This is a genomic window from Nocardia gamkensis NBRC 108242, assembly GCF_001612985.1.
Classification (GTDB): Bacteria; Actinomycetota; Actinomycetes; order Mycobacteriales; family Mycobacteriaceae; genus Nocardia; species Nocardia gamkensis.
Genome location: NZ_BDBM01000061.1, coordinates 1 through 45758 on the forward strand (window position 1 = coordinate 1; position 45758 = coordinate 45758).

Genomic DNA, 45758 nt, shown 5'->3' on the forward strand with positions numbered 1-45758 from the left:
TACGACGCCGGAGGGGGATGATTCGCTATGGGAGGGCCTGCGGACAATATGTCGGTGCCCTGGCCCGCAATGGTCATCGAGATCCCGAAGGAGCCCCGTGACGACCGTCCGCATATCCCTCCCAGAGCTGGAGCAATACCTCGGCAGAGCCGCTGACCTGCTACGCGGCAGCATCGATCAGGCCGATTTCAAGGCCTACATCTTTCCGCTGATGTTCTTCAAGCGGATCAGCGATGTGTATCTGGAGGAGTTCGCCGAGGCGCTGGAGGAGTCGGGAGGGGACCACGAGTTCGCCGCCTTCGCGGAGAATCACCGGTTCTCGATCCCGGAGGGCAGCCTGTGGGAGGATGTGCGCAGCCGCACCGAGAACATCGGCAATATGTTGCAGACGGCGTTCCGGGAGATCGAGAAGGCGAATCCGGAGACGCTCTACGGCATCTTTGGCGGCGCGAACTGGACCAACAAGGACAAACTGCCCGACCGCAAGCTCGCGGACCTGATCGAGCATTTCTCCACCAAGACGCTGTCCAATGCGGCCGTCCCGCCGGATGTCTTCGGCAACGCCTACGAGTACCTGATCAAACGGTTCGCCGACCAGTCGAACAAGAAGGCCGGCGAGTACTACACCCCACGCTCGGTGGTGGCTCTGCTGATCAACATCCTGAACCCGGTGGAAGGCGAGACGGTCTACGACCCAGCCTGTGGAACCGGCGGTATGTTGATCGAGGTCATCGAGCACGTGAAAGCTACCGGTGGTAGCCCGAAAACGTTGTGGGGCAAGCTCTATGGTCAAGAAAAGGTGCTTACCACCTCAGCGATCGCTCGGATGAACCTACTGCTGCACGGCATCGAGGACTTCAAGATTATCCGTGAGGACACGCTGCGCGAACCGGCGTTCTTCGCCGGTAACCGGCTCGCCCGGTTCGACTGTGTGGTGGCCAATCCGCCATTCTCCCTGAAAAATTGGGGCGAAGGGGAGTGGGTCACCGATCGGTGGGGTCGCAACAGCCTCGGTGGTACGCCGCCGAAGGGGTACGCCGATTGGGCTTGGGTGCAGCACATGCTCATCTCCGCAGCCTCCAGGAGTGGTCGTGTGGCGGTCGTCCTGCCGCAGGGCGCGCTGTTCCGCCAGGGCGCCGAGGCGAAGATCCGCACGCACATCCTCGAATCCGACGCGGTCGATGCCGTCATCGGCCTGGCACCGAACCTGTTCTACGGCACCGGTCTTGCCGCATGCGTACTGATTCTGCGCCGCGGGAAGAAGCACGACAAGCAGAACAAGGTCCTGTTCATCAACGGTGAGACGCTGTTCAAGCGCGGACGCAACCAGAACACCCTGGAGCCCGAGCACGCCGAGCAGATCCTTGGTGCATACGAAACCTTCTGCGATATCGACGGTCTCGCGCGCGTGGTCGACCTCGAGGAGATCGCCGCCAACGGGTATAACCTCAACATCCCGCTGTACGTCGCACCCGCCGACACCGAGGAGAAGGTAACGTTGGCCGAGGCATTAGCGAATCTCGAAGCAGCCCAGGCGAAAGCCACGCTGACGCGCGCTGCCCTGGAATCCGAATTGGCGAAGTGGGGATTGGGGGCCTCGGCATGACGGCACGTATCAGCCAGCGGGAACTGGAGTCCTACCTGTGGGGCGCGGCCATCGTACTGCGCGGCCTCATCGACGCGGGAGATTACAAGCAGTACATCTTCCCGCTGGTCTTCCTCAAACGAATCTCGGACGCCTACGACGAAGAGCATGCGGCCGCCGCGAAAATCTATGGCGACGACGAGCTCGCGGACCTCCCCGAGAACCACCGGTTCGCCATCCCCGACGGCTGCCACTGGAACGATATCCGTTCCGTGACACGCAATATCGGTGCCACGATCTTGTATGCCATGCGGGAGATCGAATCGGCGAACCCGGACACCCTGCCTGGCGTCTTCGGTGACGGAGACTGGGGCAACAAGAATCTCCTGCCCGACTCCACCCTCGCGGACCTGATCGAACACTTCTCCACTCGTACCCTGACCATCGCCAACCTCCCCGAAGACGAGCTCGGCAACGGGTACGAGTATCTGATCAAGAAGTTCGCCGACGACTCCGGCCACACTGCCCAGGAGTTCTACACCAACCGCACCCTCGTCCACCTCATGACGATGATGCTGGAACCGCAACCAGGCGAATCGGTCTATGACCCGACCTGCGGCACCGGGGGCATGCTCATCTCGACTGTCGCCGAGGTGAAGCGCCAGGGCAAGGAGTGGCGCAACCTGCGTCTGTACGGCCAGGAACTCAACTACGGTACCTCGGCCATCGCGCGGATGAACCTGTTCCTGCACGGCGTGACGGATGGGCATATCGCACACGGAGACACGTTGTCGCAGCCGGCTTTTCACGATGCGGCAGGCCGGTTGCAGACCTTCGATGTAGTCCTCGCCAACCCGCCGTACTCGATCAAAGCGTGGAATCGGGGCCTGTTCGCCAAAGATCCTTACGGGCGTCAACTTTGGGGTGTTCCACCGCAGAATGCAGCCGACTACGCCTTCATCCAGCATATTGCCGCAAGTCTCGATCGCCGTAAGGGACGTGCGGCAATCTTGTTGCCGCACGGCGTATTGACCCGTGTCGGTGAGGCGCAGGTTCGTGCGGCGATGGTTGAGTCCGACATCGTCGAAGCGGTGATCGGGTTGGCGCACGGGCTCTTCTACAACTCGAGCATGGAAGCGATCGTGTTGGTACTCAACGTCAACAAATTGCCGGAACGCCGCGGGAAGATACTGTTCATCGACGCCAAGAACGAGTATTTCCGCGAGGGGCGCCAGTCCTTCCTCAGCGAGGATCACCAGTCGAACATACTTGAGGCGTTTCGAACGTTCGACACACGACCCGGATTCGCCACAGTCGCCGACAACGAGCAGATCCGCTCGAAGAGCCACAGTCTGGCTATCCCTTCATATGTCAACGGTGCGGATCGGTCTTCCGAATCGGGTGCGACGACTGTTGCCGCAGCCGTGGCGGCATGGCGGGAGAGCGCCGTACGTGCGGACAACGCGGGTCGAGAAGTTCTCGCTCTGATGTCCGGGGGAATCGGAAAATGAATCTTAAACTCGACAAATCGGGGTGGAAACGTGTTCGTCTGGGTGACGTCGTCCAGCGGTCACGTAAACAAGCTGACCCTGCTGAGGCGGGAATAGAGCGTTACGTCGCGGGTGGGCACATCGACAGCGAGTCGATGGTGATTCAACGCTGGGGCGACGTCGGCGATGGACAAATGGGCTCCACATTCAGGTATGTGTTCGAGCCGGGACAAATCCTTTTCGTATCCGCACGACCGTACTTGCGTAAGACCGGCGTCGTAGATTTCTCCGGAGTTGTTGCCGATAAGACATACGTTCTCGATGCCGATCCCGACAACGGTCTACTTCAGAACTTCCTTCCGTGGGTCTTGTCCTCCGACCCCTTCGTCGAATACGCGACTGCTGAGGCGACAGGCTCGATGAACCCGCGCCTGCTATGGGGGCAATTCCAGCAGTACGAGTTCAAACTTCCGTCTTTGGACGAGCAGAATAAGATCGCCGACCTGATTTGGAGAGTGGAAAGTCATCGGGTCCAGCTACGTGCGTCTAGAAATGTGATGCGGGCAACTCGGTTATATTTCGTAGACCAGGCCATCGGTCGTGCGCTGAAAAACCGGGCGGTGCCGCTTGCGCGAGTCGCTGAAATCAGGGGGGGAATTCAAAAGGGTAAGCGAACGTCCGGAGAAGTGGTTGATCGGCCTTACGTTCGTGTTGCCAACGTTCAGGCGGGGGAGATCGATCTCGCCGACGTCAAGACGATCTCGGTGTCAGTTGCCGATGCTGAACGCTACGCCCTGAGGGATGGAGATGTTCTCATGACGGAGGGCGGCGATATCGACAAGCTTGGTCGTGGCGCTGTATGGCGTTGTCAAATCCCTCAATGTCTTCATCAAAACCATGTCTTCGCCGTACGAGTGAGCGAGCCGAGTGTGTCACCATACTGGATCAGCCTTCATACCGAGTCGACCCATGGACGTGCCTACTTTAGAGTGGCAGCCAAGCGTACGAGTAATCTGGCATCTATTAATAAAACCCAAGTTTCGGAATTTCCTATCGGAATACTTGAGGGTGAAGACCAACTTAACGCACTGTCGACAATAGACAGGCTTGATTCTGCCATGACGGATCTGGATACCGAATCTGTAACACTTACTGCATTGCGCACAGTAGTTCTGACTGAAATCTTCGGAGATAGCTAATGGCTCAGTTCAACGAAGCCAACACCGTCCGCGACTTCATCCGCGACATCGTGGAATCGCCCCACGTCCAAGTCGTACCCGGTTCCGAACTCCCACGGCGCACTGATGAAGTCATGCTCGAGAGCCGGGTCAAGGAGGCTTTGGTCGACCTCAATCCCGAGGTGGACGAATCCAAGGCCGAGCAGGTGCTGTACCACTTGCGCGCCATCCTTCTCTCCGCACGCAACAGCAGGCATCCGGTGGTCGCAAATGAGGAGTTCATGGCGTGGCTGACTGGGCAGAAGTCGATGCCGTTCGGGCCGAGCGGGGAGCATACGACGGTTCGGCTGATCAATTTCGACTACCCCGAGGATGACTCGTCGAATCAGTGGATCATCTCGACTGAAGTCACCTTTAGACAGGGGAGGGCTGAGAAGCGCTTCGATCTGGTGTTGTGGTGCAACGGTTTTCCACTCGTTCTCGGCGAGGCGAAGTCGCCGACCCGGTCGGCCTACACGTGGATCGACGGGGCTGCACAGGTCCATGCCGATTACGAACAGACGGTGCCGCAGTTCTTCGTCCCCAACGTGTTCTCCTTCGCAAGTGAAGGGAAGGACTTCCACTACGGCACCGTGGGAATGCCGATCGAGCTGTGGGGGCCGTGGCGCGAGGAGGTGCCCGGCGAGGATGCACCGGCCAAGTTCGGACTGGTCGCGGTGCGGGAGGCGGCCGAGGGGGTTCTGAAACCCGCTGCGGTACTGAACTTTCTGCGGTTCTTTACCCTCTACGCGACCGACAAGCAGCACCGCAAAATCAAGATCATCGCTCGGTTCCAGCAGTTCCAGGCGACCAATCTCATTGTCGAGCGCGTGTTGCGTGGCACGATCAAGCAGGGCCTGATCTGGCATTTCCAGGGATCGGGAAAGTCGCTGCTGATGGTTTTCACCGCGCTTAAGTTGCGCGCGATGGCCGCATTGACTAATCCGACGATCCTGATCGTGGTCGACCGCATCGATCTCGACACTCAGATCACCGGGACCTTCAACGCCTCCGATGTGCCGGGCCTCGAATCAGCGGATTCCCGCGCCGACCTGCACACCATGCTGAGCGGAGGTGCACGTCGGATCATCATCACGACGGTTCAGAAATTCGGTGAGGCGCCGGGTGTTCTGGATACTCGTCATAACATCATCGTGATGGTCGACGAGGCGCACCGATCGCAGGAGGGCGACTACGGCCAGAAGATGCGCGAGGCGCTGCCGAACGCGTTCCTGTTTGGCCTGACCGGTACGCCGATCAACAAGCGCGACCGCAACACGTTCATGTGGTTCGGGTCGCCCGAGGATGAGGGCGGCTACCTGTCGCGGTACTCCTTTCATGACTCGATCCGTGACGGTGCCACGCTCCCATTGCATTTCGAGCCGCGATTGTCGGAGATCCACATCGATCAGGAGGACATCGACGCCGCCTTCGAGGAACTGGTCGCCGACCGTGGCCTGTCGGAGCAGGAGAAGATCACCCTCTCGCAGAAGGCGGCCTCGATCGAGGTGCTGATCAAGAGTCCCTCGCGAATCGCGAAGATCGCCGCCGATATCGCCGAGCACTTTCGCACGAGAGTTGAGCCGTCGGGATTCAAGGCGCAGGTGGTTGCCTACGACAAGGCGTGCTGCGTTGCCTACAAGGCCGAACTCGACAAACATCTGGGACCGGATGCTTCGACGGTCGTCATGTCGAAAACCCGTGGCGACTCCAACGACTGGGCACAATGGACACCCGCCGCAGACCAACTCGAGCAAATTCTCACTCGGTTCAACGATCCCGCCGATCCGCTGAAGATCATCATCGTCACCGCCAAGCTGCTCACCGGGTTCGACGCACCGATCCTCTACTGCCAGTATCTCGACCGGCCGCTGAAGGAGCACACACTGCTGCAGGCCATCACTCGCACCAACCGGGTGTATCCGCCTGCCAAGACACACGGTCTGATCGTCGACTACCTCGGTATTTTCGACGACGTCGCCAAATCGCTGGCCTTCGACGAGAAGGCGGTAGAGCGGGTCGTGTCGAACATCGAGGAATTGAAGAATGAGCTTGCGCCGGCCATCGCGACTGCACTGGCCTTCTTCCCGGGGGTCGATCGAACAGTCGGCGGGTACGAAGGTCTCGTCCAGGCTCAGTCCGCGATCGCGGACGATGACACTAAAGACGCGTTCGGCCGGGTTTACAGCATCGTCTCCCAGTTGTGGGAGGCACTGAGCCCCGATCCGATCCTTACTTCCTTCCGCGACGATTACCGTTGGCTCACAGATGTTTACGAGTCGGTGCGGCCTTCCGACATCACCGGCCGTCTGGTGTGGCATGCGCTCGGGGCCAAAACCATCGATCTCATCAACGAGCATGTACGGGTCGAGATTCCGCAGAGCTCCGAGGAGATCGTGCTCGACGCGGCGACCATCGAAGATCTGATGCAGGGCAAAGGGCCCGATGTGTCGAGCGAGGAGATCGAAAAGCAGATCACCGCACGTATCGCGCGTCACCTCACCAACCCGGTCTTCGTCGAACTTGGTCAGCGTCTCAACGCGCTGCGCGAAAAATACGCCGGCATCCAGCAATCCAGCCTTGAGTTTTTGCGTGATCTGCTGGAGTTGGCCCGCGACACGGTGGCGGCGGAAAAGGCTGCCGAGCAGGTCCCGCGCGAGGAGCAGGGGCAGGCAGCGCTGACCGAACTGTTCGAGGCGCTGGAAACCGACGAGACACCCATCATTGTCGGCAATGTGGTGAGCCGGATCGACGAAGTGGTGCGGGGTGTCCGCTTCGACGGCTGGCAGGACACGATCCAAGGCGACAAGCAGGTTCGTCAGGTACTGCGCCAAACCCTCTACATACAGTTCAAGATTCGGGACAGCGATGTGTTCGACAAGGCGCTCGGTTACGTGCGCGAATACTACTGACGGTGTGTTCGAGCGTATTGGATAAACATGGAGGAGAGAAGGAGGGCACGACACCCGGCGACCCGTTCCCAATGTAGATGAATGGGAATAATCTGACTTCGTGCCGTGTGGGATCATTTTATACTGCATTCTGTAGGGTGAAGTCACCCGGCGGCAGTCCGCGCGGCACCCGAGTCACGTCAGCACCCGAGCCGGTTGGGAATGGTGATGGCAGTCATGCTCCTATCCGGTGCTGGGTGAGGTGAGCCATGACCACCTGGTTCGCTTGCCAGCCGTCAGGGAATTTCGCCGGCACCGAGAGGTGGATCGGCTCGGTTGACGGGTGGCTGTCCAGTAGGTCGGTGATTCCTGCTCGGCCAACGACGATGCAGGCCTGGCGATGCCGAGAGGTCAAAACGCACAACCGGCCGGACTCGAGGTGGAATGAGGTCGCATCACGTCTGCCTGACAGCGGGTGCATCACGATGACGACCTCGTACTCGCGCCCCTGAAGCCGGTTGGCGTTGTCGACGGTGATCTCTCGGGCAGCGGGGTTGTTGGATCGACTCAGCGCGGCTCGGATGAGGTCGGCTTGGTCGCGGTGCGCCACTCCGATCGCGATGTCGGTGGCCTGGAGCTCGCGACCGTCAGGCTCGCGTTCGCAGTATCCGGTGGCGCCACGGTCGAGCAATCTGGTGGCGAGCTGTGCCGCGGATTGGACGGTCTCGCCGTCTGTTCGGGGGACATGTCGGCGGGGAAGTTCATGGTAGGCCCAGCCTGTTGCAGCCGCCATCTCGAGTGTCTCGTCGAGTGCGCTGGAGCCGAAACTCCTGGTTCGGAACTGTAGGGATCGTGTGCGTTCTGTCGTGCCGGAGGTGAATTCGACCCGTGGATAGAATGCTTCCTGGATCGTACGCGAAGCGGACACGGGGAGGCGCCACGACACCGGCAGCGTGTGCACGGGAGTGCGTGGATTGTGCTGCAGCATGACGCTGACGCCGTTCTTGGTCGGGTCGTGCGGCAGGCCTGTCCACCGCTCTGTTTCCGCGATGGTGAACGGATCAAGCTGCCCGGGGTCGCCCACGAACAGTCCTCGATCGAACCGTTCGACAATCTGCAGGAGTTTGTCGGAGCGCATCTGGTACGCCTCATCCAGGATGGCCCAACCGAACTGGCCGTCGCGAACCACCGCCCACTTGGCGGACGTGCCGACGACGATTCGGCACGCGGACAGGGCAGCGAGGCTCGTATCGATGGTGCAGGCACCTGCAGTCTCGGGCGACGGCCGGTACTCGCCGCCGCTAAGTCTGCCGATCGGAATTCCTGGGTGTGCTCGAGCCAGACGAAGGATGAGGTCGTCGACCTGGTTGTTGGTCTGTGCCACGATCATCGGACGTTCGTTTCCGGCAACGAGCTCGCCCGCAGCGCGTACGACGAGCGTGCTCTTGCCGGCTCCGGGTGGTGAGTCAACCACGACTGCCCGGTGATCAGAGTTGGCTAGATCGGTCATGATTCGGTCCGTGACCGCTGCAGCCCGTGTAACAGGATCGGCGTCGATCAGGTGCTCAGTCGTCATCGCCCCACTCCTCTGTGTTCGCTGTGATGGAATTCGAGATGTCGAGATCGGGAGCCGTCGTATCGGTGTGTGTCCACAGCGCTGTCTCAGCAGATGGGAATTGGGGTATGGGTCGCCAGCCTGGATCCGGAAGGTAGGCGACGGTCTGGCCGACCTCGGGGACCGACCCGAACTTCGGTTTGGCAGGCGTGCCCATGCCGCCGACGACTTCGACGGTGACGAGGCTGGAGTCGGCCTTGAGTTCTGTTGTGATGATCTTGGCCTTGTGGCCGTCCGGCATGGTGGGGCTGATCAACTGGGTTTCATCTGTGAGTCGGGTGGGATCGAGTGTCCGGATGAGGAAGCGAGGCCGCAAAATCCGACGATTGTTGTCGCTGATGACGACTCGGTTAGGTTCTGCAGCTTCAACGATTCCGGCGAACGCTTCGCCGATGCTTCGTCGGTCGGCGAGTACGAAGGGGTCGTCGAAGGCCTTGTCAGCTTCGAACTCTTCGATGGCCCGTTCATGTCGGCTGAGTCGTCTTGCGGCTCCTACTGCGTTGTCTCGTGCACGCTGGGGCAGGGCGGTACCAGCGTCCTGGTAGTCGGAGAAGGCGGTGAACGTTGCGCAGTCCGATTCGAAACGTTTTGCCGCGCTTGGCGCCTCGGGGACACTGCTCAGTTGAGCGACCGCGTCCCACATCGTTCGCCACGTTGGTTTGATCTGTTCGCCGATGAGGTCCTGAAGTTCCTGCCGCGCGGCGTTGATGGCATCCACATTTCCGGACTGCCGCGCGGCATCGAAGTTCCGGATCGCCGGCTGCAGCTGTCGATTATCGAATTCCGGAGACGTCGACGGTCCGGCGGGTGGGCAGATGACCGGGTTTTCGGCGTCGAGAAGGGCCTGCTCGACACTGACGTTCTGAGGCGGGGCGATCCAAGCCATGACGGAAGCCAGGTTTTGGTCCTCGAAGGTGCTCTGACCAGTGGCCCAGTGTTCAGTAAGAAGATCGGTGATGGCCAGTAGCATCGAGGTTCCGGCTTGCTCCGCGGAGTCGGTCAGGGCTGTAAGCCATGTGCCCAGCTCAGGCACGACCGCGGGGACTGGATAGTCGCCGGTTGTCTTGCGGAAGCGGCAGGTACGCCCCAGATCCTTCAGCGCCTGGATCCCACCACGGTTGGGCACCAGAATCTGCGGGGCGGTAACGAAGTGAGATCGCGGCCCGCCGCCTTTCGTGCGAATCTCGCGGCGGTTTGTGCGGAACTCGTTAATGTACTTCATCACGACGCTGCCGAATTCAGCAGCGAAGATGAAACGCTGATCAGGATTGCGGGGCTGACCCACGATGATCAGTCGTGCCGACCGCTTCGCGGATCCGACCATCACCGCGAGCGGTGACCCAGCCTCGCCGGCCATGACTAGCGGGATAACTACCAGTGGTTTGGCTGAAAGTCGTCGGTGGCGAAACTTCGTGATGGGCACTGCCCTCATCGATTCCATCGCTTCGAGGCGCGCCAGGGCCGAGACCTTGCTCATCGCCCGCCCCTCGTCGAGGTACCGCCGATGTCGACCAGTTCGGCGCGCAGCCGCGCCGCGTGTCGCAGCGCGACAGCTATCTCGACCTGTTCTTGGTTCGGCTCCAGTTCGCCGCGCGCGAGCCCCAATGCCATGGTCATGGTGTCAATGCCGCCCAAGGGCTCGGTGACCGCTGGTCCGAGGACATCGAGACTTCCGCAGGCCCGTGCCCGCGACCGGCAGAAGAAGGCCATTTCGCAATGGCTGAGGCAGTCCGGACGGTACGCGGCCGGCACGGAGTCGAGCGCTTCCAACAGTTCGGACTGCGGACGTTGAGGATGTCCGTCCTCGTCTTTGTCCAGGTCGAATGTCGTGCCTTCAGGCAGCAGGTCGAGCTGGTTGCCGATGCGTTCGATTCGGTCGAGCTGCCGGGCGAGGTTCTTCACCTGGTTCCGCGCGTCGACAAATGCGCCGGTCGGTCGGTTGGTGAAGTTCTTCGGCCCGATGAGGACGATCTTGTCGGACACGACGTCGGGGTTGATGTCGGCGGCCGCGAGCATCGTGCGGAGTGCGAGGATGTAGGCGCATGCCTGGGTGGTCGCGGACTTCACCAGTGCGGGGTCAGCCTGTCCGTCGACGACCGGAAAGCTCTTGATCTCCACGACGTAGAACTTGTCGCCGAACTTGAACGCGACCAGGTCCGGCTCGAGGAATACGAACTGGCCGCCGACCTCCAACCGCAGTAGCGGATGGTCGTACAGGGTGCCATCTCCATCGCCCCGGGCGGCACCGACCAGCGCTTTTTCGGTCTCGTTGTGACGGACGGACGGTGTGCTGACCCCGCCGATGTCATTGAGATCCCGGTACCCGACCTGCGGAATGGGGAGGTCGAGGACGTCTCGGAGTACGCGCAGCAGTTCGGCGCATCCGTTGGCCTTCACCATCTTCTCGAAGTTGTTGCCGCGGGTGATGGCGAAGATGGACTGGCCGAACTGAGTTCGGTACCCAGCATGTTCCGCGATGTCCTTCTTGTTGGAGCCGGAGGCGTCCAGGACCGACCGCAGGGTGCAGCGTGGATTGTTCTCGAGCGCGGCCAGTGACCGAGCGTTGAAGTTCAGACGGGTCGCGGACCCACGCAACGCGTCCAAACGGCTGTCAGGAGCTACCTTCACGGCAGTGTTGTTCCTTGAGGAGAAGGGGCAGAAGGGTCTATCAGGGTTGTTCCTGTGTCAGGAGTCGGCTTGCTCGAGCCGGGCCTGTCGCAGCGGTGCGCCGAACAGTTGCTGTTCGTCGTTCAGTTGCTTTCGTGCGCGTCGCGCGGACGCGGTTCTGGCCGCGTGATCGGCGTCTGAGTGAACTTCCAGTTCGGTGAGGGCCGCGTCGATCACCTGGTCCAGATCCTTGACGACGAGGCTCGCCTCCGGCGGCATCGCGTCGGGGATGTTGGTCGCGAACCGCCACAGCAAGCGCATCGCGGCGGGCGTGGGTTCCGAACCAGCTGTTCGTATCCCACGAATTGCCTCGGCGATTCGAATCGCGCCGGTAAGAAAGTTCACCCGCGGCGAGAGTGGGCCGACGATGCGTTGCTCGAGCGACCAGGTGCTGATCGTGAGCAATGCTCTGGCCGGCGACAGAAGCTCGTGGTTGAGTGCCGGGCACAGGTAGTAGGGGCGAGCGCCGGGAGCAGCACGGTAGGACCGCTCTTCGTCGCGGCGAAGACTCGACAGTTTGGCTGTCGTCAGGTCTCCAGGGAAGAACGCGTCGTGGACGTCGACGATGAGCTTCGGCGCGGCGGGTGTCTGGAGGAGCATCAACGCTCGCTGTACGTGCTCGCGAGCAGGTAGCGTCGTTGATGGGGGTTCGGCCGATGTCGGCTGGCCCGGCATGGTGGCCGACTGGGCCGGTTCGTCGGTCTCCAGCAGTGCATCCCACGCACGTTCTGTTCGGCGAAGTTGCGCTCGGAGTTCGCCGACCCGCTCCGTGTCGCCGGCGGCGGATGCATCGCGGATCGCGCGCCGCAGCTCGGCGATGCTCTTGTCCAACTCGTCCAGCGGGTTGCTCATAGCTTTGGAGACTACCAGAGTTCCAGATGTTTTCCCGATATTCTCCCGAGTGTGGTGTAGTCTCGGTGTCGCTCGACTCCACTCGACCGCGGCGGCGCATGGGATGCCCGCCCGTTACCTTCTTCGGAGAACCCCGTGACAGCACGCGTGTTCCACACCTCCGATTGGCATTTGGGGCGCCAAATCGGACGTCATCGACGCGACGCAGAGTTCGACGCCGTACTGAATGAGATCGTAGGTATCGCAGCTGATTTCGCTCCTGACGTGATCGTTCACAGCGGAGATCTATTCGACGGTCATCGACCCAGTTTGGACGACATGCGCCGTGCCGCGCTGGCACTTCGACGGCTTGGCGACATCGCACCCGTGGTAGTCGTCGCGGGCAACCACGACACCCGGCACGTCCTGTCGTTCCTGGAGTTCATGATCAGCGACCTGGGCACCCGTACATGCACGGAATCCAGGGTGCGATTCGCGACCGACGCTCGTCCCGACGGCCTGCTGATCGCCGAGTATCCAGCAGCGCAAGGGGAATTGACGGTTCGGGTGGGTGGGCTGCCGTATCTGCACCCTAACCGGTTCGCCTACGACTTCTCTGACCCAGCGACAGCGACCGCGACCTACGCCGAACGGATGCGGGCCGTGCAGGCCGACGTCTACCGTTGCCTCGCTCACGACCGTGGTCCTCGGGACGTACTGGTGTACGCCGCGCACCTGTTCGTTGAGGGTGCCACGCCGTCGCATTCCGAGCGGAAGATCTCCATTGGGCCGGACTTCGCTTCGAGTGCAATGGGGCTGCCGAAGGTCGACTATGGTGCGCTCGGTCATATCCATAAGCCACAACGAATCGATGGAGTCGGCTTCAGCGCGCGCTACGCGGGCAGTCCGCTTCAGATGGACTTCGGTGAGATAAGGGACACCAAGAGCGTGGTTCTCGTTGAGATCGCGCCTGAACGGGAACCTCGAATCGAGCTCGTGCCACTGGAGTCAGGCCGCCGCCTGGTGAGGCTCGCCGGAACGATGGATCAGATTAGGGCGGATGCGAGTCGAGTCGGCGATGCGTGGGTGAAAGTCAGCGTCCAGGCCGACAGCCCCGTGCTCGGACTCTCGGAATCTCTCTCCGAGATGCTGCCCAAGGCGACGATCGTGGGGATCGACGAATACCGGCCAGGGGCCGAAAAGCAGATCATGGACAGGACCACGACTGCCGACGACCTCCCCAGTGTCGAAGAGATCCTGCGCGAGTACCTAGCAGACGGTCGCGTGGCAGGGCGAGCGCTGGACCACGTCATGGCCACTCTCACTGACATTCAAGCCGACCCTGACCCCGCCGATGGCACGGGCTGCTGCGAGATGAGCCTGCTGGCTGCCGCGATAGACGGCCATACCCCAGAGAACATCGACCGCGCCGGCGTCCTGACAACCGGACACACGACAGATTCGGAGGCACTGCGATGAAGCCGGTCACGCTCTCCATGAAAGGGTTCCGCAGCTACCCGGAATCCGCGACCATCGACTTCGCTGGCAAGGGCTTGACCGCGGTACTTGGTGACACTGGAGCCGGGAAGAGCAGTATTCTCGAAGGGGTTACCTTCGCGCTGTTCAACAAGAGTTCGTGGGATGGCCGAGAGACGAAGCCTCTCATCGCCGACAAGGCCAGCGTCGGCAGCGTGGAACTCACCTTCATCCACGGTGGCGTCCGCTGGCGGGTGCACCGCACAATTCATGCCACCAATCCCAATGCCGGGCGACACCACCTGAAGAACCTCGATACCGGCGAAGAAGTCGACGGCGCTACGGCGGTGACCAAGCGCATCGAAGGCATCCTGCAGCTGGGCTACGACACGTTCCTTCGAGTGGGACTGCTGCCACAAGGAAAGTTCGACCAGCTTCTGACCTCGAAGGCGAGCGAGCGCAAGAGGCACCTCCGTGAGCTGTTCGGGGCGGAATCGCTGGTGAAGGTCCAGGAAACCGCCCGGGACAGGGCGACGGAACTCGCAAAGCTTCTCGCAACAGCGACGGAGAAACGCAAGGGCATGTGGCCGGATCCGGCACAGACCGCAGCGGAATACGGCTCGAAGGCCTCGGTCGCTGAAGCATTGGCGGACCAACTGGACACGACCATCGGCACGATATCCGCACTGCAGGAGACGGTTTCGGCGGCTCATGCGGCAGCAATCGCGGCTCGGACTGCCACCGACAACCTCGCCGAAGGGATTGTGCACGAGGCGATCCCCACCCTGGACAAGCTCGGACCGATCGCCGATAGAATAGGGCAACAACGGGCATCGCTCGAGGAGAGCGCTGCCGAGATCGACACTCGTGAGCAAAGTCTGGTCGAGCAGATCCGACTGCGCGAACAGGCAGGTGAGGGCCTTAGTTCGTTGGGCAACGCCGAAGGGATCTTGGCGCGCCTCGTTGAGCGCGCTGAAGGTCATCGCCAGGAGCAGCGAAGCCTCGACGACCGCACGACGAGCCTGGCCGAGGAGTCCAGCCAAATCGCTGCCGATGAAGCCGAATTGAACGAGCGGAGCGAGAAAACTCAGCCACTCATCGACGCCGCCGACACGGCCGCCGCAGTCGGCGACGACGTCCGCAGCCGCGCCAACGAACTCCGAATGAAAGTCCGCGAGGCGCTCGAGGCGGCCTTCCATGTCGCCGAAACAACCAATGCGCGGCAGGAAGCCAACGACGAACTGGCAAGGGCCAATAAACTGTTCGCAGATCTCACGCAGGAACTCGTGGCCGCCAAGGACGCGGTCACCCGCGCGGAGGCGCGAAAAAGTGCATTGGAACTGCAGAATCGGGCCGCACTGATCGCCGCGGACATCCATCCCGGAGACGATTGCCCGGTCTGCCACCAGCAAGTACCGGATCCCTTCGAAGCGGGCGGGACCGCGACCTCGGACGAGATCCGCAAGGTCCAGACGGCGCTCGGCGAGGCCACGGCGCTGCGGGAGAAGATCAGCGACGACATCGCCGATGCCAAAGCCGCAGTCGCATCCGCTGAACGGACAGTCTCGATCAGTGCGAAGAAGCACCGTGACGCGGAGCTCGAAGCGCAACGATCCGCCGACGCGTCGTGCACGCAGCTCAAAGAGTTCGCCGCCGCAGCCGGCGAAGTCGGTGGACACTTCGACGCAGCCGCATCCTGGGCGACGCTCACTGCCGCTCTGCAACTCGCCGTTCTGCCCAGCGACTCGGCACCGTACAAGACTGCGGCAAACCCAATTATCGAGGCGATCGCCACATGTGAGACGGCGGTCGCAGCCGACGTCAACCTGCGGCGCGACAGAGCGTCACAAGCCACCATCGGCATCGACGCCGACCGCAAGGCGCTAGTCGACCGACAGAAGGCCCATATTTCGCGTGTCGACGAGGTTCAACAAGCGGAGGCCCGTGAGAACGCGGCGGTCGCCCTGACCGCAGCCGAGATCAACGGCCTGCCCGTCGGTCCCCGCAACATGCTGCCGAGCGAAGTGATCGACATCACTGCTGATTCTGTTCACGAGGCAACCACAGCAGTCGCCGCCTCGAAGGCTGAGATGGAGAGTCTGACCGAATCCCTCGAACGGGTACGCCGAGAGGCTGCTGATGTGCTCAATCAGCAGCGCCGACTGGACCAGGAAGTCAACCAACTTCTGGACAATCCGCTGTCGGACCTGCGCAATGCGCTGGGCAACTGGGCAAGAGCGTTAGGTCGCGCGGTTGACTATCTCGAGGATGGCGACTGCCTAATTCCGGATGCCCCAAAGGGCCGCGGGATAGGTGACGCACGTGAGTTCGTCGCCAGACTGAACGACGCGACGGCTGCAGCCAACTCGAAGCTGACCGGTGCGTGCGCTGCTCACACTCTCGTAGCCAATAACGCCATCGCCAGTATCAAAGTCGAGGTGGAGAAACTGCCCGACATACCCGAGATCGCGGAGACGGTCGACTGGAACACGTCCCAGGCTGTCCGCCCGCTCATCGTCGCGATGGCGAATGCACGCAAGGATGCCGAACGGTTGCGTGCGGCACAAGGCGAGGCCACAGCGCAGGTACAGCAGGCAGCCGACCTCGACTTCGCGATCGCCGCTGGCCAGGCTCGCCACGCAGCCCTCGAAGTACTCAAGAAGGAATTGGTTGACGCAAAGTTCCTGGGCCACCTCACCACTCTCAACACCAAGACGCTCCTCGGAATCGCCAGTTCGCTGCTCGGGAAACTGACCGAGGACCAGTTCGGCTTCGCCCCCAACTGCGACATCGTCAGTCGCGGCAGTCAAGTAGCGCACAGCGCCAATCGACTGTCTGGAGGTGAAAAGTTCCTGGCCTCGTTGGCGTTGGCTCTCGCCCTGGCCGAACTGCATTCGCTCAGCGGGCCCCGACTCGGGTCTCTGTTCCTCGACGAGGGCTTCGCGACGCTGGACACCGAGGCATTGCATTCGGCTCTCGAAGTCTTACGGGCTCAGACCGGTGAGGACCGAATGGTCATGGTGATCAGCCACCTGCACGCAGTCGCGGAAGCCGTCGACGATGTGCTGTGGGTCGAGCGGCCGACGGGCGGCAGCTCGACGGCACGGTGGCTCACCGTTGATGAGCGTGATGCGCTGATCAACGCCGACCTCGCCAGCGGCCTGCAGTCGCTGACGTAGCGCGCTGATCCCGCGGCGTACGGTCTTGGAGGGTTTGTAATCTGACGTCGCCGAGGTGGCTCTGTCCGCCATCTGCGATGGCACATGTTCACGAACACCGACGGAGACACCCAACTGGCGGGTTCGATGTTTCACGAATGTCGATAGCACCAAGCCTTGATCCGTACCGCTCGTATAATGCAGCGCTGCAATGGTTGTCGAGCCAACCGTCGTCCTCGGGCCGTTGGCGTGCCGTCGACGTTCGCGAACAGCCGGGCGCATCTTTCGGTTCCGATCGACGCTGGAATTCGTGAGCATGTGTCGTCCGAATTCGCGAACGAAGCCACCGAGGGTTGGCGACCTGCACTTCCCGGCCCTGTTGGAGCGAGGAACGCAACGGAACATTGTGCCAATGCAGGATCGCGCTGACGGTCGGCCTGCGATAGGGGTTAGCGTACGTTGCTGGTGGTTTCACCCCTTAGCTCGCCGCCGCGGACGTAGGGGTCGTAGACACTGCCCGGCTCGGCCCTTGGCCCGACAGCCAACGCTACGGCAAGAGCAGCGATCCGGGGCGGGGTGAAGAACTCGCTGCCGGATGCGCTCCTCTCGTGTGACAGCAGGTCGAGCAGATACCGGAACGAGTTGGTGCCCACGGCCGAGCAGATCTCGACTATCCTTTCGAGGTCAGCGATGTTGGCAGGTTCTACGCGCCGAAACGCCGTTTCCAATCCGGCGGGGATTGCGTGCTGGAGCATCAGCTCGTGGGTGAGGCGCTCGGGATTCTCGAGGAACTCGCCCGTGCTACCAGCGCGGTAGAATATTCTGTCCCTAATGCTGGCGGGGCTCTCGAAACGCAGCAGGAAGATCAAGCACAACAAGTACTCCAGATAGTCCGCGTGTGATCCATTGCCCCGGATCCTGGCGGCTTGGGGGCCAACGAGCTCATCGACGACCACCCGTCCGTCTTCTCTCTCGGTTGGTGTGGCCTGCTCCGGCTCCTTCGTTTCGATGTCGAGACCCGGGCGAGGACGCGGGCGCCGTAGGTGAACCGGGCGGGTTCGCCGTCCTGGAGTTCCTTGGCCGAGATCGGGCGCCTGTCGAGCCATTTGATCGCTGCCGGGAGCCGCACATGGCGAGAGCCGGGTTCCGGCCGAGGGAAGTCGTCGTGCCGGGTCGACCACGTGGTAATCGTCGGCCGCCTGACGTCGGCCAAGTCGGCAAGTCGTGCGCGAGACGAACTCGTCAACGAACATGGTGTACTGCCCCTCCGCTCCGGGAACCGCGTCTCGGACCCCTGCGACCGTAGGCGGCCAACCACTAGAGGTGCAACAAGGGGGTTGTCAGACTCTGGCCATCGGCGGGCAGCGGTGCTGATGCCGGTATCGGCGGCGGCGTCATCGGATGAACATGAACAGTCGGTCCGCAAGGAGTTGGTGACCGGGGCGCGATGCGCGCGGTCATTCGCTTGTCGAGGGACCTGTTCCCGGTGTGGTCGGTGGATACGACGGTGTGGGTGCTGGAACATCCGCGCCGCCGAGGACCCTAACCGCGCATTGTCATGGTCGGCGTATACCCACGCCAGCCGCGAAGAGGCCAGGCTGGCAATCGAATTCGCCAATGCCATCCTCGAACGCCGCCTCGAGCTTTGGCTTAGTCGGCGCAGGCCGTGCAGCGCCTTGATTGTTTTCGTCAGTAGCTACCAGTCGTGGCGTAGTGGATAGTTCGAGCCGGGTGTCACCTATAGCTGTCGTCCACCTCTGGGCCGGATCGTCGCTCCGGCCTCCCGGAGCACTCTTGCCGTCCGCTTGGCCATGTGGTGCTCCGCCTTGAGCTGAGTCATGGACGCGTCGGCTTCGTACTCTTCGGCCGCCCGTAATGGCGACCGCCACGGTGTTGACCCACGACACTTCCCGCTGCAGCGACGGCCAGTTGCGATCCTCAGCCGCCCCTGAGGGCGACCGCCACTGCCCGTAGTGCTCGGTGATCTCCACCATGTCCCAGTTGCGATCCTCGGCCGCCCTGAAGGCCCACCTCCTCGCGGATGGCATTCCACGCTTCGGCTTCGTAGGTGTTGCGATCCTCGGCCGCCCGTGAGGGCGACCGCCATCGGCACCTGACCGGTCCGGACGTCTCGCCCGTGATTGTTGCGATCCTCGGTCGCCCGTGAGGGCGAGCGCCACGGTGCGTGAGCTGGGCGGATGTCGACTGGGGCCGCGCGCAGGCACTGCTTCGAGTGTGTTGAAGTTGATAACTGCTGTTCGCCGGTTCGGAACCTCCCTGGGAATCTCTGTGCATTGGAGGTTTTTGCCTCCGACGCGCAAACCCGTGCGCGGGTCCTGTCGATCCGTCGCTGGTATCGGTCTTTCGGTTGGTCGGAGTCATTATGCACGTCACGATCCCGGACCCGAGCAGGACGGTCAGTGGGATCGCCGTCTCGGCGTCGACTTCCTTCGCGCTCATGATCAGCGCCGCGAGGGTGAAGATCGTTCGATGTAGTTCGGAACGGGGGCGGCAGCATGCTGCTGTCCCTAATCCTGTGATGCGCCACGGGTTGTCGGCCCCTTGGCGTACGGTCGCTGCCTGTGCCGAATTTGCTCTGGATATGAGGGGGAGGTTTGTCGTCGGGTTTGTGGGCGCACAGTGAGAATACGGCGGGGATTCGTCACGATCTGGTCGATCATTCACGAGGCACTGCCGCGCTGGCGGCGCAGTTCGCCAGGGTTTTCGGGGCCGCGCAGGTTGCGGAGTATGTCGGCTTAGTCCATGACACGGGTAAAGGCGGCTGCTCGTGGCAGGCGGGGCTGCTGCGGGCCGGAACCTGTGGTGGGCGCGTGGTTGATGGGCAGGGCCGGAGTATTGACCATAAACTTGCCGGGACCTGGTTGGCGGCGAAAGAGGCCGGGCTGGGTCTGTTTTCGATGGCGGTTCTCGGTCATCACGGTGGGTTGAGCGATCGACCGGCACTGGCGAAGGCGCTTGGGCGTGCCGAGGGGCCGGACCGGGTCGCGGTGCAGGAGGCGGTCGCTCGGGTGGTGGCGGTGATGCCGGAGATCTTCCCGGATCCGTTGCCGGAGATCCCGGTGTGGGCGCTGCCACCGGCGGATCGGTGTGTGGTGGAGTTGCTGCTGCGGATGGTTTTCAGCGCTGTGGTTGATGCCGACTTCCTCGACACAGAGCGGCATTTCACCGGGCAACGGCGACTGTCGCCGCGTCGGCTGTCGGAGTTGGCGGAAGTGTATGAACGGAACCGTCTCGAGTATCTGGCTGGCCGCCCGGCCCGTTCGGATGGTGGGGCAGCGGGGGTGGACGCTATCCGTAGCGAGGTGTACGAGCAGGCTGTTGCCGCGGCGTCGCAGCCGATCGGGGTTTTCCCGTTTCCCGCTCCGACGGGTGCTGGGAAGACGATCGCGGCGGGTGGTTTCGCGGTGCATCACGCTGTCCGGCACGGTTTGGCACGGGTGATTGTCGCGGTGCCGTTCCTGTCGATCACTGAGCAGAACGCGGAGGTGTATCGGCGGTTGTTCGGGGATGAGCATGTGCTCGAGCATCACAGTGGCGTCGATGTGGACGGGCTCGGTCCGGTGGGGCGTTGGCAGCGGTTGGCGGCGGAGAATTGGGATGCGCCGGTGGTGGTGACGACGACGGTGCAGTTGTTCGAGTCGTTGTTCAGCCGTAAGCCGTCGGCGATGCGGAAGCTGCACCGGCTGGCGGGTTCGGTGATCGTGCTGGATGAGGTGCAGTCGCTGCCGGATTCGTTGTTGCTGCCGATCCTGTCGGTGCTGCGGAATCTGAGCGAGCACTTCGGTACGACGGTGTTGCTGGCCTCGGCGACCCAGCCGGAGTTCTTCAGTTTGGAGATCTTCCGGGACGTGGAGCGTCGCAATGTCATTGCGCGACCGCAGCCGTTGTACGACCGGCTACGACGGGTCCGGTTCGAGTGGCGGTGCGATCCCAAGCCCACCCTCGAGCAGATCGCCGAGGACGCGGCAGGGCAGCGCCAGGTGCTGCTGATCGTCAATACGACCGCTGATGCCGCCGAACTACATCGGCTGATCGAATCCCACGACACGCAGGGGCCGGTGCTGCATCTGTCGACGCGGATGGCCGGTGCTCATCGCCGTGATGTGCTGGCGCAGATCAGCGCGCGCCTCGCCGCCGGGCAGCCGGTGGCGGTGGTCGCCACGCAGCTGGTCGAAGCGGGTGTCGATCTGGATTTCCCGGTGGTGTATCGGGCTTTCGCGACTGCGGAGGCGTTGTTGCAGGCCGCTGGGCGCTGCAACCGTAACGGGCTGCTCGACGAGGGCCGGGTGGTGGTCTTCGACCCGATCGACGGCAGTGTGGAAGGCACGGCGATGGTGTACGGGCCTGCCCTGGATGTCACACGATCGTTCTTCGGTCCGGGGCGGGACCCGGATCGGCTGGAGCTGCTGCGCGACTACTACACCACCCGGTATGCGGTGAAGAACATCGACAACACCGGCGTCGGGGCCACGATCCAGCAGTTGCGGGCGTCCTTCGACTTCCCGAAAGTCGCCGAGACGTTCCGCATGATCGACGAACACACCGTCCCGGTGCTGGTCGGCTACGGCGACGACACCGAACGAGAACAGTTGCGGACAGCTCTGGCCGGTCCGGGCAGGGTCGAGCCGTGGGTGTACCGGCGACTACAGCCCTACCTCGCCGCGCTACCCAAGCGACTAGCTGCGCGAGCCGCGGCCGAGGGCCTGGCCACGGTACTGGTCGGCGACCCGGCAAGACCCGGCAGCGGCCGCCTGTATGAGTGGTGCGGCGAGTACGGCGCCCGCGGAATTGAATTCAGCTACCCCGACCCGGAGGACTACGTCTGGTGAACAACACCCATCCGCGCTATCCGAACCCCCCGCTCGTAGTCGAGGTCAGTGGCGAGTACGCCTGCTTCACCCGCCCGGAGATGAAGTCCGAACGCTTCAGCTACGAAGTCATGACCCCGTCGGCCGCCCGGGGAATCCTGGACGCCATCTTCTGGAAACCAGAATTCGACTACATCATCGTCAAGATCGAGGTCCTCAAACCGATCCGCTGGTTCTCCATCCGCCGCAACGAGGTCAAATCGACGGTCTCCGATGATTGGGTCCGTCGCGCGATGGCCCATGCCGGCCTGCACTACAACGTCGAGGACGACCGCGATCAACGCAACACCGTCGGACTGCGCGATGTCGCCTACCGCATCCACGCACAGATCAAGCTCCGGCCACACGCCACAGCGACAGAGGTGGCCTACCGGGAGCAGTTCCGCCGCCGCGTCGACAAGGGCGCTTGCTACTCCCAGCCGTTCCTAGGCACCCGCGAATTCTCGGCCCGCTTCGGCAAAGCTACCGCAGCCGAACCCATTTCGGACAGCCGCGACAAGGACAAAGAACTCGGGATAATGCTGCACAGCATCCACTACGACGAGCACGGAGGCGAAACCTACAGTTGGTTTCCCGCCCAGCTGACCAACGGGGTCCTGCGCGTCCCGCCCAACGGCACCCAACTGCCCTCGACCGGTCCGGCCAAACGCGGGAGGCGAACCGATGCTGATTGACCGACTCGTCAAAAGCCGCACTACCGATGACAGCGTGCCCCGCTACTACCGGACCAGGACGGTGCGGTGGTCGGTTGTGCTCGACGATGCCGGGAATCCGAGTCTGATCGACCGCGCCGACGCCGAGCACAAGGCCGGATCGCCATTGGCGACACCGTATCTGACACGGACCAGTGGTATCGCGGCGATGCTGCTGGTCGACACACTTGAATACGCCTTCGCTCTCGCCAAGAAGGACGACGACAAGGCCCGCCGCGACGCAGCCCGCCGCCGCGACGCCTACCTCACCCTGCTACAGGAATGGCGGGAATCCAGCGGCGATCCGGTCGCGCAGAATGTGTGTGAATTCTTCACCACCGGACGGCATCTCGAGGTTCTGGCCGACTTGCGACTGCGGGAGGCCAAGTCATCGGACTTGGTGGCGTTCCTCGTCGCGGCTGAGCTGGTGCACCTGCGGGAGTCGGCGATGGAGTTCTGGGCAGCAGTGGCACGAACCCGCAAGAGTTCCGGCAGCGAAGGGTTCTGCCTGTCGTGCGCGACGGAAGGGCCGCTGTTGAAAACGGTCCCGGAGATGGTCAAGGGCAGCCTGATCCCTGTCGGGGTCGACGCGTCGGGGCGGCCCAAACGCGGCCGGGACGCGGCGCTGGTGTCGGTCAACACCTCCGCCCAAGGGCGGATGGGAACCTTGCAGCTGGCCAACACCCCACTGTGCGAGGACTGCGGCGGCCAGGCCATGGCTGCGCTGAACAGTCTGCTGTCGGACCCACAGCGTCACCGGCGCGGCGAGGACACCGTGCTGACCTGGTGGCTGCGTGACCCCGCCGTCGAGTTCGACGTCCGTATCATCGACGCACCCCACCCCGGGCAGGTCGCGGCCCTGCGTGAGGAAGTATGGAAAGGGGAATCGGGCACACTCGTCGAGGGCACCGACTTCCACGCCATCACTCTGTCGGCGAATCAAAGCCGCGTCGTGGTGCGGGACTGGATCGATGTCCCGGTTCTGGAAATCAAGAAACGCTTCCGGGATTGGTTCGACGACCACGGCACCACACAGCTCTGGGCAGATGGCGTTCACGAAGTCGGGCTGAAGAGGATGGTCCAGGCTACCGGCCGCTGGGACAAACGCCGTGGCTCCTACGTCGTCGGCAGCGCGGCCCGCGGCATCGAACGAGACCTGCTGCGCTGCGCGCTACACGGCGGTTCACCACCACCACACCTGGTTGCGAGGCTGTTGCATCGCATCCGCAACGACCACCACGTCGACCTGCCCCGCGTCGCGATGCTGCGCCTGGCCCTCAACCGCCCCCCATACCTGAAAGAGAAAGTCATGCCAGGTCTCGACGAAACCGCCACCGACCCCGCTTACGTGTGGGGCCGGATGTTCGCCGTCCTCGAATCCGTCCAACGGCGAGCGATCCCCGACATCAATGCCACCATCCGCGACCGCTACTTCGGGCTTGCCATGAGCCAGCCAGCCGCCACCATGCGGATGCTGCGTCTCAACGCCAACGGCCACCTCAAAAAACTCAACGGCAAAAAAGCCACCCGCCCCGCCGGGCGGGCCCTCGACACCCGTCTGGCCAAGATCTCCGAGCTACTCGGTTACGAAACCGCGATGCCCGCACACCTCGACACCACAGCCCAGATCCGGTTCATCCTCGGCTACGACCACCAACGAGCCGCCGACATGACCGCAGCCCGCGCCGCCAAAGCAGCGAAAGACGCCAAAAACGCTGCCGCCCAGAACATGACAGCCGTCGAAGACCCGGCCGCGGAAGAAACCGCCGCCGAACTCACCGCCTGAGAGAGACCGACAAGGAGCTTTCGATCATGACCACGTCCCCGCATCTGGACCCCACCCGTAAACACGACTTCGTGTTCCTGTTCGACGTCACCGACGGCAACCCGAACGGCGACCCCGACGGGGGCGGTATCCCCCGAACCGACCCCGAAACCATGCAAGGTCTGGTCACCGACGTCGCGATCAAACGCAAAATCCGCAACATGGTCGGTCTGCTCGGCGAAGGCAAACCCGGCAACGCCATCTACGTCGAAGCCGGAGTATCACTCAACTCCCAACACGAACGAGCCTACAAACAACTCGACCTGCCCGCCGACAAAACCTCCGAACCGGTCGCGAAGCGCTGGATGTGTGAAAACTTCTACGACGTCCGCATGTTCGGAGCCGTCATGACCACAGGCACGAAAACCGCAGGTCGTGTCCAGGGACCGCTGCAGCTGACCTTCTCCCGCAGCATCCATCCCGTCCTCGCCCAAGAACACGGCATCACCCGCGTCACCCGCACCAAAGAAGACGACACCAAACAAACCGAAATGGGCAGCAAACACACCGTCCCCTACGGCCTCTACCGTGGCATCGGACACTTCAGCGCACCCCTGGCCACCCGCACCGGTGTCACCACCGACGACCTCGCCCTGCTCTGGCGCTGCATGACCCTGATGTTCGAACACGACCGCGCCTCCACCCGAGGCGAAATGACCCTGCGCGGCCTCTACATCTTCACCCACCACGACGCCTACGGAACCACACCCGCCCACACCCTCACCGACACCGTCCACATCACCCCCGACACCCGCCAAACCCCGACCACCCCCATCCGCAGCTTCACCGACTACACCATCACCATCGACGAAGCCGCCATCCCCGACGGCGTCACACTCACCAGAATCGTCGGATAACCCTGGCGACCCGCCGATGAACACATCGCAGGCGTTCCCACAGTCAAGAACCCCCCAGCGCACACCGATTCCCAAGGAGGTTCCGAACTGACGAACAGCAGTTATGGAATCCGAGGCGCCCCAAACAGACTCCATCGCGGGGCCTGGTCGACGTTCGCCCAGTTCGCGCACCGTGGCGGTCGCCCTCACGGGCGGCCGAGGATCGCAACGGCACCGCCTGGCCCAGCGCGCTCCAGGCGTCACGTGGCGGTCGCCTCACAGGCGGCCGAGGATCGCAACATCCAGGAGCACACCTTGGCGACAGCCACCGACTGTGGCGGTCGCCCTCACAGGAGGCCGGGGATCGCAACTCGAGGGTCATGGTCGACGAGTGGGGCACCTGGGATGGCGGTCGCCCTCACGGACGGCCGAGGATCGCAACAACCAGTTGATCTTGCAGGGCAATGCGATCGTCTTGTGGCGGTCGCCCTCACGGGCGGCCGAGGATCGCAACGACCCCTGGCGCGACCCGACGATCCGATACCCCGAGTGGCGGTCACCCTCACGGGCGGCCGAGGATCACAACCCGATGACCTCGGCCGCGACGTTCGGTGTCATCCCTGTGTCATCCCCGTGGCAGTCGCCCTTACCGCTCGAGGCTGTGGGCTGCTGTCACTGTGACCGAGCCGGGACGGTTTCAGGGGTGACGGGCCGCCCGGCTTTCTGTCTGGAGGGGTGTCTGCGGGTGGGAATTAGACGAGCCCGGACGGTGGTGGCGTCCGGGCTCGTTCTGTCGCGGTTGCGGTTACCGGTCGGCGACTCGGCGTAGGTATTCGCGGATCAGCTCGGCTAGCCGTCGGTCCAGTTCGTCCACCGCACGCGCGGGCCGACACGCGTCCGGTGTTGACGCCGCCCTGTATTCGGTGCCAAGTACCACCAGCGCACGTTCACGCGGGCGACACGGCAGCGGGCAGTGGTGGTGGACGCTGAGGGTGCGGATCGCGTCGTCGGGACTGAGGTCGCCGGGATCGACCGCGCAATCGGTGTCGGCGATGTTGCTGTGCTGGGCCGCGGGCAGTGTGGTGCGGTGGGCGATCCTGGCCGCGTCGCGGCCGCCGCGCCCCGGTAGGTCCTCGGGTGTCATCGGGTGGCTCCCCATGTTCCGAGCGCGGCCCAGCAGCACCGCCAGCTCGCCTCGCCCGTGCCGGGGCTGGTGGCGTGGGCGGGTGTCCAGTCCTGGGCGACCGTCAAGCCGGGGCCGAGTAGTTCCAGCCCTGTCAGCATGGTCGTGATGTCGCGGGTCGTGCGGGGCCGCAGTGTCAGGTTGTGGGCGGTGTAGACAGCGGCTGCGCGCCGGGCGACGTCGGTGGCGGTGTCGGTGTCGGTGCAGATGTGGGTCACCGCCACGTACCCGCTGGCTAGTGCGGCGACAAGTTCCGCGATCACCGGTCCGGGTGCGTCGAGTTGTTCCAGGATCAGCGATCCGAACACCAGCGCGATCGGTTCGCGGGGGTCGAGCCAGCCTGGTTGGCCGTGGGGGTGGCCGATGGCGGACAGGATCGCGGCCGGGTCACCCGGATCGGCCCGCGTGAACCGGGATTCGGCCATGAGCAAGGCGCGCCCGTGTGCTGCCACCAACGCGCTGTCATCGAGGTAGAGCACGTGGGCGGCCGGATTGATCTCGCGGGCAACGGTGTGCACGTTGCGTTTGCGCGGAAATCCGCACCCGATGACAGCGAACTGTGAGACACCCGCCTGCGCCAGCTCCGCGACCGCGCGCAGCAAGAACATGTGCCCGGCGTGGACGCTGGCCCGGAATCCCGGCGCGCGACGGGCCAACAGCGCGGCGATGTCGCGGTCGCAGGCGAAATTGTCCTTGCCGGATATCTGGTCAGGATCGTAAGGACGGTCGAGGTCGGCGGGCAGCAGAGCATCGAGGACGCGAGCGTGTGTCGGCCCCGACAGCTCAGTATTGACCGCGCGCTCACGTGCCCGGATCGTGTCCGGGTCACAGGCCGGTTGGGTTGTCTGGCCGCAGGTGGGGCACGTCACCAGTACGTCACCACCGACTGCATCCAGTCCCGGAACGCTTCGTAGTCGACCTCGGCTGATACGTGCATCGGGCGTCCGTACGGGTTGCGGTACAGGCGCGCGTCGTGGCCGATGCGGATCCGCTCGCTGGTGAACTTGACGAACGGATAGCCGAGGGCGGCCGACAGGGTCAGGGGGTCGTGCATCCAGGAGCCGTCCTTGACAGCGAACCAGCGGTGGAAATGCGTGGACAGCCATCGCGCCCACTCCGGGGCGGAATCGGCGTTCAAGGCGTCGATGAGTGTCCAGTTCTCGGTCACCCGGATCGCGGGATGGTTGGTGTGCTCGGACATCACCAATCTGGGGCGGGGCAGTATCCGCAGGGCGAGGCCGGCTGAACTCATGTCGGTGTGGAAGTTGTGGGAAGCGCGTTCGAGGTCGCGGTAGTGGTCGAGCCATCCGCCCATCTGGGTGACGATCAGCTGCTCGGCGTACTCCGGTGCGGCGGTGAGCACAGCGGCCAGCTCGGTCATCGGACCGCACCCCACCCACCGCACCGGGCCGTCGGCCGAGGCGATCATGTCGGTGAGGACATCGATCATCGCGTGGTGACGGTTCTCGCGTTCCTCGGGTGTCGGGCGTCTGTAGGCGGGGATCTGTTGGCCGGGATCGGGCAGGAACCGGCGTTTGCCGCCGAGGTCGATACCTTCGATGACCGGTACCTCGCCGCGGTCGAGCCAGTCCAGCACGCGGCGCGCGAACTGTGCGCGCAGGCCGCCGACCTCATCCGCGGTCACTACCACCAGCTGGCTCGGCGGCACCAGATGCGCTGCGAGCACCAACGCCACGAAATCGTCCGGGTCATAGGCGATGTCGGTCGACAGCATCACGAGGCCACCGGTCTCGGGTTGGGGTTGGGCGGTCCACAGGTCGGTCGAGGGGACATGGTCGGGCATGTTCGGTTCTCCTTCATCGGGGTGAAACAGGTTGTGCTGTGAGGGTTGTGGTGGCACGTAGGGCCGGATGGTGACTGTGCGGCGGGGGTCACCGGCCAGCGGGAACCGGATCGCGGTCGCCACCGGCCATGCGGTCGGGCGGCGATCGGGGGTCTCGGACACGGGGTTGCTCCCTTCAGAAAATGGGTGGGTGGTAACTGCACGGGCGACCTCGAGCCGAAGCCGCGGGCAGGTTGGGGGACGTGAGAAGCCGAGCGGCGGGCTACGCCGAGGTCGTGGTCATCGGTAAGCGGCGTGTACCGGCGAGGAGTTCTTCGACCAGGTCGGCGTAGGCAATGGCGAGGTCGTCGACCACTTCCGCTGAGTCCCAAAACGCCTCTTCGGAAGCGCCCGCCAGCGCGGTGTAGGTGTGGGCGGTCAACTGGGCGAGGCGGTCAACGACCTGGCCCATCGTCTCGGTGTGTACCCGCGCACCTGAGACCGGTTCCGAAATCACCACCTGCACCCAGGTGTCGATGGTGTCCATCAACCGGGCACGGTGCGCGTCGATCACCGCCAGCGCCTCCCACGCTGTCTGTTCACGCCGCTGATGCAGCACGGCCAGTTCGGCAGCCGCGCTCAGCACCGGGTCGTCGGCGGGCAGCGGGAAGCCCCGGCAGGCCATCAGCAGTTCGTCCTTGCCCGGCAGCACAGGTCTCATCAGCCATCTCCGAGCGCGGGCAACCGCACCGACCGCTGAGTCAACGCGTCGGCAAGATCGGTGTAGCCATCCACCAGTTCCGCCAGCCGATACCAGGCCGCATGCACCTGCGGGTCGGATACATCCACAGTCATCAACAGGTGGTAGGCGCGCACCTGGCTACGAGCCAGGCGGTCGATGACCACGCCGAGAGTCTCGGTGTGCAACCGCGCCCCCGAACGCGGCACCGGCAGATGCATGGCCGCCCACGTATCGACGGCGAGAACCAGTTCGTCACTGCCGCATCGACATCCGCACCGCAGCCGGGCCGGAGAGCCCCCATACAGCCGCCCGAATTCGGCCGCGAACCGTGTCAGCCGGTGGGCGTCGACATGATGGCCACGGATAGCCGAGAGCAGCGATTCCCCCGAGGGCAGCACCCTCGCATCGTCGTCTGGGGTGAAGGCCATCACTCACCTCCGCGCCCGCGACGACCGCGCGGGGCTGAGGAGGTCACGGGCGCGGCAAGCCACGGTGGTGCGCGACGGGATCGATGTAGCGGTGACCGGCTCCGAGATCCAATGCCAGCCGGTCGGGTGATCGGTCATCGGCAACCAGATCCGTTGCCGAGCGTCGAGGACTCGCACCCCATGCGCCTCCAGGCTCGCCACGGTCGGTGTCGACATTCCCGCGCCCCAGGTCGGGCCGACCAGGAACACCCACTCCCGATCCGGGCGGGCATGGGTCAGGACCGGCACCGACTCGAACTTGCCCGTGTCGAGCAGTGCCTTCCGCACCCGCCCACCCAGCGGCGCGGGCATTACCACCGCACCCAACCTCAGCGACGCGACCAGGAACACCCGATCGAACGCGCACGACACGATGAACCCGCGCCGCCGGTACACCTCGGCGACCTCCCGCGCACTGTGACATCTCTCGAACATCACCGCACCACCGCCCGAGCCTCGAACACGCGCCATGCCGCCGCGTCCAGAGCGGCATCCAGCTCTGCCAACTCAAGGGCGGCGACCTGGTGGCCTCGTGCAGCTCCCGCGCTGAATGTCACGACCGCCGCAGCAGAAGCAGCGGCCTGCTCGCCGGTCACCGTGCTTGCCCCAACCGCCCCAGGACCTGCGCGGCGTCCCCGAGCGACCACAGCCGCTGCCTGGAGCTATCCATCGTGGCCAACCCCACTAGTTCGAGCACCGTCAAACCCAGCGCACCTGCATACCCCCGCAGCACGTCGACCTCATCTGCCACTTGCAGCGCGGCTCGCGCTTGCTCCTGCGACAGCGTCCGACCAGGTAGGAAGCTCACCACCCACTGGCCTTGACCCACGCTGCGGGCCTGGTGCCCGGTCCTGCCGCTAGTCAGCGGCCAGGTCTCGTCGTTTTGTTTCGGCATGGCCTTACCGCCCCGCTCGGGCCGGGGTCGGACGCAGAAACCCTGCCGATCCGGTCTGGTGTGCCGTTTGGTCGCTCGGCGTGGACGAGTTGTCGAGAACGCGCGCCGTCATAGCCACCCCTACCTCTGATTCCGGCGACCCCACGGGGTGCCGATGGTTGCGATGATGCTTAGATTTAAGATTAATTGAAAGGATATGTGTATGGATGCGGCAGATTTTGATGAGGTAATTTGTCCCGAAGAGTCCGGCAGCTGTGGAGAGGAATCAGTGCGCGACGAACGGTCCGATCCCTCCGCGTTGCGGTTCCTGGTCGGCCACGACCTACGCGCGGCGCGTGAACTGGCGCAGATCAAGCAGGCCGACGCTGCAAAGCACATCGGATGTACGCCAGCGAAATTGAGCTACATGGAGAGCGGCAAGACCCAGCAGGCGCCCGACGAGGTCGCGGCGCTGCTCCGCTTCTACGGAGTCAGGGTCGAAGACGTCGAACGAACCGTCACCTTGGCGGGGCGAGCCGATCACGGAACATGGTGGGCACCATTCGGCGAGGTGCTGCCCGACTGGTTCAAGACCTTCGTCGGCTTGGAGGGCTTGGCGACACGCCAGTTCGAGTACGCCGACAAGGTGCTGCCAGGGCAGGTGCAGACGGCGGACTACGCGACCGCGCTTCTCGGCGACAGCATGCACATTCCGAAGATGGACCTGGCGCAGTCCGTCCGTGCGCGGATGGCCCGCCAACGGATCGCCGAATCCGACAATCCGTTGCAACTCAGTGCAGTCGTCGAAGAAGCAGCGCTTGACAGGCCGGTCGGCGGTCCTCGCGTTATGCGTGAGCAGTTGGAACACCTGCTCTCGCTAATGGAGCGTGACAACGTCGAGTTCCAAGTCATCCCGACACGCGTCGCGGTGCACGATGGGCTGCCCGGCTCGTTCATCGTCCTCGACTTCGCCGAGGCACGCGGCATCGCCTACGTCGAGTACCACACCGGCGCTCTCTATCTACAGGATCGCCCGCAAGTAGACTTGTACTCACTGGCTGCCGAGCAGATCCGCCAGAAGGCGAGCACAGTCGCGGACACGATCACAGCCATCGAGCGCCGAATCTCGCAGTACAAGGACATGGAGCAGCAATGACCACCCACATCCGCCACGGTTGGCGGAAGAGCACGTTCAGTAACAACGGTGGCGCATCGTGCGTCGAGGTCAACTTCATCGGCGACCGAGTGCTCGTTCGGGACAGCAAGTACCTGCGAAACCCGGCCAACGACCCCGCCGCCCAGCCGGTGCTGTCGATGCCCGTCGGCCTGTGGCCGACCTTCTGCGACCGCTCCGTGAGTTCGGCACCTGGGAGCGACATAACGGGCCTGCCCCGGATCACCCGTCACGATGATGGCCGGGTCTCTGTCAGCAGCCGCGACACAGCTGTCGAGTTGATCTTCACCCCGGATGAATGGACCGCGTTCATCCGAGGAGTTCACGCTGGAGAGTTCAACCTCCTAGCCGCGTAGCTGCAGACCGCCGAAGTCCACGCACGCCACTTCCCGGGTCTGTCCGGATCGCGGCTTAACCCTCGATCTGGACGCCTAGTGCTACCGCAAGCTTGTCTCCAACTCCAATGACCCGAAGAAGGTTTCCAGGATCGTGTTGTCGGCGTACGCAAGCTCGGTCGCCGCGACATCGGCCTCGCTGGACCACCGCAGGCCCTGCCCCTCGGTGAGTGTCACGTCCTCGATCTCGAAATCGACGGACGTTGCGAAGGTATGGTCCATTCCGAAGTCGAGGTCTCGGGTGCCCAGGTAGCGTACGGCCGGCGGGTCGAACTGGATGCCGATTCCTCCTCGATCTCGCGGACGATGGTCTCCCAGGAAGCGGACCCAGCGGATCGATGGGATTGCGGCCCTCGATCCACAGGTAGCTGCCGTAGTCGAAGTCCTTGCGGCGATCCAGCCCGACGTAGCGCTCCAGCCACCCGGCACACGTCGCGGCGGATCTACCGTGTGCTTGCCTCGGAAATCGATTTGGGCCCGTCATAGTTTTCGGGCCATTTCGCGGACGGCGCGGAGCCGTTCGCGCAGATCTGGGTCGGTGACGGCGGTCAGGGCCTGGTTGTGGTCGTGGGTGGTGGTGGCGAGCTTGTCGCGGTGCTGGGCAAGGTAGGCGGTTAGCACGGTCCGTACCTGTTCGATGGCGTGGGCAGATGCTCGAGCGGCGAAGATCATGGTGAGTGGAAATGCCCAGCAGGAGTGCAGGTATCCGAACGTCGGCCGTTGCGTGTTCTTCCACGGTGAGTGGTAGCTGTGCTCGTCGTCGATAGTGATTCCAGTGGCGGTGAGCGCGTCGTTGAGCCAGTTGTGGCCTGCTTCATGGATAAGGTCGCGGGCCAGGATGGTCGGCTCTCCCACGTGGTCGAGGAACACGGTGCCGGGCAGGCGGGTGATGGTCCAACTGTTGAGAGCGTCCTCGAGGGATCTCTCGATTAGCAGGCACACGATCGGGGCATGCTGGGCGACAAGATCGCCGAACCCGAATTCAGTGGCGACGTCGAATGCTGAGGTGGCCAGGGCCAGCGCGCTGGGGGGCGCCGATTCGGTGTCGGGTCCGAGCAAGTGGTAAGGGGTCTCGGCGATCGGCGATCGACGCAGGGTTGCCGGTTCCGGAGATTGAGTGATTCGCGGGCCCAGGTTAGTTGGCACGGACCAGTGCGGCGGCGGAGCGGTGATATAAGTGCGGTACCAGGCGAGGGTGTCGCGGTCTCCGCCGCGGGCGGCCAGTTCCGCGCCTTCGAGGAAGTGATGCGCCAGCGCGTACTCCAGCGCGGTGCCATCACTGGTCTGCTCGGGGGCACCACTGAGGACGCTGCGAATCGAGCGGGTGCGGGTGCGATGCAGGTCGGCTATCCGGTCGAACCGGAATACCATGGCCAGTTCGTCCACGGGAATCGACTTTCTACGAGGCTTTCGACTGGTGGGCTGCGGCGTCGTCGGCGCAGCCCACACTGTCGCGACTTACTGTTCGACGCTCGGCCAGCCCGTGGCGATGATGCTCGACGTGTGCGCGGTGGTGCGGATCGCGCCCTCGTCGTCGCGCAACTGCTCGACCGCGGCAAGGAAGCGGGTGATCTCGTCGGATGTGTCGATCATGGTGATGAAATCCTTTCTGCTGATCTGACTCGGTGTTCACTGCTTGTGTAGTGGTTGTTGGATTGCGCCGGGCTGGCTCCTTTCTGTCGGTGTTCACGTTGAGGTGGTCGCGGCGGCACGCAGCGCCGCCCGCAGTTGCGGCATGGTCGGGCGATCATTGGGATCGCGGGCCAGCGCTGCGGTGACGTGCTCGCACAGTGCCGTGGGGAGGTCGGGACGGTGTCGTGGACCGCAGAGCCGGGGCAGGTCGCCGAAAAGGACCCGGTAGGCGAGCACGGCGAGGCTGAATACGTCAGCGGCCGGGGTGGCTGTGGCGTAGCCGAGAGAGTATTCGGGCGGCCAGTGGACTTCGGGTCCGCGACTGCGCGGCCCGCGCGGAGTGTCGAGGCGGCGCGCGGCTCCGAGGTCGGTGATCATGCCGCGTCCGGCGTCGATGAGCACATTCTCCTGGTAGACATCGCGATGCACGATGCCGCGTCGGTGTAGTTCGTCGAGGCCATCGGCGGCGTCGGCGAGGATCGTCATGTACCGCTGGATCGGGGCGCGATCGTCGCTCATGAGGGTGCGCAGGTTGCCGTCGGTGTAGTGCGGCATGGCGTACCAGTCGAATTCGGGGCATTGGCCTTCAGCGATCGCCGGCACGATGTGGGCGGCGCCGAGGCAGTCGAGGGCGAGGTCGCGTTCGTGGCGGAAGTCCTCGCGGGCCAGGCCGCGTTCGGTCGGGGTCATCTGTTGATACCAGTAGAATCCGTATGCTGCGGCGCGGTCGGACTCGTCCATGGCGGCCAGCACGTGATTGCTGCCGAATCCGGCCTTGACGACGACGGGTTCGTCGCCGCCTCGGGTAGCCAGCACAAGGGTGCTCGAGCGTGTAAACGCCAGCAGATCCACAGTCCGCCAACCGTGTTGGGCGAGGTGGTCGAGCACCCAGACGGCTGGGTGCATCGCATTCAGTCTCATCGGATCGTCGTGCCTTCCAACTCATACAGCAGGGCTCGCGCCAGTCGTTCCGTGTCCTCGTGGGTGTTGAGCTGGTATCGACGCACCGGCATCCCTGTGGTCCGCTGCCAGGCGTCGGCGCAGTGCTCGTAGAGGCTCTGCAATCGGGTGGCCGTTGCGAGGTCGTCGCCGACGCGGTTGGCGGCTGGCCGGGTGGCCAGGCGGCGAGCGCAGACGTCGACGGGGGTGGTCAACAGCACGGTCAGGTCCGGGCGACAAGGCCAGACTCCGGCAAGTGCTTCGATGTGGCGTTCGACCGGTCCGGCGTACGCCAGTGCGAGCAGGCACGCTGAAGACAGCACCAGTCGGTCAGCGAGAACATGGGCGCCGACTGATGCGGGGGCGAGGTTGTGCCGCGAGTGCAGGGTCAAATCGGTCAGCACGGCCGCGGTGGCGTCGCGCTCGGCGACGGGTGCTCGCCCGGCGCGAAGATCGACCAAGGCGCGGGTGGCCGCCAGCGACAGCCAGGAGAACTGGCCGATGTGGCGGACAGCGACGCCGTGTTCCTCGGCCAGTGCCAGGACTCGGTCGCGCAGGGTGGTCTTGCCGGACCCAGCGATGCCTTCCAGGGCGATCAACATGTCGGTGCTACCTCCTGCCGGTCACTGCTGGTCGGCGAACAGCCAGGAAATGAACTTGCGGGAGCGTCCCGTACGCACTGGGGTGGTGCCGTGGACCAGTTGTGACCCGTACAGCAGGGCGGTTCCCGGCGCGGGAGCGGTGCACCAGCGGGTGCGTGGCATGGTGGCAAACCAGGGCGAGGAGTTGTCTGCGCCATCGTGGGCGAACGCCATGGCGGGCTCGTAGCCGGGAACCGGGCCGGGGATGGCCGGGTTCCACAGGCTAGCGGACGAGGTGGTCTCGACGAAGAATTCTCCACCCTCGCAGCGTGTTCCGATGATGACGCTGATCCCAGCAATCTGGCGTGGCCATGCTCGCGGGTCGGGGGCGATGCCGTCCAGGTGTGGGGTGATGTGTTGGCCGGGGCCGTATTCGACGTAAGTCCAAGGACGACAGGAGGTGACCGACGGCAGTATCCGTTCCAGCCTGCCCCTGGCACGGGTGAACGCTGCTTGGAGGAGGGTTTCGGCGGCGTCGGGGATGTCGGTGATCTCGACGCGCCCGGCAGGTTCGTAGGTCGCCATGGCGACCGCGGTGTCGTGGCCGGGGATCTCATGGATGGAGCTGAGGCGTCGCTGGTCATAGATGTCGCGGGCGTCGCCGTTGTGAGCCTCGCGGAGGAATCGGTCCATGAGTTCCTCGAGGGCGGTGGTCTCGGAGATGGTGAGGAAGTCCTGCACGCTGCCCACGGTGAGCGTTTCGTTCAGGCTGATCGGGCGCCGCTCATTCACAGTGGGCTCCTTTGTCGAAGGCGGTGTGCAATGTCGCCGAGTCCGGCACAGTGGTTGAGCCAACTGATGACCGGCGTCGCGCGGCTGGTTTCCGACCACAACGCAGCCAGCTCGCCGGTCAGTGGGAACTGGCCTGCGGGCGGCTGCGATGCCGTGTGGGCGTTCGCCGACCGGGCACACGGTGTCTGGTAAAGCCGGGAGAAAACCGGCGTGATGCGGTCGGCAACCGTGTCCGACCATGCCCTCCGGGTGTCGTCGTGGATGAGCGGATCGTCGCAGTAGGCGTGGTGTTCGGTGACGATCCAGCAGTCGGCGACGGCCGCCGCGCACGCATGGATTCGACAGGCTGGGCAACACCTGTCCGAATCGTTCTCGCGGCAGGCGCCGCCGCCCAGACTGTCGTTGATCTGCGTCAGCGCCGCCCATGGCGTGGCCCGTAGGTCGATCCGTGTTGGTGGCTGAGGCTCACGGCGATCGTGGTGACAGCAGGTCGTGCTCGGCGGTGGCGTCCATGAAGTCGGCAGCGCCGGATCAATGAATAGGACGTGGAAGTAGACCAGTCTGCCCAACAGCTGGTTGACAGTCAGAATGTCGGTTGTGTTCACCGCGCCCGCCCGTCGTTGTCTGGGACCTGGCAACTGCAGGCTGTTCGCTCGTCACTGCGCTCGGAGGAGAGTTTCCGGGCGAGTATCTCTGTAGCGGTTTCCAAGTTCGCGAAATAGCTGGTCCAGTCGGAGTCCTCGCTGCGTTCCAATCGCAGGTCGAGCACAGGAAACCGGACGCCTGTGGTTGTACAGGTCAACTCGGCGCGGCCAACGACAACGCGTACGGGCAGCGGCAGGTGGCTTTCGGCGGCGGTGACTACCCGGCAGAAGGCGGCGGCCACTGCCGCGTACTCGCGACGGTCGCGGGGCAGCACTCCGACACGGCGTTCAGCGGGAGCCAACTCCAACCCGTCGTAGCGATGGCCTTCGCAGCTGTCGTAGGTCACCAGTCCCCATTCGCGTGTGATCGCATCAACCAGCGGCCACACACCCGGTTCGATCGCCTCGCGCCAGGCTGGGTGCATCGGGTCGAGGTCGTCGGCCTCGTGGACGCCGGGCTCACCGGCGGTATTGAGGTTGCCGTGGGCGCTGGTGTTCAGCCGAACCGGCAAGCGTGGGCGACTGGGGTCGCGCCAGCCCCGAAGGAAAACCGCGACCTCGGCCATCGAGTTCGGCTGATGCGGACGCGCTTTCACCTGGCGGCACCAGATCGCCGACCGCACGTCCGGTTGGGTGATGATCGCCGCGACGCCGTCGACAAGCCGCATCCGATAGCGGCAGTAGTCGTCGTCGGAGCCAACGGACCGGGCCGCGCGCAGCCGGGTGGCGACGCATCCGCCGCCGCAGGTGTGGCGGTAGCGGCAGTCGGCGCACTTGCCCGCCAGGGCGCGGCCCTCTACCAGCAGCGGCAGCCGCCGCTGTGCCATTTGGACTGCCCGATGGCCGGGAAGATCGCGCAGATTGCCAAGCTGCGCTTCGGGCCACGGTAGTTCATCACAGCTTCCGAAGCGGCCGTCCGGGTAGACGGTGAACACGTGATGGCACTTGAGGTTCGAGAAGTGGCAGAACCCGGTGTCGAGACCCTGGATGGTGCGGATCGTGGAGACGACCGGCTCCAGCTTGATCCGGGAGAACAATCCGCTGGTGGCCCAGTGGGCGGCGGCGTCCAACACGAACTGTGCGTACTCCTCGCCGGTGATGGCCCACGCCGGTCCGGCCGGACCGATCACGGCGCGCTGGGCGGTCCGCGATGCCGGAACGCGTGCCGTTTCCGTCGCGGTCGCCGCGAGGACGGTGGAGTCGAAGCACGGCACCAGACTGACCGCGTTCACGGCGTCAAATCCGGCCAAGTGGTCGAGTACGGCGGCGGCGCGACCAAGAACGCGCGGAGTGACGACTGTGATGACGCCGACCTTGCGTCCACGAGCACCCATCAGACGCAGCGCCGCCGCGACTCGGGCGTAGGTTTCCCGGCCGTCGTAGCCGATCCGCCACGAGTTGCCTTCGGGATCGCCGTCGAGAGAGATCCCGATCCGCAGATCCGGATAGACCTCGTCGAACAGGTCCAGCCATTCCTCGTCGAGACGTATCCCGTTGGTTTGTATCGTCACCCGCGTCACCGACGGCGCTGCCGCGAGGCGGGCGAGCACATCGCGCACGTAGGGTTTTCCGGCAGTGAGCGGTTCGCCGCCGTGTAGCTCGACAACGATCGGGCGACCACCGAACAGGGTGGGCAGCCGACCGATATCTTCGACATCGATGCGCGCCCCACCAGGGGATTCTTTGCGTTTCTCGTAGCAGAACAGGCAGTCGATATCGCATGTCTCGCCACGAAGTTTGAGGATCACCGACACCGCGGTCGCGGCGTCGGTGTCGTCCAACGTCAGATACGGGTAGCCGGATCGGTCACCGGCGACGGGGGCCTGGCCGCTCATAAGGCACTCTCCCCCGCCACGAGGCCATGGGGCCGACCATCGCGACTCAGTCGTATAACCGACCCAGAAGCGCGCCCTGCCCGGATTGCAGGATGTGTGCCGCATCCAGCGGTACCCAGAAGCACTCGAACCGCGTAGGTTCGCCTTGCCCGTCGTGGTCTTCCTGGCTGGCCCACCGCTCGGGAGCCGGTTCGGACAACTCCAGGTGGAACACGTGCCTCACCTGGATCTCCCAGCGATACGGACTGATGTCGTATTCGAATTCGCCCAGCTTTCGGACGATCTTGAACTCGGTCAGGCCGGTCTCCTCCCGAGCCTCGCGAAGCGCTGCGTCCTGCGGGCTCTCGCCCGGCCGGATACTGCCTGCCGGGACCTGAATCCCCACTTCTTCGTGGGTGTAATCGGTGTGCCGGAACACCAGCAGCTTCCCGTCGCGCACGACGTAGACCAGCACTTTGTCCTTGCGGACCTTGTCGGGCATATGACCAGTCCCTTTCCTCGTTTCGGGCACGGATCGCGGACACGGCAGCCTGGTGCGCCGAACCCACGAGTGAAGGCCGGTGATGAATTCCCCTGCTCCCGGCGTCGTGGGAGTCTATCCGCACGATGACGGCCCGCATCACCGTCGCTCTGCCCTGTTGCGTCGCGAGATAAATTGAACAGCAGTACGTTTCGCTGGCCGGACGGCCAACGGTCTGGCCTGTGGAGCCGCCCGGGGGATCGGTGTGTCGGCGCCAGGTTCGGGTGTGCCCCGTGCAGAAGCCCAGTCGGGTGCCGAACCAGCGCACCGACAGAGCGGTGTCTATGACCTCGCCGCGGTGCTCATCGCCCCAGCAGACGAGGCTGCCGGCGCCTGAGGACCGCCCGTCGGCGACAGCGCGGCGCAGCCCGTTGAGGACACCCCCGAGGCCGAGTCGATTGGCTGGCTCGCTGCTCGTGAACAGGAGCGGCGCGACCGCGCCGTAGCTTCTCTCGGAGAACTGGCGCGACCAGAACTCCTGTGAGGGCGGCCAGGCGATTACGGGATCCGCGGCGGTCGTCATGGTGTCGCGCCAGTTGCTGGTGACGATATGCAGGTGTTCAAGGGGCCTCTCCTTTCGTGCGCAACCCGGGGCATCCGCGACGGAAGGGGGACTGCGGTGCGGGCTGCGACCGACGAACGTCTTGATGCCCCGCCGCGCCCGGGGCACGTTCCATGCGACGTACGAGAAGTGTTCGCGCTCAAGGGGTCTAGTCGCGTCGCCAGGATGGTCCGATCTTGTCCACTCCGGTCTTATCTCGTTCACTGGACTCGGGATTGTCGATAGGATCGTTCGCTAGGCCCGGCACCTGGGGAAAAGGGGAAGTGGTTGGGGACCGTGCTCAAGATGCTGTTGGTCGAGCGGCACCTGGCCAGCCATCCGGATTTCTGCGCCGCGTACAAAAGGTGTGCTGCGGAACTCGGTGCGCCTGTTGCACGGGGGGACGCCCCGTCGAAGGCTCAGTTCTACAACTGGATGTCAGGGGAGATGAAGGGCCTCCCGCACAACCACCACCGCCGGGTCCTGGCGCATATGTTTCCTGGTTGGTCGATTCCCGCGCTGTTCACGATGGCGAGTGCACTGGACTCCGTATCAGATGCCGCGGCGGATGACGCTGTCGATCAGGACCTCGAGACCTTCCTGGGCAGCGAAATGGTCAATCGTGGTGCCACATTGGTGGTGCCCACCTTCGAGTTGGCCACACGCTCGGTGGAAGCGCTGGAAGCGGCCGGGATACCGCGCCAGCATATTTTCTCCAAGCGGGCGAGCGTGTTCAACGCGCAGCACCGCATCGATGTCCCGACGGCGTTGGCCGAGAACGACGTCCGCGGGATGCTGTATGTGATGTCGATGATTCAGCAGCACGGCGGGATCGCAGTCGACATCCAGAGTGATCGCGAGGTCGTGCTGGCCTGCGACCGGCCCTACATCAGCTTCGGCCTGTCCAGCAACGACTGCACCCACATGTACCTCGAAAGCGCCGATGATCCCTTGTTCACGATCCAGGACAACCCGACCACTGGCGGGCCATATCTGGAACACCTCGAACTCGCCGACGGCGAGTGCTACAGCTCCAACGACAGCCGCAACATCGGCATCATCGCCCGGGTGCGGCCGACCCCGGATCTACACCCGGACCGATTCTGGTTCTTCTGCGCTGGCCTAGGACCCCGAGGCACGACTGGCGCCAGCTGGTATCTGGCCAAACATTGGCTCACGTTGCAGGAACGCGCTACCGATCGGGAGTTCGTGGCCGTCATCGGGGTGCGTACATACTCCGACCAGACCGCCAATCTGGAACACCTGCTCATCCACTGACCCAGAGGAGACACTCGGTGACCGCAGCACTGTTCGTGGGTCTGGCTACCCTCGACATCGCCTACGCCGTCCACCACTATCCCGGGGAGGACACCAAAACCCAGGCACTAGAACAGTTCCTGGGTGCCGGGGGGCCCGCCGCCAACGCCGCTGTCGCCTGCGCGATCGTGTCCGGGCAGCACCCGACGCTGATCACCGCCCTCGGCCGTCATCAACTCGCCGACATCGTGCGCCACGATCTGACCGGCCATCACGTGGCGGTCGTCGATGCGACACCCGAGAACGTCGACAAGCCGCCGGTCTCATCCATCGTGGTCGCGCTCAAGGCGCAGTCCCGCACGATCGTGGGGCTCGACGCCGCCGGGATACATGCCCCATTCACCGCCGATCTCGCCCGGTGGGTCGACCACGCATCCGTAGTACTCGTCGACGGCCACCATCCCGACCTCGCGGTAGGAATAGCAGCTCGCGCCCGAGAGATCGGGGCGCCGGTCGTCCTCGACGCGGGTCGCTGGAAGCCGGTCCACGACCGGCTCTTGCCGCTGGTCGATGTCGCGATTTGCTCGTCGGCCTTCGCGCCACCCGGCTTCGACGGCGACGCTGCTGCGCTTCTGGACTACTTGCGGTCAGCAGGTCCGAAACATGCGGCGGTCACACGCGGGCCTGACCCGATCCTGTACGCCGAGAATGGCAGTCAAGGCGCCATCGACGTCACGCCGGTGACCCGCGCCGACACCCTCGGCGCCGGCGACATCCTGCACGGTGCGTTCTGCGCCTACTACGGCCGCAGCCGCGACTTCATCGGCGCGCTAACGCGAGCGTCCGCGGTGGCCACGCTGTCATGCCGATCGTTCGGCACCCGCAACTGGGCCTGCGATCTCAGCGAACTTCGCAAATGAGGTAGTTGCCGTAGGTCTCGCGTAAAACTGCATCGGCGCGGTCGCGGGTGTGCGAGATCAAGCGGGCGTTGGGCATATCGCTGTCGGTGATCTTGGTGTGCGCTTGCTCGGGGGTCTTGCCACCGAGCACGTGCCGATCGGTCAACCGCTGCTCGATCACCACGTCTGCGGCATCGAGATACCACACCTCATCGAGCTGGCTGCGGACCTCTACCCAACCTGGCTGGTCGAGCAGCAGGTAATTGCCCTCGACCACCGCAATCTGCTGATCGGTAAAGGTGATCACGTCCGGCACGGGATCGTGCAGTTCACGGTCATAGATCGGCCAGGGCACACGTTCACCGAGCGGCGCATCGCGCAGCAGTTTCAGCCGGGCCACGAACCCGGCCACATCGAAGGTGTCAGGCTGGCCCTTGCGGTGACGCGCGCCTGCAGCGTCCAGCTCGGCCGAGGTCCGGTGGAACCCGTCCATCGGGGCGATCCCCGCACCGACCCTGTATGCGGTGGTGATCGCGACGGCCAGATTCTGGGCAAGCGTCGACTTGCCCGCTGCCGGTGGACCGGCAATGCCGAGAATGTACCGACAATCGCCGGACACTCGCGTCGACACCCACCGCGCGAGCTCGGCCACCGGGACTTCGCTACCTGCACGCATACCGGAATCCTTTGCACGTGAATCCAAACGGTGACCTCACCGTAGCAACGACATCGCCTGGTCGGTAATCATCGAACGCGAAGACCTTTCGATCAGCGAGGTGCCATGCTGTACGCATCTGACCGGTAGCCTCACCGCAGTGAATGGCACGCACCTGGAGTTCTCCGAATTGTCGCGTGGGCGTCGCCGCCCCTGCGAATCTCTTGGTGGGCGACAGCCGCGATGGTGGTTAGTTCGCTGATCGCGAGCACGGTGAGAGCGGCGTGGTCGAGTAATTGCCGGAATTGTCCAGTGCGGCCATGACCTCAAGCGACGGACCTGATGCTGGGTCCAGGGCGCACATGCTGTCAACGGACATTGGGACTTCAAAGTGGACGGACTCGGGTGGTCCGGCTGGGCGGCCAGCAGTTCTCCGGGCCGATGGACATCGCTTCTCCGGATGAGTTGTCAGGCCAATGGCATCACCCCCTTGCCGGAGTGCTCACTATAGTTGGATGCGATCGGCGAGCAGGGCCAGAGGGGAGTCGCGGTGGCTGGTGAACTTCAGGTTCGGGTCGACCAGCTTCGCGAGGAGTCGCGGTTCATCGCCGACAAAGCGCAGACGATCCGAGAGCGGCTCGCCCAACTAGATGAAACGATCGGCAGAGAGCTGTTGGCCGACGGTTGGCAGGGCCGGGCGGCTTCGGCATATGACGAGTCCTGGGTGGAGTGGAAGCGCGGAGCGGATCAGATCGTTGCGGCGTTGGAGACCTCGGCAATGAACCTCGCCGACGCGGCCAACCGCTACGAGCTTCGCGATGGCGCCAATGCCGACGGTCTCACCGGGCTTGGAAATCAGGTGTAGCCGTGGCTGACGACGACTACAACTACCGTGTGAATCTGGCGCAGCTCGATGACGCGATCGCGACCATGGCGAAGTTCGGCGCCGAGGTCGAAGGTTGGCTGCGTGAGGTGGATCAGCACGTCGCCGATCTGCATTTGTCGTGGTCGAGCCAAGCCGCGGAGGCGCAGCGTGTCGCACACGACCGGTGGATGGTCGGTGTCGGTGAGATGCGGGACAACCTCGATGAGCTACGTGAGGTGGCACGTCGGGCACACATAAATTACCTGGGAGCTGCCGAGACCAACTACCGGATGTGGCCGCAGTGACGGCTCCGACCGTACCGGTCATCGTCCACCGCGCTGGTGAATACTCCTCCGCGGGTGAGGTGTTCGGCCAGATGTCGGCTGACACAGTGACAACCCACGCGGCGCTGATCACCGTGTTGAGCACGTATGCGGGGATGGCTGGTAGCGACAGTGTCGGTGGTCAATGGGCCAGTGCCTACGATGAGGCCGCCCAGCTGGCGATCTCATCGTCATCGAAACTGGCGACCGCGTGTGGTCAAACCAGAGACTTGATCGCTGTCGGAGCACATAACCATCAGCTCGCGGAGACCGGTTCCGATCCGCGTAACCCTTCCTCGCCTGCACCCCCGCAGCTGTCGATCGCGCCCTGTCTGGCCGAAGACGCGCCGTCGGCGGCTGGCGACGGGATCCCCGAGCCATTCGGGTGGTCAATCCTCAAGAACCTTGTCGGTTTCGGCTGGCCCAACGGTCACCAAGACCAACTCGACGCCGCCAAAACCGCATGGCACACCGCATCGGCCGACTACCGCACCGTGGCTGCTCAGGTGCCCCGAGCAGTCGAACTGCTGACAAACCAGCAGTCGCCGGAGATCGGGATCGCGGTCGGCACCTGCCAGGAACGTCAGAATGATCTCAACGCATTGGCTGATGCGTGCCAAACGCTCGGGGACTCCTGCGGCGAGTACGCCCACCACCTCGACGAGGCCCACCACAAGATCCTCGAGGAGGTCAAAGACTTCCTGATCGAAACCGCGGCCGCTGAGACCGTCTTCGCCGTGTTGGCGCCGTTCACCGTTACAGTTTCGGAATGGGTGGGCAACACCGCGCTTGCTGGTCGTATCGCGGTGCGAGCTCGTCGCATCGCCACCATCATCGGCGAACTCGGCACCAGGGTTACCGAGCTAGTGACGCGCGCCATCAGGCCGCTCACTGCGGCACTGAAACCGCTACTGGACAAGGTCGGCAAATGGGTCGACGTCGCCAAGGCGAAGCTGTGGACACGCGAAGCCCGTGGGGCAACCCCTGGAAGGGGAACCGCCGATGAATGGCTCAGCGGCGGGCGGCGCCGACCGGCGAACATGCTCGATGACCCCGCACAAACGAAGTGGGCCCAAGATGCCTACGACAACTTCACCCAAGACCCGCGCGACATCTCCGCGATCAGCCGCAACACCGACGATCTCGCTCGCGCCAACGGCGCAACGGGATTCTCCGAGGCCGAGATCGCTGCGATCAAGAAGCATCTGTTCGACACCGAACACCCGATTCTAGACTACGAGACCGGCCAAGTCGTGGTCCGGAAGTTCGATCCCGATCCTGAAATCGCCGACGCGTGGATCCGGCTGCGCTCCGGGAACGCCTTGCCTGAGGACCACGTCTTGCTCGAGCACGAGCTCGCCGAGTTGAATTACCTACGAGCGAACCCGGGAGCCACGTATCAGGATGCTCACCGGGTGGCGAACGAGTCGTTCAATTGGCAGACCCAGGTTCCGTTGAACAAGCGCGAAGACTTCGAAAGTGGATGGTGAGCATGGCAGCAATCGTGTACTTCGCCAAAGAGTCCGAGAGCCCGGAAATCGTCGTCTACGAGTTCGGTGACGACCCGGGGACCTTGACAAGGAAACTGGCCATGGACAAGGCTTCTCGGACAGCCCAGCCGGTCGACGGCGACGTCGACTACACCTTCCTCAAGGCGTCCAGGAAGATCAACTCTGTGTACAGCGAGTCCAACGCATGGCCGGAACGCGGTATGAGTGTGAGCTGACCTGACCCGCGTGTGAGGATGCCGCCCCAGGCGGCGAGCTTTTACACGCCGTGGCGACAGTCGCAGCACACCCTCACTTGGGAGGTGGACTGCTCATGACCAACATGGAGCAATGGGAGCAGCAGCTTCAACAACAGCTCACCGAGATCCGCCGCCACGGCGAGCGATTGACCGAGAAAGCAGCCGAACTCCGCGGGCACGGCGAAGTCCGCGGACTCCTCATCGAAGTCGATGCCAGCGGTGAGATCACCAGCTTGCAAATCGCGCCGGCCGCGATGAAATGGACCAGCAGCCAGCTCGCGAGCGCTGTGCGTGATTGCCACAGCAAAGCCCGCGCCGACATCAAGTCCAAGATCGAACGACTTCTGCAAAAAGCCGACCCGCGTCTTCTCGACCAGGCGAAGCTACTCCTGGCTCCGGAGACGAGGACTAGCGAACAGCGCCGACCGCTGGACGAAGCGGCTGCGCAGGAAGCCGACGACGCCTTCTTCGAACGCCGCAACCTCTACGGAGGCTGGACCAGCTGAAAGCCAGACGCTGCGCTATCGACATGCCCCCGACCGATACCCGTCGGCGGCCGCGGCCGGGACGCAAGCCGTTGGAAGGTCAGCCCAGCCGGACGACAGGTGCTTGCCGAGCGACCCTGACCGCAGCCTCGAAGATCATGGCTGCAGACCACGAACTCCGGCCCCTATTCAACAAGTTGGCACCTTGTCGGCGCTCATGTTATTCCCGGGGGCCCGGCTCACGTAATGGGGC

Annotated in this window: 41 protein-coding genes; 19 read left to right on the top strand and 22 right to left on the bottom strand. The window is 64.0% G+C overall.

The features are described from left to right. Nucleotides 1-97: 97 nt before the first annotated feature. From NG1_RS30895 to NG1_RS30905, 4 genes are read left to right on the top strand one after another with little or no spacing between them, the layout of a single operon-like run. On the top strand, nt 98-1606 hold the full coding sequence (locus NG1_RS30895; RefSeq protein WP_062976736.1) for a type I restriction-modification system subunit M: 1509 nt from the start codon (nt 98-100) through the stop codon (nt 1604-1606). Continuing rightward, nucleotides 1603-3096, top strand: a complete 1494-nt coding sequence (locus NG1_RS30900) for a type I restriction-modification system subunit M (RefSeq protein WP_062976738.1) — start codon at nt 1603-1605, stop codon at nt 3094-3096. Before NG1_RS30895 ends, NG1_RS30900 begins: the two co-directional genes overlap by 4 nt. After that, on the top strand, nt 3093-4274 hold the full coding sequence (locus tag NG1_RS36090) for a restriction endonuclease subunit S (protein ID WP_168434269.1): 1182 nt from the start codon (nt 3093-3095) through the stop codon (nt 4272-4274). The genes NG1_RS30900 and NG1_RS36090 overlap by 4 nt, the downstream gene beginning before the upstream one ends. Beyond that, nucleotides 4274-7204 carry a type I restriction endonuclease subunit R gene (locus NG1_RS30905; RefSeq protein ID WP_062976740.1) on the top strand — a complete coding sequence of 977 codons (2931 nt, stop codon included), beginning with the start codon at nt 4274-4276 and terminating at the stop codon, nt 7202-7204. Before NG1_RS36090 ends, NG1_RS30905 begins: the two co-directional genes overlap by 1 nt. 214 nt (nt 7205-7418) lie before the next feature. Here the strand turns inward: NG1_RS30905 and NG1_RS30910 are convergent, their stop codons facing one another. The 4 genes from NG1_RS30910 to NG1_RS30925 are packed head-to-tail and all read right to left on the bottom strand — an operon-like array spanning nt 7419 to nt 12317. Then, on the bottom strand, nt 7419-8759 hold the full coding sequence (locus NG1_RS30910; RefSeq protein WP_062976742.1) for an AAA domain-containing protein: 1341 nt from the start codon (nt 8757-8759) through the stop codon (nt 7419-7421). Next, a complete protein-coding gene (locus NG1_RS30915; RefSeq protein WP_062976744.1) occupies nt 8749-10275 on the bottom strand; it encodes a hypothetical protein in 1527 nt (508 codons plus the stop codon). The genes NG1_RS30910 and NG1_RS30915 overlap by 11 nt, the downstream gene beginning before the upstream one ends. Then, nucleotides 10272-11426, bottom strand: a complete 1155-nt coding sequence (locus NG1_RS30920) for a hypothetical protein (protein WP_062976746.1) — start codon at nt 11424-11426, stop codon at nt 10272-10274. Before NG1_RS30920 ends, NG1_RS30915 begins: the two co-directional genes overlap by 4 nt. Nucleotides 11427-11483: 57 nt before the next feature. Then, nucleotides 11484-12317: a hypothetical protein gene (locus tag NG1_RS30925; RefSeq protein WP_062976749.1), complete on the bottom strand. Its 834-nt coding sequence runs from the start codon at nt 12315-12317 to the stop codon at nt 11484-11486. A 135-nt stretch (nt 12318-12452) separates the two neighbouring features. On the opposite strand from NG1_RS30925, the gene NG1_RS30930 reads away from it, so the two are divergent. Then, nucleotides 12453-13775, top strand: coding sequence for a metallophosphoesterase family protein (locus tag NG1_RS30930; protein WP_062976751.1), 1323 nt, complete (start codon nt 12453-12455; stop codon nt 13773-13775). Beyond that, nucleotides 13772-16951, top strand: a complete 3180-nt coding sequence (locus NG1_RS30935; protein ID WP_062976753.1) for an AAA family ATPase — start codon at nt 13772-13774, stop codon at nt 16949-16951. Before NG1_RS30930 ends, NG1_RS30935 begins: the two co-directional genes overlap by 4 nt. Before the next feature lie 428 nt (nt 16952-17379). Here the strand turns inward: NG1_RS30935 and NG1_RS30940 are convergent, their stop codons facing one another. After that, entirely contained in the window at nt 17380-17886 is a 507-nt protein-coding gene (locus NG1_RS30940; protein WP_062976755.1) for a hypothetical protein, read from the bottom strand. A gap of 1659 nt (nt 17887-19545) precedes the next feature. Between NG1_RS30940 and NG1_RS30945 the strand changes: the two genes are divergently transcribed. The 4 genes from NG1_RS30945 to cas7c are packed head-to-tail and all read left to right on the top strand — an operon-like array spanning nt 19546 to nt 25193. Further along, entirely contained in the window at nt 19546-21780 is a 2235-nt protein-coding gene (locus tag NG1_RS30945) for a CRISPR-associated helicase/endonuclease Cas3 (protein WP_062976757.1), read from the top strand. Further along, nucleotides 21777-22493 (top strand): type I-C CRISPR-associated protein Cas5c, encoded by a 717-nt coding sequence (gene cas5c, locus NG1_RS30950; RefSeq protein ID WP_062976759.1) that lies wholly within the window; start codon nt 21777-21779, stop codon nt 22491-22493. The genes NG1_RS30945 and cas5c overlap by 4 nt, the downstream gene beginning before the upstream one ends. Then, nucleotides 22483-24297, top strand: a complete 1815-nt coding sequence (cas8c, locus tag NG1_RS30955; RefSeq protein WP_084499325.1) for a type I-C CRISPR-associated protein Cas8c/Csd1 — start codon at nt 22483-22485, stop codon at nt 24295-24297. Before cas5c ends, cas8c begins: the two co-directional genes overlap by 11 nt. Nucleotides 24298-24323: 26 nt before the next feature. Next, on the top strand, nt 24324-25193 hold the full coding sequence (gene cas7c, locus NG1_RS30960; RefSeq protein WP_062976763.1) for a type I-C CRISPR-associated protein Cas7/Csd2: 870 nt from the start codon (nt 24324-24326) through the stop codon (nt 25191-25193). A gap of 784 nt (nt 25194-25977) precedes the next feature. Here the strand turns inward: cas7c and NG1_RS30965 are convergent. The 7 genes from NG1_RS30965 to NG1_RS30995 form a co-directional block, all read right to left on the bottom strand. Next, a complete protein-coding gene (locus tag NG1_RS30965) occupies nt 25978-26316 on the bottom strand; it encodes a hypothetical protein (RefSeq protein ID WP_062976765.1) in 339 nt (112 codons plus the stop codon). Then, nucleotides 26313-27224, bottom strand: coding sequence for an SAM-dependent methyltransferase (locus tag NG1_RS30970; RefSeq protein ID WP_062976767.1), 912 nt, complete (start codon nt 27222-27224; stop codon nt 26313-26315). The genes NG1_RS30965 and NG1_RS30970 overlap by 4 nt, the downstream gene beginning before the upstream one ends. Further along, nucleotides 27221-28321: a nucleoside hydrolase gene (locus NG1_RS30975; protein WP_084499327.1), complete on the bottom strand. Its 1101-nt coding sequence runs from the start codon at nt 28319-28321 to the stop codon at nt 27221-27223. Before NG1_RS30975 ends, NG1_RS30970 begins: the two co-directional genes overlap by 4 nt. A gap of 100 nt (nt 28322-28421) precedes the next feature. Continuing rightward, nucleotides 28422-28859 carry a DUF4254 domain-containing protein gene (locus NG1_RS30980; protein WP_062976771.1) on the bottom strand — a complete coding sequence of 146 codons (438 nt, stop codon included), beginning with the start codon at nt 28857-28859 and terminating at the stop codon, nt 28422-28424. Beyond that, nucleotides 28859-29308: a DUF4254 domain-containing protein gene (locus NG1_RS30985; RefSeq protein ID WP_157114340.1), complete on the bottom strand. Its 450-nt coding sequence runs from the start codon at nt 29306-29308 to the stop codon at nt 28859-28861. Before NG1_RS30985 ends, NG1_RS30980 begins: the two co-directional genes overlap by 1 nt. Before the next feature lie 3 nt (nt 29309-29311). After that, entirely contained in the window at nt 29312-29782 is a 471-nt protein-coding gene (locus tag NG1_RS30990; RefSeq protein ID WP_062976774.1) for a hypothetical protein, read from the bottom strand. A 157-nt stretch (nt 29783-29939) separates the two neighbouring features. Further along, the gene (locus tag NG1_RS30995; RefSeq protein ID WP_063910482.1) at nt 29940-30242 is read right to left on the bottom strand and encodes a hypothetical protein; all 303 of its coding nucleotides are present in this window, start codon (nt 30240-30242) and stop codon (nt 29940-29942) included. Nucleotides 30243-30444: 202 nt separating this feature from the next. Between NG1_RS30995 and NG1_RS31000 the strand changes: the two genes are divergently transcribed. Further along, nucleotides 30445-31377, top strand: coding sequence for a helix-turn-helix domain-containing protein (locus NG1_RS31000; protein ID WP_084499328.1), 933 nt, complete (start codon nt 30445-30447; stop codon nt 31375-31377). Further along, nucleotides 31374-31751, top strand: coding sequence for a DUF397 domain-containing protein (locus NG1_RS31005; protein ID WP_062976778.1), 378 nt, complete (start codon nt 31374-31376; stop codon nt 31749-31751). The genes NG1_RS31000 and NG1_RS31005 overlap by 4 nt, the downstream gene beginning before the upstream one ends. Before the next feature lie 81 nt (nt 31752-31832). Here the strand turns inward: NG1_RS31005 and NG1_RS31010 are convergent, their stop codons facing one another. The 9 genes from NG1_RS31010 to NG1_RS31040 form a co-directional block, all read right to left on the bottom strand. Beyond that, nucleotides 31833-32012: an NUDIX hydrolase gene (locus tag NG1_RS31010; RefSeq protein WP_157114341.1), complete on the bottom strand. Its 180-nt coding sequence runs from the start codon at nt 32010-32012 to the stop codon at nt 31833-31835. Nucleotides 32013-32270: 258 nt separating this feature from the next. Next, a complete protein-coding gene (locus tag NG1_RS31015) occupies nt 32271-33176 on the bottom strand; it encodes an aKG-HExxH-type peptide beta-hydroxylase (protein WP_062976780.1) in 906 nt (301 codons plus the stop codon). 72 nt (nt 33177-33248) lie between these two features. Further along, nucleotides 33249-33383, bottom strand: coding sequence for a hypothetical protein (locus tag NG1_RS38890; RefSeq protein ID WP_267906929.1), 135 nt, complete (start codon nt 33381-33383; stop codon nt 33249-33251). A gap of 93 nt (nt 33384-33476) precedes the next feature. Then, on the bottom strand, nt 33477-34328 hold the full coding sequence (locus NG1_RS31020) for a protein kinase domain-containing protein (RefSeq protein ID WP_062976782.1): 852 nt from the start codon (nt 34326-34328) through the stop codon (nt 33477-33479). Nucleotides 34329-34339: 11 nt separating this feature from the next. Beyond that, on the bottom strand, nt 34340-34963 hold the full coding sequence (locus tag NG1_RS31025; protein ID WP_062976784.1) for a dTMP kinase: 624 nt from the start codon (nt 34961-34963) through the stop codon (nt 34340-34342). Nucleotides 34964-34984: 21 nt separating this feature from the next. Continuing rightward, a complete protein-coding gene (locus tag NG1_RS31030; protein WP_210750985.1) occupies nt 34985-35734 on the bottom strand; it encodes a 2OG-Fe(II) oxygenase family protein in 750 nt (249 codons plus the stop codon). Continuing rightward, nucleotides 35731-36339, bottom strand: coding sequence for a hypothetical protein (locus NG1_RS37215; RefSeq protein WP_157114342.1), 609 nt, complete (start codon nt 36337-36339; stop codon nt 35731-35733). Before NG1_RS37215 ends, NG1_RS31030 begins: the two co-directional genes overlap by 4 nt. Beyond that, a complete protein-coding gene (locus tag NG1_RS31035; RefSeq protein WP_062976786.1) occupies nt 36336-38213 on the bottom strand; it encodes a radical SAM/SPASM domain-containing protein in 1878 nt (625 codons plus the stop codon). The genes NG1_RS37215 and NG1_RS31035 overlap by 4 nt, the downstream gene beginning before the upstream one ends. 46 nt (nt 38214-38259) lie before the next feature. Next, nucleotides 38260-38694 carry an NUDIX hydrolase gene (locus tag NG1_RS31040; RefSeq protein WP_062976789.1) on the bottom strand — a complete coding sequence of 145 codons (435 nt, stop codon included), beginning with the start codon at nt 38692-38694 and terminating at the stop codon, nt 38260-38262. An 877-nt stretch (nt 38695-39571) separates the two neighbouring features. On the opposite strand from NG1_RS31040, the gene NG1_RS31045 reads away from it, so the two are divergent. After that, nucleotides 39572-40552, top strand: a complete 981-nt coding sequence (locus NG1_RS31045) for a hypothetical protein (protein ID WP_157114343.1) — start codon at nt 39572-39574, stop codon at nt 40550-40552. 17 nt (nt 40553-40569) lie between these two features. After that, the gene (locus NG1_RS31050) at nt 40570-41451 is read left to right on the top strand and encodes a PfkB family carbohydrate kinase (RefSeq protein WP_062976792.1); all 882 of its coding nucleotides are present in this window, start codon (nt 40570-40572) and stop codon (nt 41449-41451) included. On the opposite strand, the gene NG1_RS31055 is transcribed toward NG1_RS31050, so the two are convergent. Continuing rightward, complete coding sequence (locus NG1_RS31055) at nt 41432-42106, bottom strand: nucleoside/nucleotide kinase family protein (RefSeq protein ID WP_062976794.1); 675 nt, start codon at nt 42104-42106, stop codon at nt 41432-41434. The genes NG1_RS31050 and NG1_RS31055 overlap by 20 nt on opposite strands. A 529-nt stretch (nt 42107-42635) precedes the next feature. On the opposite strand from NG1_RS31055, the gene NG1_RS31060 reads away from it, so the two are divergent. From NG1_RS31060 to NG1_RS31080, 5 genes are all read left to right on the top strand, one after another. Beyond that, a complete protein-coding gene (locus tag NG1_RS31060; RefSeq protein WP_062976807.1) occupies nt 42636-42950 on the top strand; it encodes a WXG100 family type VII secretion target in 315 nt (104 codons plus the stop codon). Nucleotides 42951-42952: 2 nt separating this feature from the next. After that, a complete protein-coding gene (locus NG1_RS31065; protein WP_062976796.1) occupies nt 42953-43255 on the top strand; it encodes a WXG100 family type VII secretion target in 303 nt (100 codons plus the stop codon). Beyond that, nucleotides 43252-44763: a WXG100-like domain-containing protein gene (locus tag NG1_RS31070; RefSeq protein ID WP_157114344.1), complete on the top strand. Its 1512-nt coding sequence runs from the start codon at nt 43252-43254 to the stop codon at nt 44761-44763. The genes NG1_RS31065 and NG1_RS31070 overlap by 4 nt, the downstream gene beginning before the upstream one ends. Nucleotides 44764-44765: 2 nt before the next feature. After that, nucleotides 44766-44999: a hypothetical protein gene (locus NG1_RS31075; RefSeq protein WP_062976800.1), complete on the top strand. Its 234-nt coding sequence runs from the start codon at nt 44766-44768 to the stop codon at nt 44997-44999. 95 nt (nt 45000-45094) lie between these two features. Then, nucleotides 45095-45526 carry a YbaB/EbfC family nucleoid-associated protein gene (locus NG1_RS31080; RefSeq protein WP_062976802.1) on the top strand — a complete coding sequence of 144 codons (432 nt, stop codon included), beginning with the start codon at nt 45095-45097 and terminating at the stop codon, nt 45524-45526. The last annotated feature ends 232 nt before the right edge of the window (nt 45527-45758 follow it).

Coding starts and splice junctions, on each gene's coding strand:
- NG1_RS30900 (WP_062976738.1), top strand. CDS start 1,603: ATGACGGCACGTATCAGCCAGCGGGAACTGGAGTCCTACCTGTGGGGC.
- NG1_RS36090 (WP_168434269.1), top strand. CDS start 3,093: ATGAATCTTAAACTCGACAAATCGGGGTGGAAACGTGTTCGTCTGGGT.
- NG1_RS30905 (WP_062976740.1), top strand. CDS start 4,274: ATGGCTCAGTTCAACGAAGCCAACACCGTCCGCGACTTCATCCGCGAC.
- NG1_RS30910 (WP_062976742.1), bottom strand. CDS start 8,759: ATGACGACTGAGCACCTGATCGACGCCGATCCTGTTACACGGGCTGCA.
- NG1_RS30915 (WP_062976744.1), bottom strand. CDS start 10,275: ATGAGCAAGGTCTCGGCCCTGGCGCGCCTCGAAGCGATGGAATCGATG.
- NG1_RS30925 (WP_062976749.1), bottom strand. CDS start 12,317: ATGAGCAACCCGCTGGACGAGTTGGACAAGAGCATCGCCGAGCTGCGG.
- NG1_RS30935 (WP_062976753.1), top strand. CDS start 13,772: ATGAAGCCGGTCACGCTCTCCATGAAAGGGTTCCGCAGCTACCCGGAA.
- cas8c (WP_084499325.1), top strand. CDS start 22,483: ATGCTGATTGACCGACTCGTCAAAAGCCGCACTACCGATGACAGCGTG.
- cas7c (WP_062976763.1), top strand. CDS start 24,324: ATGACCACGTCCCCGCATCTGGACCCCACCCGTAAACACGACTTCGTG.
- NG1_RS30965 (WP_062976765.1), bottom strand. CDS start 26,316: ATGACACCCGAGGACCTACCGGGGCGCGGCGGCCGCGACGCGGCCAGG.
- NG1_RS30980 (WP_062976771.1), bottom strand. CDS start 28,859: ATGAGACCTGTGCTGCCGGGCAAGGACGAACTGCTGATGGCCTGCCGG.
- NG1_RS30985 (WP_157114340.1), bottom strand. CDS start 29,308: ATGGCCTTCACCCCAGACGACGATGCGAGGGTGCTGCCCTCGGGGGAA.
- NG1_RS30990 (WP_062976774.1), bottom strand. CDS start 29,782: ATGTTCGAGAGATGTCACAGTGCGCGGGAGGTCGCCGAGGTGTACCGG.
- NG1_RS30995 (WP_063910482.1), bottom strand. CDS start 30,242: ATGCCGAAACAAAACGACGAGACCTGGCCGCTGACTAGCGGCAGGACC.
- NG1_RS31000 (WP_084499328.1), top strand. CDS start 30,445: ATGGATGCGGCAGATTTTGATGAGGTAATTTGTCCCGAAGAGTCCGGC.
- NG1_RS31005 (WP_062976778.1), top strand. CDS start 31,374: ATGACCACCCACATCCGCCACGGTTGGCGGAAGAGCACGTTCAGTAAC.
- NG1_RS31010 (WP_157114341.1), bottom strand. CDS start 32,012: ATGGACCATACCTTCGCAACGTCCGTCGATTTCGAGATCGAGGACGTG.
- NG1_RS38890 (WP_267906929.1), bottom strand. CDS start 33,383: ATGATCGACACATCCGACGAGATCACCCGCTTCCTTGCCGCGGTCGAG.
- NG1_RS31020 (WP_062976782.1), bottom strand. CDS start 34,328: ATGCACCCAGCCGTCTGGGTGCTCGACCACCTCGCCCAACACGGTTGG.
- NG1_RS31025 (WP_062976784.1), bottom strand. CDS start 34,963: ATGTTGATCGCCCTGGAAGGCATCGCTGGGTCCGGCAAGACCACCCTG.
- NG1_RS31035 (WP_062976786.1), bottom strand. CDS start 38,213: ATGAGCGGCCAGGCCCCCGTCGCCGGTGACCGATCCGGCTACCCGTAT.
- NG1_RS31040 (WP_062976789.1), bottom strand. CDS start 38,694: ATGCCCGACAAGGTCCGCAAGGACAAAGTGCTGGTCTACGTCGTGCGC.
- NG1_RS31055 (WP_062976794.1), bottom strand. CDS start 42,106: ATGCGTGCAGGTAGCGAAGTCCCGGTGGCCGAGCTCGCGCGGTGGGTG.
- NG1_RS31075 (WP_062976800.1), top strand. CDS start 44,766: ATGGCAGCAATCGTGTACTTCGCCAAAGAGTCCGAGAGCCCGGAAATC.
- NG1_RS31080 (WP_062976802.1), top strand. CDS start 45,095: ATGACCAACATGGAGCAATGGGAGCAGCAGCTTCAACAACAGCTCACC.